Source organism: Levilactobacillus suantsaiihabitans (assembly GCF_004745505.1).
In the GTDB taxonomy this organism is placed as follows: Bacteria; Bacillota; Bacilli; order Lactobacillales; family Lactobacillaceae; genus Levilactobacillus; species Levilactobacillus suantsaiihabitans.
This window is the reverse complement of the sequence record NZ_RKLX01000010.1, coordinates 57672-114851: the sequence shown is the minus strand read 5'-3', so window position 1 is coordinate 114851 and position 57180 is coordinate 57672. Positions and strand designations below refer to the sequence as shown.

General features: G+C 52.1%; 56 protein-coding genes and 1 tRNA gene (1 of these 57 cut by a window edge). 42 read left to right on the top strand and 15 right to left on the bottom strand.

The window, feature by feature from the left end; genetic code table 11:
- Positions 1 to 283: 283 nt before the first annotated feature.
- From tig to EGT51_RS07550, 4 genes are all read left to right on the top strand, one after another.
- Complete coding sequence (tig, locus tag EGT51_RS07565; protein WP_135368114.1) at positions 284 to 1588, top strand: trigger factor; 1305 nt, start codon at positions 284 to 286, stop codon at positions 1586 to 1588.
- Positions 1589 to 1778: 190 nt separating this feature from the next.
- Complete coding sequence (gene clpX / locus EGT51_RS07560; protein ID WP_135368116.1) at positions 1779 to 3035, top strand: ATP-dependent Clp protease ATP-binding subunit ClpX; 1257 nt, start codon at positions 1779 to 1781, stop codon at positions 3033 to 3035.
- A gap of 179 nt (positions 3036 to 3214) precedes the next feature.
- Entirely contained in the window at positions 3215 to 3808 is a 594-nt protein-coding gene (yihA, locus tag EGT51_RS07555; protein ID WP_135368113.1) for a ribosome biogenesis GTP-binding protein YihA/YsxC, read from the top strand.
- 2 nt (positions 3809 to 3810) lie between these two features.
- Positions 3811 to 4110, top strand: coding sequence for a nucleoside triphosphate pyrophosphohydrolase family protein (locus tag EGT51_RS07550; RefSeq protein WP_125577228.1), 300 nt, complete (start codon positions 3811 to 3813; stop codon positions 4108 to 4110).
- Positions 4111 to 4227: 117 nt separating this feature from the next.
- On the opposite strand, the gene EGT51_RS07545 is transcribed toward EGT51_RS07550, so the two are convergent.
- Positions 4228 to 4416 (bottom strand): SPJ_0845 family protein, encoded by a 189-nt coding sequence (locus EGT51_RS07545; protein ID WP_135368112.1) that lies wholly within the window; start codon positions 4414 to 4416, stop codon positions 4228 to 4230.
- Positions 4417 to 4569: 153 nt separating this feature from the next.
- Between EGT51_RS07545 and uvrC the strand changes: the two genes are divergently transcribed.
- Together uvrC and obgE are read left to right on the top strand one after the other, a co-directional pair.
- Entirely contained in the window at positions 4570 to 6387 is a 1818-nt protein-coding gene (gene uvrC, locus EGT51_RS07540) for an excinuclease ABC subunit UvrC (RefSeq protein WP_135368111.1), read from the top strand.
- A gap of 87 nt (positions 6388 to 6474) precedes the next feature.
- Positions 6475 to 7770: a GTPase ObgE gene (obgE, locus tag EGT51_RS07535; RefSeq protein ID WP_135368110.1), complete on the top strand. Its 1296-nt coding sequence runs from the start codon at positions 6475 to 6477 to the stop codon at positions 7768 to 7770.
- Between the two features lie 650 nt (positions 7771 to 8420).
- On the opposite strand, the gene EGT51_RS07530 is transcribed toward obgE, so the two are convergent.
- Positions 8421 to 9170: a hypothetical protein gene (locus EGT51_RS07530; RefSeq protein WP_135368109.1), complete on the bottom strand. Its 750-nt coding sequence runs from the start codon at positions 9168 to 9170 to the stop codon at positions 8421 to 8423.
- A gap of 13 nt (positions 9171 to 9183) precedes the next feature.
- Positions 9184 to 9462: a hypothetical protein gene (locus tag EGT51_RS07525; protein ID WP_135368108.1), complete on the bottom strand. Its 279-nt coding sequence runs from the start codon at positions 9460 to 9462 to the stop codon at positions 9184 to 9186.
- Positions 9463 to 9672: 210 nt separating this feature from the next.
- Between EGT51_RS07525 and rnz the strand changes: the two genes are divergently transcribed.
- From rnz to EGT51_RS07505, 4 genes are all read left to right on the top strand, one after another.
- Positions 9673 to 10623, top strand: a complete 951-nt coding sequence (gene rnz / locus EGT51_RS07520; protein ID WP_135368107.1) for a ribonuclease Z — start codon at positions 9673 to 9675, stop codon at positions 10621 to 10623.
- Positions 10623 to 11012, top strand: coding sequence for a LapA family protein (locus EGT51_RS07515; RefSeq protein WP_135368115.1), 390 nt, complete (start codon positions 10623 to 10625; stop codon positions 11010 to 11012). Before rnz ends, EGT51_RS07515 begins: the two co-directional genes overlap by 1 nt.
- Before the next feature lie 124 nt (positions 11013 to 11136).
- Positions 11137 to 13458 carry a single-stranded-DNA-specific exonuclease RecJ gene (gene recJ / locus EGT51_RS07510; protein ID WP_135368106.1) on the top strand — a complete coding sequence of 774 codons (2322 nt, stop codon included), beginning with the start codon at positions 11137 to 11139 and terminating at the stop codon, positions 13456 to 13458.
- A 17-nt stretch (positions 13459 to 13475) separates the two neighbouring features.
- Positions 13476 to 13994 (top strand): adenine phosphoribosyltransferase, encoded by a 519-nt coding sequence (locus tag EGT51_RS07505; protein ID WP_125577246.1) that lies wholly within the window; start codon positions 13476 to 13478, stop codon positions 13992 to 13994.
- A gap of 195 nt (positions 13995 to 14189) precedes the next feature.
- On the opposite strand, the gene EGT51_RS07500 is transcribed toward EGT51_RS07505, so the two are convergent.
- On the bottom strand, positions 14190 to 14636 hold the full coding sequence (locus tag EGT51_RS07500; protein WP_032676570.1) for a universal stress protein: 447 nt from the start codon (positions 14634 to 14636) through the stop codon (positions 14190 to 14192).
- A gap of 95 nt (positions 14637 to 14731) precedes the next feature.
- Positions 14732 to 15910, bottom strand: a complete 1179-nt coding sequence (locus tag EGT51_RS07495; RefSeq protein ID WP_135368105.1) for a CynX/NimT family MFS transporter — start codon at positions 15908 to 15910, stop codon at positions 14732 to 14734.
- Between the two features lie 370 nt (positions 15911 to 16280).
- Here EGT51_RS07495 and EGT51_RS07490 point away from each other — a divergent pair, with 370 nt between their 5' ends.
- Positions 16281 to 16658 carry a hypothetical protein gene (locus EGT51_RS07490; protein WP_135368104.1) on the top strand — a complete coding sequence of 126 codons (378 nt, stop codon included), beginning with the start codon at positions 16281 to 16283 and terminating at the stop codon, positions 16656 to 16658.
- 143 nt (positions 16659 to 16801) lie between these two features.
- Positions 16802 to 17200 carry a TIR domain-containing protein gene (locus EGT51_RS07485; protein WP_135368103.1) on the top strand — a complete coding sequence of 133 codons (399 nt, stop codon included), beginning with the start codon at positions 16802 to 16804 and terminating at the stop codon, positions 17198 to 17200.
- 305 nt (positions 17201 to 17505) lie between these two features.
- Here EGT51_RS07485 and EGT51_RS07480 read toward each other — a convergent pair.
- From EGT51_RS07480 to EGT51_RS07460, 6 genes are all read right to left on the bottom strand, one after another.
- Positions 17506 to 17593 (bottom strand) — tRNA-Ser (locus EGT51_RS07480).
- Between the two features lie 593 nt (positions 17594 to 18186).
- On the bottom strand, positions 18187 to 18675 hold the full coding sequence (locus tag EGT51_RS07475; RefSeq protein ID WP_135368102.1) for a cupin domain-containing protein: 489 nt from the start codon (positions 18673 to 18675) through the stop codon (positions 18187 to 18189).
- A gap of 16 nt (positions 18676 to 18691) precedes the next feature.
- Positions 18692 to 18859, bottom strand: a complete 168-nt coding sequence (locus tag EGT51_RS12955) for a hypothetical protein (protein WP_164505615.1) — start codon at positions 18857 to 18859, stop codon at positions 18692 to 18694.
- Positions 18860 to 18942: 83 nt separating this feature from the next.
- Positions 18943 to 19422, bottom strand: coding sequence for a nucleoside-diphosphate kinase (gene ndk / locus EGT51_RS07470; RefSeq protein ID WP_135368101.1), 480 nt, complete (start codon positions 19420 to 19422; stop codon positions 18943 to 18945).
- A 142-nt stretch (positions 19423 to 19564) separates the two neighbouring features.
- Complete coding sequence (locus EGT51_RS07465) at positions 19565 to 19750, bottom strand: PspC domain-containing protein (RefSeq protein WP_135368100.1); 186 nt, start codon at positions 19748 to 19750, stop codon at positions 19565 to 19567.
- A 26-nt stretch (positions 19751 to 19776) separates the two neighbouring features.
- Positions 19777 to 20439, bottom strand: coding sequence for a histidine phosphatase family protein (locus tag EGT51_RS07460; protein ID WP_135368099.1), 663 nt, complete (start codon positions 20437 to 20439; stop codon positions 19777 to 19779).
- A 173-nt stretch (positions 20440 to 20612) separates the two neighbouring features.
- On the opposite strand from EGT51_RS07460, the gene EGT51_RS07455 reads away from it, so the two are divergent.
- Both EGT51_RS07455 and EGT51_RS07450 read left to right on the top strand, forming a co-directional pair.
- Positions 20613 to 21494, top strand: coding sequence for a PPK2 family polyphosphate kinase (locus tag EGT51_RS07455; RefSeq protein ID WP_135368098.1), 882 nt, complete (start codon positions 20613 to 20615; stop codon positions 21492 to 21494).
- Positions 21495 to 21709: 215 nt separating this feature from the next.
- Entirely contained in the window at positions 21710 to 22888 is a 1179-nt protein-coding gene (locus tag EGT51_RS07450; RefSeq protein WP_135368097.1) for a hydroxymethylglutaryl-CoA synthase, read from the top strand.
- 75 nt (positions 22889 to 22963) lie between these two features.
- Here EGT51_RS07450 and EGT51_RS07445 read toward each other — a convergent pair whose 3' ends face one another.
- Complete coding sequence (locus tag EGT51_RS07445) at positions 22964 to 23560, bottom strand: hypothetical protein (protein ID WP_135368096.1); 597 nt, start codon at positions 23558 to 23560, stop codon at positions 22964 to 22966.
- Positions 23561 to 23801: 241 nt separating this feature from the next.
- Between EGT51_RS07445 and EGT51_RS07440 the strand changes: the two genes are divergently transcribed.
- Positions 23802 to 24242 (top strand): nucleoside 2-deoxyribosyltransferase, encoded by a 441-nt coding sequence (locus tag EGT51_RS07440; RefSeq protein WP_135368095.1) that lies wholly within the window; start codon positions 23802 to 23804, stop codon positions 24240 to 24242.
- Between the two features lie 471 nt (positions 24243 to 24713).
- On the opposite strand, the gene lexA is transcribed toward EGT51_RS07440, so the two are convergent.
- Positions 24714 to 25343, bottom strand: coding sequence for a transcriptional repressor LexA (gene lexA, locus EGT51_RS07435; RefSeq protein WP_135368094.1), 630 nt, complete (start codon positions 25341 to 25343; stop codon positions 24714 to 24716).
- Between the two features lie 193 nt (positions 25344 to 25536).
- On the opposite strand from lexA, the gene EGT51_RS07430 reads away from it, so the two are divergent.
- The 4 genes from EGT51_RS07430 (at position 25537) to EGT51_RS07415 (ending at position 29792) form a co-directional block, all read left to right on the top strand.
- Positions 25537 to 25785: a DUF896 domain-containing protein gene (locus EGT51_RS07430; RefSeq protein ID WP_135368093.1), complete on the top strand. Its 249-nt coding sequence runs from the start codon at positions 25537 to 25539 to the stop codon at positions 25783 to 25785.
- A gap of 100 nt (positions 25786 to 25885) precedes the next feature.
- Entirely contained in the window at positions 25886 to 26110 is a 225-nt protein-coding gene (locus EGT51_RS07425; RefSeq protein ID WP_125575920.1) for a YneF family protein, read from the top strand.
- A gap of 135 nt (positions 26111 to 26245) precedes the next feature.
- On the top strand, positions 26246 to 28006 hold the full coding sequence (locus tag EGT51_RS07420; RefSeq protein WP_135368092.1) for an ABC transporter ATP-binding protein: 1761 nt from the start codon (positions 26246 to 26248) through the stop codon (positions 28004 to 28006).
- A complete protein-coding gene (locus EGT51_RS07415; RefSeq protein WP_135368091.1) occupies positions 27996 to 29792 on the top strand; it encodes an ABC transporter ATP-binding protein in 1797 nt (598 codons plus the stop codon). Before EGT51_RS07420 ends, EGT51_RS07415 begins: the two co-directional genes overlap by 11 nt.
- Before the next feature lie 156 nt (positions 29793 to 29948).
- Here the strand turns inward: EGT51_RS07415 and EGT51_RS07410 are convergent, their stop codons facing one another.
- A complete protein-coding gene (locus EGT51_RS07410) occupies positions 29949 to 30581 on the bottom strand; it encodes a lysophospholipid acyltransferase family protein (RefSeq protein WP_135368090.1) in 633 nt (210 codons plus the stop codon).
- 90 nt (positions 30582 to 30671) lie between these two features.
- Here EGT51_RS07410 and EGT51_RS07405 point away from each other — a divergent pair, with 90 nt between their 5' ends.
- From EGT51_RS07405 to EGT51_RS07395, 3 genes are all read left to right on the top strand, one after another.
- Positions 30672 to 31427, top strand: coding sequence for a tRNA1(Val) (adenine(37)-N6)-methyltransferase (locus tag EGT51_RS07405; RefSeq protein ID WP_135368089.1), 756 nt, complete (start codon positions 30672 to 30674; stop codon positions 31425 to 31427).
- Positions 31414 to 31683 carry a GIY-YIG nuclease family protein gene (locus EGT51_RS07400; protein ID WP_135368088.1) on the top strand — a complete coding sequence of 90 codons (270 nt, stop codon included), beginning with the start codon at positions 31414 to 31416 and terminating at the stop codon, positions 31681 to 31683. The genes EGT51_RS07405 and EGT51_RS07400 overlap by 14 nt, the downstream gene beginning before the upstream one ends.
- An 80-nt stretch (positions 31684 to 31763) precedes the next feature.
- Positions 31764 to 32759 carry a D-2-hydroxyacid dehydrogenase gene (locus EGT51_RS07395; protein ID WP_135368087.1) on the top strand — a complete coding sequence of 332 codons (996 nt, stop codon included), beginning with the start codon at positions 31764 to 31766 and terminating at the stop codon, positions 32757 to 32759.
- 668 nt (positions 32760 to 33427) lie between these two features.
- Here the strand turns inward: EGT51_RS07395 and EGT51_RS07390 are convergent.
- A complete protein-coding gene (locus tag EGT51_RS07390) occupies positions 33428 to 34150 on the bottom strand; it encodes an HAD family hydrolase (protein ID WP_135368086.1) in 723 nt (240 codons plus the stop codon).
- 237 nt (positions 34151 to 34387) lie between these two features.
- Between EGT51_RS07390 and rpsB the strand changes: the two genes are divergently transcribed.
- The 20 genes from rpsB to hrcA all read left to right on the top strand — a co-directional run.
- On the top strand, positions 34388 to 35191 hold the full coding sequence (rpsB, locus tag EGT51_RS07385) for a 30S ribosomal protein S2 (RefSeq protein WP_135368085.1): 804 nt from the start codon (positions 34388 to 34390) through the stop codon (positions 35189 to 35191).
- A 147-nt stretch (positions 35192 to 35338) separates the two neighbouring features.
- Positions 35339 to 36223 carry a translation elongation factor Ts gene (gene tsf, locus EGT51_RS07380; RefSeq protein WP_125575911.1) on the top strand — a complete coding sequence of 295 codons (885 nt, stop codon included), beginning with the start codon at positions 35339 to 35341 and terminating at the stop codon, positions 36221 to 36223.
- A gap of 188 nt (positions 36224 to 36411) precedes the next feature.
- A complete protein-coding gene (pyrH, locus tag EGT51_RS07375; RefSeq protein WP_135368084.1) occupies positions 36412 to 37134 on the top strand; it encodes a UMP kinase in 723 nt (240 codons plus the stop codon).
- A gap of 2 nt (positions 37135 to 37136) precedes the next feature.
- Positions 37137 to 37694 carry a ribosome recycling factor gene (frr, locus tag EGT51_RS07370; protein ID WP_135368083.1) on the top strand — a complete coding sequence of 186 codons (558 nt, stop codon included), beginning with the start codon at positions 37137 to 37139 and terminating at the stop codon, positions 37692 to 37694.
- 24 nt (positions 37695 to 37718) lie between these two features.
- Complete coding sequence (locus tag EGT51_RS07365; protein ID WP_135368082.1) at positions 37719 to 38150, top strand: hypothetical protein; 432 nt, start codon at positions 37719 to 37721, stop codon at positions 38148 to 38150.
- A gap of 103 nt (positions 38151 to 38253) precedes the next feature.
- Positions 38254 to 39045, top strand: coding sequence for an isoprenyl transferase (locus EGT51_RS07360; RefSeq protein ID WP_135368081.1), 792 nt, complete (start codon positions 38254 to 38256; stop codon positions 39043 to 39045).
- A 15-nt stretch (positions 39046 to 39060) separates the two neighbouring features.
- Positions 39061 to 39849, top strand: a complete 789-nt coding sequence (locus EGT51_RS07355; protein ID WP_135368080.1) for a phosphatidate cytidylyltransferase — start codon at positions 39061 to 39063, stop codon at positions 39847 to 39849.
- 101 nt (positions 39850 to 39950) lie between these two features.
- Positions 39951 to 41228, top strand: a complete 1278-nt coding sequence (rseP, locus tag EGT51_RS07350; protein ID WP_135368079.1) for an RIP metalloprotease RseP — start codon at positions 39951 to 39953, stop codon at positions 41226 to 41228.
- Between the two features lie 35 nt (positions 41229 to 41263).
- On the top strand, positions 41264 to 42976 hold the full coding sequence (locus EGT51_RS07345; RefSeq protein WP_135368078.1) for a proline--tRNA ligase: 1713 nt from the start codon (positions 41264 to 41266) through the stop codon (positions 42974 to 42976).
- A 489-nt stretch (positions 42977 to 43465) separates the two neighbouring features.
- Positions 43466 to 47803, top strand: a complete 4338-nt coding sequence (locus EGT51_RS07340) for a PolC-type DNA polymerase III (protein WP_135368077.1) — start codon at positions 43466 to 43468, stop codon at positions 47801 to 47803.
- Positions 47804 to 48371: 568 nt separating this feature from the next.
- The gene (locus EGT51_RS07335) at positions 48372 to 48647 is read left to right on the top strand and encodes a hypothetical protein (protein WP_135368076.1); all 276 of its coding nucleotides are present in this window, start codon (positions 48372 to 48374) and stop codon (positions 48645 to 48647) included.
- Positions 48648 to 48774: 127 nt separating this feature from the next.
- Positions 48775 to 49248 (top strand): ribosome maturation factor RimP, encoded by a 474-nt coding sequence (gene rimP / locus EGT51_RS07330; RefSeq protein WP_135368075.1) that lies wholly within the window; start codon positions 48775 to 48777, stop codon positions 49246 to 49248.
- Positions 49249 to 49267: 19 nt separating this feature from the next.
- Complete coding sequence (gene nusA, locus EGT51_RS07325; protein ID WP_135368074.1) at positions 49268 to 50542, top strand: transcription termination factor NusA; 1275 nt, start codon at positions 49268 to 49270, stop codon at positions 50540 to 50542.
- Between the two features lie 26 nt (positions 50543 to 50568).
- Positions 50569 to 50865 (top strand): RNase P modulator RnpM, encoded by a 297-nt coding sequence (rnpM, locus tag EGT51_RS07320; RefSeq protein ID WP_135368073.1) that lies wholly within the window; start codon positions 50569 to 50571, stop codon positions 50863 to 50865.
- The gene (locus EGT51_RS07315) at positions 50858 to 51160 is read left to right on the top strand and encodes a L7Ae/L30e/S12e/Gadd45 family ribosomal protein (RefSeq protein WP_135368072.1); all 303 of its coding nucleotides are present in this window, start codon (positions 50858 to 50860) and stop codon (positions 51158 to 51160) included. Before rnpM ends, EGT51_RS07315 begins: the two co-directional genes overlap by 8 nt.
- A gap of 47 nt (positions 51161 to 51207) precedes the next feature.
- Complete coding sequence (infB, locus tag EGT51_RS07310) at positions 51208 to 53628, top strand: translation initiation factor IF-2 (RefSeq protein WP_135368071.1); 2421 nt, start codon at positions 51208 to 51210, stop codon at positions 53626 to 53628.
- Between the two features lie 19 nt (positions 53629 to 53647).
- Positions 53648 to 53998, top strand: coding sequence for a 30S ribosome-binding factor RbfA (gene rbfA / locus EGT51_RS07305; RefSeq protein WP_125575896.1), 351 nt, complete (start codon positions 53648 to 53650; stop codon positions 53996 to 53998).
- A 446-nt stretch (positions 53999 to 54444) separates the two neighbouring features.
- A complete protein-coding gene (gene truB / locus EGT51_RS07300; protein ID WP_135368070.1) occupies positions 54445 to 55356 on the top strand; it encodes a tRNA pseudouridine(55) synthase TruB in 912 nt (303 codons plus the stop codon).
- A gap of 22 nt (positions 55357 to 55378) precedes the next feature.
- A complete protein-coding gene (ribF, locus tag EGT51_RS07295; protein WP_135368069.1) occupies positions 55379 to 56335 on the top strand; it encodes a riboflavin biosynthesis protein RibF in 957 nt (318 codons plus the stop codon).
- 647 nt (positions 56336 to 56982) lie between these two features.
- Positions 56983 to 57180, top strand: the beginning of a protein-coding gene (gene hrcA / locus EGT51_RS07290) for a heat-inducible transcriptional repressor HrcA (protein WP_125575893.1). It continues 840 nt past the right edge of the window; only the first 198 of its 1038 coding nucleotides appear in the window; it begins with the start codon at positions 56983 to 56985; the stop codon falls past the right edge of the window.

Here is a 57180-nt window from a genome sequence, read left to right as displayed (position 1 = left end):
TTTCCTCGCTTTCAATTGGTTTCGACGACTTGATTGTAGCACAGAGGTGATATGCCTCTTTTTTATACAAAAATGGCGTCGATGGAGTTCTCCATCAACACCAAATATCATAGAACCTTTTCAATTTGTGATTTTTCTCGGAAAATATTGCAAAGAATCCGCGCCATTCACGGTGTTTCAGCAAAAATCATTTTACAATTTGGGTAGCATAAGGTACACTAATACAGTATGCAATTGCTAGAATTGTAAATAGTAATATCTTTTCATTTCGGAGGGAAAATTAATGGCTGCAAAGTGGGAAAAAAAGGAAGCTAATCAAGGCGAATTAACCTTTGAAATTGCTCCTGATAAGATCAAGGAAGGCTTAGATAAAGCATTCCAACGCACCAAGAAGAATTTAGCGGTTCCAGGTTTCCGTAAGGGCCGGGTACCACGTCAAATCTTTAACCAAATGTATGGTGAAGAAGCTTTGTACCAAGACGCTTTAAACATCGTCTTGCCAGAAGCTTATGATGCTGCCATTAAAGAAGCAGGCATCGAACCTGTCGACCAACCCCAAGTGGATGTTGAATCCATGGACAAGGGTAAGGCTTGGGTTTTAAAGGCCGTTGTGACCGTTAAGCCAGAAGTTAAGTTGGGCGAATACAAGAACTTGAGTGTTACGAAGCAAAACACGCGGGTTTACCAAAAGGACATTGACGCTGAATTAGAAAAGCAACGTCAACAACAAGCCGAATTAGTCTTGAAGGAAGACGAAGCCGCTGCTAAGGGCGATACTGTTGTGATCGACTTTGACGGTTACGTTGATGGCAAGCAATTCGACGGTGGTAAGGCTGACAACTACTCCTTGGAATTGGGCTCTAACTCCTTCATTCCTGGCTTCGAAGACCAATTAGTTGGTCACAAGGCTGGCGAAAACGTGGACGTTAAGGTCACTTTCCCTAAGGATTACCAAGCCGAAGACTTACGTGACAAGGAAGCCACTTTTAAGGTTACCATCCACGAAGTTAAGGAAAAGCAATTGCCTGAATTGGACGACGAATTCGCTAAGGACGTTGACGAAGATGTTGACAGCTTAGAAGAATTACAAGCCAAGACTAAGGATCGTCTGAAGGAACAAAAGACGAATGCCGCTCACGAAGCCATTGAAGACGAAGCTATCAGCGAAGCCGTTGATAACGCCGAAATCGGTGACATCCCAGAAGCTATGCTGAAGGATGATATCGACCGGCAAATGGATCAATACCTGGCTAACATGCAACAACAAGGTATCGAACCTAAGATGTACTTCCAATTGACTGGCACGACGCAAGACGACTTACGGAAGCAATTCACTGACGGTGCTGACAAGCGGGTCAAGACCAACTTGGTTCTTGAAGCGGTTGTTGAAGCCGAAAAGATCGAACCTTCCGAAGACGAAGTTGCTGCTGAAGTCAAGGACTTAGCTGCACAATACGGGATGGAAGAAAGTGCCGTTCGCAGTGCCCTTTCCGATGACATGCTGAAGCATGATATCGCCATCAAGAGTGCCGTTGACTTGATTGCCGACTCCGCCAAGCAAGACAAGAAGAAGGATGCCGAAGACTAATAATTGATTAGTCGGCGACTTGACCGGGATGACAGGCGATGTTGTCCCGGTTTTCTGTTATTTCCAGGCTGACGAGGCGAATTGATTTTCAGCGGCCGGCAACTGTGGTATAGTACACGATTGACGGGGAACCCAGTAATCAAAGAATCATTTAGTTAAGGCTTAAGCCTGGAGAGAAAGGGTGAGTTTATTGTTTGAAAACACCGACGAAACCAATGGCCCAGTAGTCTGCTCGTTTTGTGGGAAATCACAAGACCAAGTGCAGAAGATCGTTGCTGGCCCAGGTGTTTACATCTGTAACGAATGTATCGACCTTTGTAAAGAAATCATCGACGAAGAATTCAGCCAAGACGCTGCACAAGAAACGTTAACTGTGCCAACGCCAGCTGACATTGTCAAAACGCTTGACCAATACGTCATTGGCCAAACGGAAGCCAAGCGCACCTTGTCTGTAGCGGTATACAACCACTACAAGCGGGTCAATGAAATGGCGCAGGCTGACGATGAAGGCCCTGAACTGCAAAAGAGTAACATTGCGGTGATTGGACCCACTGGTTCCGGGAAGACTTACCTGGCCCAAAGCCTGGCGAAGATCTTGAACGTGCCATTTGCCATTGCCGATGCCACGACGCTGACGGAAGCCGGCTACGTGGGTGAAGACGTGGAAAACATCCTGTTGAAGCTGCTGCAAAACGCCGATTACGACGTTGACCGCGCGGAAAAGGGGATCATCTACATCGATGAAATCGATAAGATCGCCAAGAAGTCCGAAAACGTCTCCATCACGCGAGATGTTTCTGGTGAAGGGGTCCAACAGGCCTTACTGAAGATCTTGGAAGGGACCATCGCCAACGTGCCGCCTCAGGGTGGTCGGAAGCATCCCCAACAAGAATTCATTCAGATCGACACCACCAACATCCTCTTTATCGTGGGTGGGGCCTTTGACGGTATCGACGGCATCGTCAAGCGGCGTTTGGGTGACCAAACGATCGGTTTTGGCGCGGATACCAAGGAACAAAACGTCTTGGCTTCAGGTGATAGCCTGATGCAACACGTTATTCCAGAAGACCTGCTGCAATTCGGGTTGATCCCCGAATTCATCGGCCGGCTGCCAATCTTGACGGCACTGGAAAAGCTGGACGAAAACGACTTGGTCCGGATCTTGACCGAACCCAAGAACGCTTTGGTCAAGCAATACGAAAAGCTCTTGTCGTTGGACAATGTTGACCTGCAGTTCCAGCCAGCCGCGTTACGCGAAATGGCTAAGTTAGCCATCGCTCGCAACACCGGGGCCCGGGGCTTGCGGTCCATCATCGAAGACGTCATGCGCGACATCATGTTTGACCTGCCAAGTCGCAACGACGTGGCCAAGGTCATCATCACGGCGGATACGGTGACGAATCATGCCGAACCAGAATTAGTTTTGAAGGATCAAAAGGCTTCTTAATTTAGGAGCGTTGAAGTGACCGAGGAGAAATCTTCGGCCACTTTTTTTATGGGAAGACAAACGTTGGCGGGGCCGGGCTTTGGTCAAATGCTGGGAAAAATCCCGCCAGGTTTCTCCCATTTTTCGGGTCGTTGTGTGTTAGAATGGTGAAAGATATTTTGGAGAGGATGGACTAACTAATGGAAGTCAATCATGTAGAACTTGTCATGAGCGCGGTCGACCCCGTGCAGTACCCGACCACGGGGTACCCAGAAATTGCCTTGGTGGGTCGTTCTAACGTGGGTAAATCCTCGCTAACGAACGTCCTGATCAACCGGAATTCCTACGCCCGCACGTCGAGCCAACCCGGTAAAACGCAAACGCTAAACTTTTACAACGTGGAGGATCAGCTCTACTTTGTGGACGTGCCCGGTTATGGGTACGCGAAGGTCTCCAAAACGGAGCGTGAAAAGTGGGGGACGATGATCGAGACCTACCTGACGCAACGCGACCAGTTAAAGGGCGTTGTTTCCCTGGTAGACGCTCGCCACGCCCCAACCGAAGATGATGTCCAGATGTACCAGTGGTTAGCCTACTACGGCCTGCCAACGCTGATTGTGGCGACTAAGAGCGATAAGATCGCCCATGGTAAATGGAATCAGGCCGTCAGCCGGATCAAAAAGACGCTGGACCTGCCAAATACGGACAACATCATCATGTTCTCAGCACCCAAGAAGATCGGTAAGGATGCCGTTTGGAACTGGATCGAGCAACAAGCCTTTGGGGAGGAATAGACGTGGAATTTAATGAATATCAAAAGGCCGCCAACCGGACGCTGTACGGCAACGAACAAGTGTTGACCAACTGTGCGTTGGGGTTAGCGGGTGAAACGGGCCAGGTCGTGGACTTGGTGAAGAACTACACCTTCCACGGCAAGGACATGGATCACGACGCCATCGTCAAGGAAATGGGCGACGTGCTCTGGTACCTCAGCCAAATTTCCCAGTGGGCCGACATCGACTTTGATGAAGTCGCTCAAGACAACATCAAACGCCTGAATGCCCGCTATCCACATGGGTACCAACCGAATCACTAGCCCTGATGGCGACGAGAAATGAGCCGCCTGATCGTTCACCCAGTATGGGGTAATCATTTGTAAACAATAAAAAAGGACTCCCACCGGCAGAATGCCCGTGGGAGTCCTTTTCACAACCTAGTCGTGTTCGTGTTTTTGCTCGTGCTTGATCTGGTCATCCTTGATCAAGCCCTTACCCTTCTTGTCGTTCTTGTGTTCATCGTCGCGCTTCAAAAATTTATCGCGCTTCACATCAGTTGGGTCCATTTGGGCAAATTTACCGAACATGGAATCCAGGTCGTCTTGACGTTTAACCTTTAATGCCAAAGCGAACCACCTCCTTGCTTTTTCAGTAATCATAGCAGAATTAGACCGATTTGTCATTTTTCTAGCGGCCAGGGGGTTTTGCTTGCACCAAACAGACATTCGGCCTATACTTTAAAGGCTTATCGATTCGATTAAAAACGGGAGGGATCTTCCTTGGCGTCGGAATATTTGGAACATAAATTAGCGTTACTGCCGGGCCTTCCCGGCTGTTACCTGATGAAAAATATCAACAGTCAAATCATTTACGTGGGCAAGGCTAAGAACTTAAAGAACCGGGTGCGTTCTTACTTTAAGAGTAGCCATACCGGAAAAACCGCCCAGTTGGTCAGTGAGATCGTTGACTTTGAAACGATCATCACCTCGACCGACAAAGAGGCCTTCTTACTGGAAATCACGCTGATTCAAAAGCATCAGCCGTACTTCAATATCAAGCTCAAGCGGGGGACCGGGTACCCGTACATCAAGATCACCCACGAACGCGACCCCCAGCTCTTGTTGGTCAGTGACATTCGCAAGGACGGGGCCTACTACTTCGGGCCATATCCTAACGTGTATGCGGCCGAAGAGACTATGCACTTCTTACAAAAGGTCTACCCGCTACGCCGGTGTACCGGCTATCAGGGACGGCCGTGTCTGTATTACCACATGGGCCAGTGCCTCGGAGCGTGTTTCAAAGAGGTGCCCGAGGCCGATTACGACCATCAGATTCGCAAGATCAAATCCTTTTTAAATGGCAACGTGGCGCACGCCAAAAAGGAACTCAGCGAGCGGATGGCTGCGGCGGCCGGCAAGATGGAGTACGAACGGGCCGCCGAATTGCGCGATCAGATTCGCTACATCGAAGCGACCGTGGAAAAGCAAAAGATCATTTCTAACGACCACACGCCCCGCGACATCTTTAACTTTTATCTGGACAAGGGGTGGCTGTCGATCCAAGTCTTCTTCATTCGCCAGGCGCGGTTGATGAAGCGTGAAAAGCGGCTCTTCCCGGTCATCAACTCGGCCGAAGAGGAATTGGCCAGCTTCATTGTTCAATTCTATCAACGTAAGAACACGGTCTTGCCGCGGGAAATCCTGGTGCCTGCCAGCATCGACCATGAGGTGATCGAAGAACTGCTGAAAGTGCCCGTTAGAACGCCGCAGCGGGGGACCAAACGCGATCTGCTAGAGATGGCCGGCAAGAACGCCAAACTGGTCTTAGACGAGAAATTTCGGCTACTGGAGCTGGATGAAAGTAAGACCACTGGGGCCATGAAGGAGATCACGGACGCGTTGGGGATTGCGCCCGGTCACAAGATCGAAGCCTTTGACCACTCCCACATTCAAGGGGCGGACCTGGTTTCGGCAATGGTCGTCTTCGTTGATGGTCAACCCAATAAGAAGTTGTATCGGAAATACAAATTACGGACGGTCGATCACGCGGATGAAACGGCCAGCACACTGGAGGTCATTCGCCGGCGGTATGGGCGGCTCTTAAAGGAGCATGCGGCCATGCCTGATCTAATTTTGATGGATGGGGGCGACATTCAGATGAATGCCGTCAAGGAGGTCTTAGCCGACGAATTTGACCTGCATATTCCCGTCGCGGGGATGGTCAAAAATGACCACCATAAGACGGCGGACCTGTTGTTTGGTCCCGACGACCATCACGTGCACCTCGATCCCAAGAGCCAGGGCTTCTACCTGGTTCAACGGATCCAAGATGAGGTCCACCGGTTCGCCATCACCTTCCACCGGCAGGTCCACACCAAGCACTCACTGAGTTCACGGTTGGATCGGATCCCGGGGGTTGGCCCTAAGACGCGCAACAAGCTCTTGCGTAAGTTCGGCTCGACCAAGAAGATCGGTGAAGCGGATGTCGATGATCTGCGCAAACTCGGCATCAGTCAGACCGTGGCGCAAACCATCCACGTGACGCTGGCTGCGGAAACGGCGGAAATAAAAAGTCCCCGAACGCCAACCAATCTTTGACGTGGCGGCCGTTTGCCGGTATACTGGCTAGCAGGAGTCACACTGAGAAAGCAGCACACGCTGGTTTAGAAAACGAGGAATAAAATTATGTTTGTAGATCAAGTTAAAATTAACGTGAAGGCCGGTAACGGCGGGAATGGCATGGTGGCCTTCCGTCGGGAAAAATTCGTGCCCAACGGGGGTCCAGCCGGCGGTGACGGTGGTCGTGGTGGCAACATCATCTTCCAAGTCGACGAAGGCTTACGGACGCTGATGGACTTCCGGTATTCCCGGAAATTCAAGGCGAAAAACGGGGGCAACGGCGCCATCAAGTCCATGACCGGTCGCGGGGCCGAGGATACCATCATCAAGGTTCCTCAAGGCACCACGGTCATCAATTCGGAAACGGGCGCCGTCATGGCTGATTTGGTCGCCAGCGACGACTCTGCCGTGATCGCCAAGGGTGGTCGTGGTGGCCGGGGCAATATCCACTTTGCCTCACCCAAGAATCCGGCGCCCGAAATCGCTGAAAATGGGGAACCGGGTCAGGAATTCGAAGTTCAACTTGAGTTGAAGGTCCTGGCCGATGTCGGTTTGGTGGGCTTTCCGTCAGTAGGAAAGTCGACGCTGTTGTCCACGGTCACCAGTGCCAAGCCTAAGATTGCGGAATACCACTTTACCACGTTGGTCCCGAACCTGGGGATGGTCCGCTTGCCGGACGGCCGTGACTTTGTGATGGCCGATCTTCCCGGGCTGATCGAAGGGGCCGCCAACGGTGTGGGATTAGGTTTCCAATTCCTGCGGCACGTGGAACGGACGCGGGTCATCTTACATTTGATCGACATGAGTGGCTTGGAAGGGCGGAACCCTTACGAGGACTTTGAGAAGATCAACGAAGAGCTCAAGACCTACGATCCAGACATTTTGAAGCGGCCGCAAATCGTGGTGGCCAACAAGATGGACATGCCGGATGCCGCCGACAACCTGGCGCAATTCAAGGAAGACCTGAAGAAAGACCAACTCTTGGCGACAACGCCAGAAATCTTTGCCGTGTCTGCCTTGACGCACGACGGTTTGACGCCCTTGCTGGGTCGGACCGCGGATATCTTGGCCGAAACGCCACAATTCCCAGTCAAGCAGCCAGAAGTGGCCACGACGGCGGAATACACGTTCAAGCCAGAGGCCGAATTCACCATCGATCAAGACGCGGATGGCACGTGGATCTTGAGTGGGGCCAAGCTGGAGAAACTCTTCCAGATGACCGACATCAACCACGACGAAAGTCTCTTACGCTTTGCCCGTCAAATGCGCGGCATGGGCGTCGACGACAGTCTGCGTGAACACGGCGCTAAGAACGGCGACCTGGTTAAGATCGATGACTTCACCTTTGAGTACATGGCTTAGGTCGTTGACTTAGATTGAGCCTGAAGGTTGAAAGACGGAAATCAGCTGGAATTACTGTTAGCATGCGACTCATACCGTCAAAAATAGTCGGTTACAGCCTCGCAATGCGAACTGGCCGCCTTCCGTTCGCCAAATATGGGTTGGAACGCTGGGGCGGACGGGTCGAGCCAAAAGGCGGTCTCGACGCCTCGCTTTGAGCCGGAAGACACGTCTCAAAGACGCCAGTTTGCTAAGTGGCATGAATCGCGCCACTAAGCAAACTCCCACGGCTGAACCCATATTTGGCGAACTCCCGGCTACGGTGATGCGTCTCAATAACAGTCACTTTAAACCCAGGTGGTAGCTACATTGACGACTAGCCTTTTATTATCACGGTGTCAGAACACCGTCATTACGGCAACCAGCACGTTAATTTTAGGTTCAACCTTCAGATTAAGCTGTAAAGAAAAAGAATCGTCATCAAGAGAGGGAGATAAGTCCCAACTTTGATGACGATTTTTTTAATGGTCTATTGTGAACGCAACACTGAGTGTCATGGAAACCACAATCTGTCGATTGAACCTGCCTTCAAAGGTGGTGACCGCGCTCAACCCCCACCGTAGCCGAAGGTTCGCCAAGTAGGGGGTTGAGCACGTTGCCAGGCCACCCCGTTACAGTGCTAGCTTCAACCAGCCAGTGGGAGCCACGACCTGCTTGCTGTCGGCGTAGGCGCCGGCGAAGGCGATTTTCACCGACTTGAAGGTCGGGCGCTTCTTTTCGCTGGCCAAGCCCGTGGCAAAGGTCGTCAGGTGGTCGTTGGCGGGGATGGTCTTGCCGGCGCTGGCGTCACTGAGTTGCCCGGAGGCGTTTAACTGGCGGTTTTGACTGAGTCGCAGGGTCTTGATCCCATCCGTGGTGACGTCACGCTTGCCGTGATTGGTGATGGTAAATTTCACTTGGATCGTGTAATAGGGGCTCTTGATGCTGGCCAGATTCAAGGCCTGGGCCGCCATGCGTTTGGCTGCGGCGGTCTTGGCCGTGTTCTTGATGATGCGCACCGTGGTGACCTTATAAGTCAGCGGACCGCTCTTGATAGTGGTCCGAGGGTGCTTAACTTGGTCGAGTTGCAGCTTGGTGCCGACCTTATCGTAGGTGTATTGCCCGGCCGTCTTCAATTTGCCCGACTTGACATAGTGGGCGCTCCTGGTTTGGGCGGCCTTAGGACGGTAGGTCTGGGCCTCTTTTTTCGTTGAAGATGACCCGGAAACCGCCGCATCGGGCTTAGGGGCACTATAACTGCTGGACTTAGCCGAGCTATTCTTAAAGCTAGCGGTGCTTTGTTTGGCATTAGACTGGCAGCCCGCCAGACCGAGGACTAAGACACTCAGACCAAGTAGGGCCAATGATGAATGGAAACGCATGATAAAACTCCTTTCAACCTAATAGGATTTGGTGAGGCACTAAGCGATACCCGTACAGCCGAATCGGCGTGTCAGCCGCGATGAACAGGTTGGCGTGGGGCGCCATTTGTTGGCAGCGGGTACGCAATTGATCCAGCGTCAACGCGTGACCGGCGCCACTGACCAAGACGATTTGCTTGGCCGTCGCCGGTAGGATGTCGACGATGGGGGTGGTCACGTGGTCATGTTCCCAAAAGACTTCTAGTGCCGGATGCAGATCAATGGTGGAACGGTTAAAATCGATGAGGCGCAACGAAACTCCCTCCCCAGTTCGTGACTTTACCTCAGTATACCGAATTTTTCTGGAGAACCCCAGGCCGGCACCCGGATTTTTTAAAATTCATGGACCATCTGCCTGGTCGAGACAGGTTTTACCGGAATCGGGGAAGGAAAAGTTGCGGTTTGGGTGAAAATCCCCTAAAATAGTGCTTGGACTTAAAAACAGGATAGGAACGAAAAAAATATGGAAATTGAATTCTTAGGGACCGGCGCCGGTTCACCAGGAAAGTTCCGTAACGTGACCAGCACGGCCTTGCGCCTGTTGGACGAGCGGAATTCCGTCTGGTTGTTTGACGTGGGTGAAGCGACCCAGCACCAAATTTTACGCACGACGTTAAAGCCGCGTAAAATCGATAAAATTTTTATTACACACTTACACGGTGACCATATTTTTGGCCTACCAGGGTTATTAAGTAGTCGGTCATTTCAGGGCGGCAATGAGCCCCTGACGATTTATGGCCCCAAGGGGATTCGGAACTTCGTTGAGGTCAGCATGCGCGTGTCCGAGACCAAGTTGTCTTACAAGATTCATTATCAAGAATTGACGGCCGACGGGTTGATCTTCGAGGATCCGAAGTTCCGCGTTTACGCGCAGCACTTGGACCACCGCATCGAATGCTTTGGGTACCGCGTCGAGGAAAAGGACCATCCCGGCGAGCTACAGGTGGACAAACTCAAGGCCGCCCAGATTCCATCCGGGCCAGTTTACGGCCAACTCAAGGCGGGTCAAACGGTGACCTTACCGGATGGACGGACGGTCAACGGGCAAGACTTTTTAGGGCCCGCCCAACCCGGTCGAATCGTGGCGATCTTAGGGGATACCCGGCAGACGCCCGGTGAGGAAAAATTGGCCAAAAACGCGGACGTGTTGGTTCACGAAAGCACGTTTGCCAAGGGCGAAAGCAAGTTAGCGCGTTCGTATTACCACTCGACCAACATTCAGGCGGCCGAGTTGGCCAAGCGGATGCACGTCAAATTATTACTGTTGAACCATATTTCCGCACGTTACACGGGAAAGATGGCGTTAGATCTCCAGCATCAGGCGCGTGAAGTCTTTAAGAACACCAAGGTGGTCAAGGACTTTGACGCGGTCGATGTTCCCTTTCAAAAATTAATCAAGGCGGGTGCTAAGTGATGAAGAATCAGTGGCGAATTGTGATCAGCATTTTATTAGTCATCGTGGTCGCGGTGTTTGCAATCTTAAATGTGGAAAGTGTCCCCGTGTCCTTTGGGTTCACCACAGTTCACTGGCCACTGATTTTGATTCTACTAGTCTCCATTTTGATTGGGGCGGTCTTGATGATCTTGTTTTCGACCATCAACGCCGTGCAGCACAACCGGGCCTACAAGGAACTGGAACAGACTAGCAGTGAGCATCTGGCCCAGCTTCAGGCGGAAAACGACCGGTTGTCCAAGCGCCTACAAAATTCAAACAGTAAGCAAGCGGCTGGCCTCCAGGAAAAGCAGATCAAAGAACTCCGGGCCCAAGTGGCTGATCTGCAGGCCAAGTTAGCCGAAAAATAAGACAGTTCAGGAACAGATCAACGTTGAAACAAGTGGGCGTTGCGGAAGTTAGCGAGTCATCAACACTAATTTCTGTGGCGTCCGTTTCTGTTTCGTGACTCAAGGATAGAAAGGATGGTTGTTGGTGATTGCCGCACAGTATCGCTGGAATATCAAAGACGTGAACCAGCCGTCGAAAGAGGCGCTCAAGCTGGCCGAAGAAACGCAGACGCCGCCGATTATTGCCCAGATTTTGGTGAATCGGGGCTATCGGACGGCCGAAGCGATTCAGGCCTTCTTGAATCCGGGACCCGAACAACTCCATGACCCGAATCTGTTGCACGACATGGCCAAGGGCGTTGAACGCATTGAAGACGCCATTTCCCAGGAGCAACAGATCACCATTTACGGCGATTACGATGCCGATGGGGTCACGAGTACGTCGATTTTGTACGAAACGCTCAACGAAATGGGTGCCAAGGTCAACTACTATATTCCCAACCGGTTTACGGACGGGTACGGGCCCAACGTCGCGGCTTTTCAAAAATTGATTGCGGCGGGGACCCAGCTCTTCGTGACCGTGGACAACGGGGTGGCCGGCAAGGATGCGATTGCGGCGGCTAATGAGGCCGGCGTTGACGTGGTCGTGACCGATCACCACGAATTGCCCCAGGACCTTCCAGACGCCTATGCCATCATCCATCCCCGTTATCCGGGCGCCGAGTATCCCTTTGGTGGCTTGTCCGGTGCGGGTGTGGCCTTCAAGGTCGCCCAGGCCCTGCGCGAGGAGATTCCCCAAGACCTGCTGGATCTGGCAGCGATTGGGACAGTCGCCGATCTGGTGCCGTTGATTGATGAAAATCGCGTCTTGGTCTACTATGGCTTACAGCTGCTGGCTCAAGACGAACGACCCGGCCTGCAGGCTTTGATGCAAGGCGCGGGGTTAAAACCGGCGGAATTGACGGAACAATCCATCGGCTTTGGCATTGCGCCGCGACTCAATGCGTTGGGGCGACTGGACGATGCGAGTCCCGCAGTCGAACTCTTGACGACGTTAGATGACACGCAGGCCACGGCTTTAGCCAAGGATACCGAAGCCAAGAACCGGCATCGCCAAGATCTGGTCAAAACCATCAGCGCGGCCGCCTTAGCGCAGGCCGCCGATGCCGACCACAGCCAGCGACCGACCCTGATCATTAGTGGTCATGATTGGCACGAAGGCGTGCTGGGAATCGTAGCCAGCAAGGTCGTGGAGACCACGGGCAAACCCACGTTGGTGGTGAACATTCAGGATGGTCGGGCCAAGGGGTCTGGTCGAAGCGTCGACGCATTCAACCTCTTTACGGCCCTAGATGGTCACAGAGACCTGATGACGGCGTTTGGGGGCCATCACATGGCAGTCGGGTTGACGGTGCCTGAGGACCAATTAGGGGCCTTGGCGGACGCCTTGGATGCTGAAGCGGAGACGCAAAAATTGACCGAGAGTGGCCCCAGCGAGTTGGTGGTCGCGGCGGCCTTGTCCGTCAAGGACGCCACGATGGATTTCTACCACCAACTGGCCAAGTTAGCGCCGTTTGGTCCGGATAATCCGCAGCCGTTGTTTGCCTTTAAGTCAGCGACGGTCACGCAGGTCAAGGCCATCGGTCAAGATCACAGTCATTTGAAATTTCAATTGGCCCAAGATCACCAGCAACTCAACGCCATTCAGTTTGGTGCCGGTAAAAACGTCCCGGCATTGACTGCGGATCCCGAGGCAGTCGAGGTGTTAGGGGCCATCGAGGACAACGTTTGGCAAGGCCGGCATTCCTTGCAGGTGATGGTCAAGGATCTCAAGCAGGTCGCGCGGCCGGTCGTCGATGCCCGAACCACGCAACTGCATCAGGCGATGTTTCAAGCCTTTGGCGTGTACGTGTTCTTCCACCGCAATATTTACCAACAGCTGGCGGGCCAATTGCCAACGGGGGCCAACGCGCTATTGTTCGACGGGTCGGCGCAACAGCCCGTCGCGGCGGACACCCCGGTCTTTATCGTCGACTGTCCGGACGATACGGCAGATTTAACCAGCGTTTTACAGCAACTTAAACCCACGCAGGTGACGGCTTATTTGTATAAGAAAGAAAGTCTTTCGCAATTAGGGATGCCAACTCGCCCGCAATATGCTAAACTGTTTAAGTTCATTGCAACACATCAACAAGTCGATATAGGCCATCAGCTGGACCAATTGGCGACCTTCTTGCAGATTCCGCGGACCCAGCTGGTCTTCATGATTCAGGTCTTCTTCGAGTGTGGCTTCATCACGATCGATCACGGTATCATGAACGGGGTGGCCCACCCAGAGCACAAGGATTTGGCCAGTGCGCCGAGTTACCAACTCAGACAACAGCAAATGCAGACGGAAAAAGAGCTGTTAGCTTGTCCGACTGCAGCACTCTTGCAGCGTCTTCAGGCCTCATTGGACTTAAAATAAAGGAGCAACTTCATCTTATGGCAACTGATTTTACGAAATACATTGCAAGCGTTCCGGACTACCCCGAAAAGGGCATCATGTTCCGGGACATCTCCCCACTGATGGCGGACGGCGAAGCGTTCCATGCCGCCACTGACGAGATCGTCAAGTACGCCAAGAACAAGGGCGTTGAAATGGTCGTGGGCCCAGAAGCCCGCGGGTTCATCGTCGGCTGCCCGGTCGCTTACGAAATGGGGATCGGTTTTGCCCCGGCCCGTAAGCAAGGCAAATTGCCGCGGAAGACGGTCAAGGCTAGTTATGACTTGGAATACGGTCAATCCGCACTGTACATGCACGAAGACGCCATCAAACCGGGCCAAAAGGTCTTGGTGACCGATGACTTGTTGGCCACGGGTGGGACCATTGGTGCCACGATTCAGTTGGTTGAAGACCTCGGCGGTATCGTCGTGGGAACGGCCTTTTTGATCGAGCTCAAGGATCTGCACGGTCGCGACAAGCTGAAGGGTTACGATATCTTTAGCTTAATGGAATACTAAATTCAAGCGATACAAAAGGTGCCAATCACGGGAAATTTCTCGTGGTTGGCACCTTTTTTAGACTAATCTACTGGTTGACAGTGAAATGATGCGTTGCTTGCTGGGGTGACGGGTGTCTAACGCCTAAGATTGGCGAACGACGGGCGGGCTAGCCCGCACAACGGCCGTCACGAGTTGCATGGAGATAGGGGAACCTTAATCTTCGGCAATATCGTTGATGACGAAGACGTTAGGGTGAGCGTGCTGGACCACGTAGGTGGTGGTTGACCCGACCACGAGTCGGGAGAAGGCGTTGGTCCCGGATTTCCCGATGACGATTAGGTCGATCCCATTTTCGGCATCGTTCGCGACATCGGTGATCTGCTGTTTGGGGGCGCCCTCCAGGTTGGCCGTGGTGACGGTCACACCGGCCGCCGTTGCCAGTTCCTTGGCGCGCGTCATCAGTTCCGTGGCGTTTTCGCGCATGGAGGCGATGACCTCCGTGTAAGCCAGGCCCCGGGCGTAGCCGCCAAACTGGTTGATATCGGTCACGTGCAGGAGCAGTAGGCTGGCGTGCCAGTCCTTGGCCAGATCAATGGCCGCCTTAAGGGCTTCATTGGCGTTGCTGGACCCATCGAGGGGGACTAAAATATGCTGATACATGAGATGACCTCCTTAGCATTGGCTGACGAAACGTTTTAGATTACGATTATATTATCCATAATTAAATGCATATAGTCAACCGTTTTGCATAGTCGTCAATCGGCAATCATGGCGTGACGGTCGACCACGATACCGGTCACGGTCAAGGCGATTGCACAGACGACCAGCAGCAACAAGACAGGGTTCCAGGCGTGCAGACTAGTGGCCAAGGTGCCGAATAAAATGGGACCGACGGCGGCCAGTAAGTAGCCCGCTGACTGGGCCATGCCGGAAATTGCGGCGGTCTGGTAGGGGTTGTGGGTCTTTTCGGTGAAGAACATGATGGCCAGGTTAAAGGCGACCCCGGAGCCCAGACCGCTGATCAACGCCATGGTCGTGAGAAACGGCAGCGAATGCGTGGGTAACAGGAAGGTCAGTGGCGCCACCACGTATCCCAGCGTCATGATCGTCAACAGTAAGGGCATGCCATGGCGTTTGTTAAAGAGGTAAGGCACCAGAAAGGCTAGAGGTAACCCGCTGAGCTGAAACAGCGTCAAGAGGTTACTGGCGACGATAGTGGACACGCCGTGGGTGGTCAGAATCGTGGGCAACCAGGTCAATAAGACGTAGTAGACCAACGACTGCAGGCCAAAGAACAACGTGATCAGCCAGCCAGATGGTTGCCGCCAAACGCTATGGTAATGCGGTACCTGCGCCCGTTGTTGGGCGGTCAGGGCCGGCGTGTCGGCGGTCTTTAAATTGGGCAGCCAACAGATGACAGCTATGATACTGATGACCCCCAAGATGGCTTGGGTCATGCCAAAACTCAGCGATGTGATCAGATAGCCAGCCGCGGCGGTCCCCAACGCACCGACCAACAACATGGACAGGGTGTAAAGACTGGTCCCCAGCTGAATCTGGTCGGGAACGCGTTCCTTGATCAGCGCCGGAATCAAGACGTTACCGCTATCTACGCCAATGCCCACCAGGAAGGTCCCGAAAAACAGGGCGACCACGTTGGGAATGATGCGCCCGTAGCTCCCCAGAATCAAGAGCAGAAACAGGGCCAAAACCGTACGGGCGTTGCCCCAGCGCTGCGCCAATTTCACAATCAGTGGGGAAAAGATGGCAAATGTCACCAGGGGAATCGACGTCAACAGGCCGGCCAAAGAGCTTGGCAGATGCAACGTCTGTTCCAGATCGGGCAGTAGGGGCGGCATTAATGTGATGGGCAGCCGCAGGTTAGCGGCGATCAGCATCATGCTAAAGAGAAACCAGGAACGTTTGGGATACACAAAAAATCCTCCTTCAAAAAGCGTTTAAAATTAGTATAGACCTGAAACCGCCACCACGAAAAGCCCAATCGGACGCAAAAAAGCCAGGGCCGTGGGAGGCGACCCTGGCTTTGAAGAAAACAGCCCGTTGAGGAGGACTATCTGGGGGATGAATCAAGATTCGTGCGGAATCTGTGAGAGTGGTGCAAAGGGGAGAATATGTGTTTATCAACTAATCATTTTGATTAGTTTGTAATTATATTATGGACTAATTAGTGTTTTCCCGCAATCAATATGCTCAGAGAAAAAATGACTTACCGGTAAAACCAATGAGTGGGCCCTGCAATTTTCGACGGTTCCAGGTAGAATAGAGGAAAGGAAGATGATGACCATGGATTTTATTGACCTGACCCCCATTCAGCTGCGGCATACGCCCCTGGGAACCCGCCAGCAGGATCCTAAGCTTCATGACTGGCAATTAGACTGGGAGAAGCTGGCGGCGCTGATACGCGACAATGGCGACGTTATGGCGGTCGTGCAGGCAGGGTTGGCCGAGGACTGGTTGAACACGCAGGGGACCATCTGGGATGAAGAGTGGGGTTACCACCGTTATCCCAACGATAACCGTGAGCCGGATGATACCGTGTTTTGGGCTGCTTCGACTTGGGCCACGCCGGCAATCTTGGTGACGTTTCACAATGAGTTGACCCGGGCATTTGCCTGCTATCGGGAAGGCCGCGACCCGGATTTTCATTATCTAGGACGTTAATGTTTTTGCCGAATAATCGTGATTGCTAGAAAGTAAATTAGATTTGTTATATAGTATTCATTAGAAAAACACCTGCTTGTAATCGTTTTGACTTTTAAGCCAGTTACAATTAAGCCAAGTCAATTAGGAAGGGAGTTTGGATGATGAGTGATCTATTTATCAGCTACCAGTCAGCCGATCCGTTAGCCCATTCGTTTCAGGTCCAACTCCAGGAGTGGGCGGACAAGTACTGGGAGTTTCCATCGGTCAGCTTTCACGAACAGGAGCCGCCGGTGTGCTTTAACTGTGCCAGTGCCAACCGAATTCGCCGGCATTTGCGGAAGGAAATCAAAGCGGCCAATCAATTACTGATTATTATTAGCCGGGCCACCTGGCAGTCGGAATGGACCGACTGGGAAATCTCGACAGCCCAAGATGCCGACAAACAATTGTTGGCCGCCAAGCTAGACAGCACCAATATTTCCCCGATTGGTCTGGTGGATACGGCGCCGATTTGGATCGATCCATTCGATCCGATTGTGTTGGCACAACGAAAATTTTAGAGGCCGAATGCCTTGATGCGTAAAACGAATTTTAGCTTTAGCAATTGACTGCAGGAGAAATGTCGACCATGATTACATCTGTGAAAGAGCGTAAATTGTTTTTACTTTTTTCCACAGATGCGGTTGTGAGCGGCACCGTTGCCTGATTACCAGTCTTAATCGCGGACGTTTCCCAACTTATTTTTAGAGTTAAAGTGGGCCTGTCGATTGCTAATCGGAATAACTCAGTGATACTTTTTAAAATAAAAACAGCAATTTCGTTAAACGTTCATTTAACGAAATTGCTGTTTTTGTTCATATCTTTAAGGAGAGTACAGGATTTGAACCTGCGCGCCGGTATTAGCCGGTTCGACGGATTTCGAGTCCGTTGCATTACCACTCTGCCAACTCTCCAAGTCACTACTTAATATATTCTACCAATAATGACTATAAATGCAAGCCTGTTTTTGATTTTGATGAAAATCTGACCGATTTTTTGGGGAGCAGATTGAAAGACGAGGTAGTTATGCTTGTGTTTTAGATTATTCAGGCTACTTGATGAAGAGCGTAGCCTGAATAATCTATGCAAGCGTTAGCGATTTTTTGAGTCTTCCGGAAGATAAGCTATTGCAAATGATTGGCGAGTTGTCAGAAAATAGGAGGATGAAATTGTCTGACGAATATCATCTTGGTTGGTATCTATTGTAAAAAAACCACCAACCGAGATTGATTGGTGGCGACGCTGTTTATTTAATTTTGGTCATTTTTTCTAGTCGGAAAAAATTGGGCTTGGATGAGCGATGATACTGTTCTCCTGCACTGACTGATAGTTTCTTTTTGCTATGTTTGATGATTTTAAGAGCGGGACGAGAGTTATCGGTCTTATTAAACTTCCCCAAAATTCGCCTTTTATAAAAATCTAATATCTGCGTGTAAAAAATAGAAGATAGAAAAAACACTAACCCGAAAAAACATGAGATTAGTGCTCGCTGATTCAAAAAAATTACCTAATCCGCCAACCGCTCAATCACATCCACCAGTCCCGGATGCGCGGCCAACAACGTTTCGCGGTTCACCAGTGTGAAGTCCGCAAAGTCAAATCCGGGGGCCACCACGCAGCTGACGAGGCCGAACGCATTGGGTTGGGTCACCTCCGAGGCAAAAATCGTGTCATGAGGGACCTTGAACTGGAGACGCTCACCGGCTGTCACATCGGCACCAAGGGTTACCTGCGAGTAGTTGCCGTCGGGGGCGATACAGTGGATAGTCACGGGCGCACCGTCGTGAAAGAACCACAGCTCATCGTGGGTGAGGCGGTGAAAGTGTGAGGGGTGCGTGTCGTCCAGTAGAAAGTAGATACTGGTGTACTGGTAACGAGCGGCCTGACTGGTGTTGTCAAAGACTTTGTCGTCACTTTGAAACGTCTGGCGGTACCAGCCACCCTCTGGATGCGGGGTCAACGCCAGCGCGTCGATGTAGGCCAATTTGCCGGTCATGGAATCAGTCCTTTGATTATGGTTTGGCTTGCCAAGGATCTTCGGTCGCGGGCGCCAGGCCCTTAGCTTGACGAATCGCCTCGGTCAAAGCGTTGGTGACCTCCTTGGGCGTGTGTTGCGTGAGATCCTGCTGCTTGAGCCATTCATAGGCGGCAGCTTCAAAAATATCTTCTGGAAAAGTCATTGTCATTCACCACCTTAGCTACTGTAGATTATAGCAGAGATGGCGCCAAAAAAACGGGCCCAACTTGCGGACCCGCTCATTTTCTATTCCGTGACTTTTTGTTGCTGAAGAGCGGCTTGTTGCTGATGGGCTTCTACCGCTAGTTCGGGGAACCAGATGGCGATTTCGTGGTGCGCATTTTCCCGGCTGTCTGCGGTGTGCACGATATTTCTTAAGATGCCATCGGGGTATTCATGGGCAAAGTCGCCCCGAATCGTGCCGGGTTGGGCGTCGTTGGGCCGAGTCTTACCCGCTAAATTGTGGACAGCCTTGACGACATCGGTCCCGGTGACGATGATGGCGACCAGGGGACCTTCCATCATGTACGTTTCAATTTCGTGGAAATAGGGCTTGTCGACTTGTTCGCAGTAGTGCCTTTCAAGTTGTTCAGGAGTGGCGCGAACGACCTTTAATGCCGTAATTTGGTAGCGCTTTCTTTCTAGCCGTGAAATAATCTCACCAATGTGTCCTTCCGCGACACCGTCAGGTTTTACCAGTACCAAAGTCTTTTCTGAGTTTGCCATGATAGAGACCTCCTTGTATTTGGAGCAACCAAGCGCATTGCTCATGACGTAACAAGTTACACCCTAAATTTTAGAAGATTGGCCCGCTTACGTCAACTAAAAAAGCAGCTCCGCCGAAAATTGGGGGAGCTGCCAGGGTGCTTTATTCGGGATCGCCCATGATCATCCAAAGAATCAGGTAGGCGATGATGCCGGGAAACGCGGGGGTGATGGCCAAGACCACAAACAAGATGCGGGCCACGCCCACGTTCCAATCAAAGTGCTGCGCCAGGCCGCCGAGAACGCCGGCAAAGACCCGATTATTGGCAGAACGGTGAATGTTTTTCATGAGATGAGACCTCCCTGGAAACTAGTTTAGGATTGAAAATCAATCTTGTTAAAGAAATCGACGTGAATATCATCGTCGGTAATCTCTAATTTGGTGATGCTACCATTGATGGTGGCCACGCCTTCGTCAAGTTCCGGGGCGTAGCGGTCCACGATGGAACGAATCGTCATGCCGTGGGAAACGACTAAGACCGTGTCGCCGTCTTGAGAATTGTCCCGGAGCTTATTAAAGCCGCGGTCCAGACGTTCCCAGAACATGTCGTTGCTTTCGGCTTCTCCGTAGAGGTCGGCCTTGTGAATCAAGTCGCGGGCCTTTTCCAGGCCATAGGTACCTAAAACCGCGGATTCGGAGGTCATCTTGACCTGGGCGCCGACGAATTGCCACATTTGGTTCAAGTCGTTGCCTTCAAAATAGCCATGGCACTGTTCCCGAAATTCGGGGTACTGATAGGACACGATGTTCATGTTCTCCGGGTTCTGACGCAAGGCGATGCGCGCGGTCTCAATGGCCCGGCCGGAGTCACTACTGTAGGCAGCGGCTAAGTGAATCCCCTTGAGCTGTTGACCGGCGCGTTTGGCATCAGCCCGGCCCTTTTCCGTGAGGGGCGAGTCGATCCAACCCTGCACCTTATTGTAGTGGTTCAACATGGTTTGTCCGTGACGTACAAAATATGCCGTAATTTTTTTCATATTGGAAACTCCTTCATCAACTTGGTAAGTGGTTACAAGTTAAGTATAGCAAGGCCACCGGGCAAACGCACTCATTTAGACAGGAAAAAGTTTTTTCGTGAATTTTAGCACTTTTAAACGGTCACGGCGGGCAAAGCATGCTATGATTTGTTAGTAACAGGAGGCGATGCGTTTTGAATACTGAAAGTCGTTATCGATATACCGGGGAGGCCCCCGTGGATCTCAGTAAAATAGCCACCCGCGTTGACCGGGGGCCTGAACAGGCCGTCATCACCAACGCCTTGACAGCCAACGTGGCTACCCTAAGTGACCTGCAGACACGTTTGTACGCGCAACGCGAGACTGGCGTGATCATCATCTTGCAGGGGATGGATACCGCCGGCAAGGATGGTCTGATCCGCCACGTCTTCAGTGGGTTGAACCCCTCGGGGACCAGCGTGGTCAGCTTCAAGCAGCCGACGCATCTTCAGTTGGATCACGATTTCTTGTGGCGCGTCAATCAAGAATTACCGCGCCGAGGCGAGATTCGGATCTTTAACCGCTCACAATATGAGGACGTCTTGATCAGTCGGGTCCACCCAGAAATGTTATTGGGGCAACACCTGCCGGGCGTGAACAGTTTGGCAGACGTCGGCGATAAGTTCTTCGATCGGCGTTACCATGACCTGCGGCATTTTGAAACGTACCTGCGCCACCAGGGCTTTGTGACGATCAAGTTCTTCTTACACCTGTCACGTGAGGAACAAACGCGGCGGTTTGAGCGGCGCATCGAAATTGCCAGCAAAAACTGGAAGTTTTCACCCAGCGATATGCGTGAGCGGGCCTTTTGGGCGGACTATCAAGACGCCTATACCAAAATGCTGGCCAATACGGCGACCAAGAAGGAACCGTGGTACATCATCCCGGCCGATGACAAGGGGGTTGCCCGACTGTTGGTCTCGAACATTCTGGTCAAACGGCTGCAGAACATTCACCCAACGTACCCGACGGTCTCCGCAGAAGTCAAGGAACAACTTAAGACCACGTTACACCAGTTGAAGAAGGGTGAATTGTAACTAGCAAAAAGCATCATGTTAGGCGCAAAATGATTTTAAATTAATAAATAGATGTATCATACAATTTTACGAGATTTGCCAATCATCTAAGCACTGTGATAAAGTGTTTTGACGAGAATCAGGAGAACGCTTCACCCGTAAGTGTTAGTCAATTGTGGAAATCACGATCGATCGACTGACACGTGTACAAGGAATTTTAGGAGGATTTTGACACCATGACCGTAACTGTAGGCATTGATAAGATTGGCTTTTTTACCCCAGACCACTATCTAGACATGGTCGATCTGGCACATGCGCGGGGGGAGGACCCCAACAAATATCTGATTGGAATCGGCCAATCCAAACAGGCGGTGATCCCGCCGACCCAAGATGTCGTGACCATGGCGGCCAATGCGGCGAGTCAGATCCTGACGCCAGCCATCAAGGCCGACATCAATATGGTGTTGTTCGGCACCGAATCCGGCGTTGATAATTCTAAGGCAACAGCGGTGTACCTCGCACATTTGTTGGGTCTGCCGGCCAATACCCGGGCGATTGAACTGAAACAAGCGTGCTACGGGGCTACCGCGGGCTTGCAGTTGGCGGCCGACTTTGTTCGGGTCCACCCGACGGCCAAGGTGCTGGTCATTGGGGCCGATATTGCCCGCTACGGCCTGCGCACGGCCGGTGAGGTTACCCAGGGCGGCGGCGCGGTTGCCATGCTGGTCACGGCGGATCCAACGATCCTGGCATTAGATGCCATCAGCAGTTACCACACCGCGGATGTGATGGACTTTTGGCGGCCAACCTATCGGACCGAGGCCTTGGTCGATGGCAAGTATTCGACCAACGTGTACCTGGACTTCTTCAAGACGGTCTGGGCCGACTACCAGGCACAAACGCAGCGGTCGATTGCGGATTTTTCGGCGTTCGTTTTTCATTTACCATTTACCAAGATGGGGCGCAAGGGTCTCCGCCAGATTCTGCCGGAAGCCGATGAACCCCAGCAAGCATCCTTGACGGCGGCTTTTGAGGCCAGCCAGGCGGATAATCGCGAAGTCGGCAATCTCTATACTGGGTCGTTATACCTGAGTTTCCTGTCCTTACTGCGCCACGGAACGCTGGTCGGGGGCGAACGGTTGGGCTTCTTTAGCTACGGCTCGGGTGCCGAGGGGGAGTTCTTCAGCGGCGTGCTGCAACCCGATTACCGATCTGGATTTGACGACGACTTCCTAACGCGACAATTGGCCGACCGCCAAGCCGTCAGTGTGGCCGAATACGAGGCCATTTTCCAGCAACAACTCAGTAACGATGGGCGCGATACGCAACTGGCCGTGGGGCAAGAACGGGCACCGTATTATTTGGCCGGCCGCCAACATCAACAACGGCAGTACCGTCATCAAGCTACCAATTAGATTGGAAAGCGTGAGCCTTTTAAAGGTGACGCAAAAGGGTCTGGGATGTTTTTCCCAGACCCTTCATTTTACAAACTATTCGAATTGATTCTTAGTGAGGTAGCCGTCCTTGTAGACCAAGACGGGCGACTGGTGACCGACCCGAAACACTAGGCTGTAGCCCTTACCCAACGCCTTTTTCAATGACGCGCTGGTCTGAATGAAGTTGTGCGCAAACTTCGGCCATTTGGCTTGTTTGGCCTGACTCGGATCGGCGTGTAAGCCCTTGATGGTTTTCTTCAAATTGGTATTGGTGATGGTCAACGTGTAGGTCTTGCTGGCCTTGTCGAAAGTGACTGGGCCCAATTTCTTTAGGGACTTCGCCAACTGCTGAGCGACCTGCTTTTCCGCTTCGGCTTGGGTCATGGTCTGCGTGCTGCTGGCAAAGGCCTGTCCAGACTGGGAGCTGAGAGATGACGTTTTAGAAACGGAGCTGGCTGCCGATTGGTCGCTGTGGTGGTGATTAGCCGACCAGTAGGGCAGTTTCCAAATGGCACCGGCTGTGACTAAAATTGTGAGCACCAAAACAATCAACGGACCCCGCCGTGATTCTCCCCGTCGCCCGGCGTTGATCACCGAGAAAAAAGTGATAACAATGAAAATAGCACCCAAAATCGCAATTCCTAAGAACATGTTAACCCCTCCGCATGATAAGTTAAGCTAAGTATAGCATGAATATTATGGCAACCGTTAGGAAGTGATAAGGGTTCGCGAGAAAACGTGAAATAATTGGCAAATTCGAATATTTTATTTTTGTAGCGCGTGAAAACGGCTTCTCGGGGAATTATAACCGAATATTAATCAAAAACCTATCGCATAGAGTTAACGTTTCCGGTATAATAAGGACATTCAAGAGAGAAATGAGGAGATTCGATTGACTAACGTGTACTTAGCAGGACCCTTCTTCAGTGAGGAACAGATTTCCCGGATTGAACGGGCAGAAAAGGCCTTGGCTGCCAATCCCCGGGTGGGCAACGTCTTTAGCCCCCGATTGAACGAAATTCGTGACTTGGAAATGGGGACGCCCGAATGGGCAACGGAAACCTTCCAAATGGATGTTCGCCAGATCGACCAAGCGGATGTTGTCGTTGCCCTAGTCGACTTCGTGGACGATCAGGTGGATTCGGGGACGGCCTTTGAAATTGGTTACGCCTTTCACAGTAAAAAGCCAATCGTGGTCTTGCACGAGAAGGATACGATCTTAAACCTGATGTTGGCAGAAGGGCTACACGCCTACTTACGCGAAGCCGAAGCCTTGGCCGCTTACGACTTTTCAACCTTGCCAGAAAGCCATTATCACGGCGAAGTCATCTAGTAATCGGTGGATTGGTTAAATCAGTGCCTGCGTCAGCCAGGGTTCCGCCTGCTCTGGGGAACACCTCCAGCCTGAGGAACGGTCTTCCGGTTCGCTTGAAAGCCTGGCAAAACCGGCCAGTCTTTCAAGTCGTCCCACGCTGTAACCTGGCAAACAACGCCAGGTAACACCGTCGACACAGCTGGCTCCACCCTGGCTGTCTCCGGCGAGATAATGCCTATCAGTCCCGCGGTGTTGACAAGAAAATAGTTGAGCAGCTAACTGCTAACAAGGGGTTAGTCGGTTATTAGTGGTCAGCACCTTTGGCGAACGGTAGGTGGCCAGTTTTGGTTATTGCAGTCGTCAACAACTAGTCTTAACGCGAAATCGCATGACGGCAATCTTTCTAGCCGATTGCTGCCAGTCAATCTTCAGTCACTAAAAAAGCCAGCCCTCAAATCGAGAGCTGGCTTTAACTTAAGTATGCAGAGTCTAGTGGACATCGTCGCGGAATAAGCCGACGACTTTACCCAAGATGCTGACGTGATTCAAGATGATTGGCGCCATGGTGTCATTTTCTGGTTGGAGCCGGTAGTGATCGGCCTCCTTGAAGAACCGTTTGCAGGTCGCTTCGTTTTCTTCGGTCATGGCAATGACGACATCGCCGTTATCGGCGGATTGTTGCCGGCGGACGATGACTTGGTCACCATTTAAGATGCCGATATTGATCATACTTTCGCCGCGAATCGTGAGCATGAAGAGTTGATCGTCATCGTTTTCGAATTCAGGTGGCACAGGGAAGTAATCTGTGGCTTCCTGAACGGCGAGAATCGGTTCGCCGGCCGTGACGGTCCCCAAGACGGGAATCTTGGTCTGTTCTTCGTGGACACCCAGTTCTTCCAGTCCTGCCGGCGTGACTTCCAGCGCCCGGGGTTTCGTGGGGTCCTTGACCAGCAGGCCTTTCTTTTCCAGGCGGGCGATGTGACCGTGGACCGTTGAAGTTGAGGAAAGCGCCACGGCTTCCCCGATTTCACGGACAGTCGGGGGATACCCTTTTTCGTTGACCCGTTCCCAAATGAAGCGGAGAACGGCGATTTGTTTGTTCTCAGAAGCCTTACTCATTTTTTCTGCCACCTCGTTCGTCATTCGTAGTTTTGTTTAGTGCAATTGTAGCATAGGTACCGAACGTTTTCAAACAGATGTTCGGTTAAATTGGTTGAAATTTGAAAATAACCCTGATATGATAGGTGTCGACTTGAATTTTTAAGGAAACTTCGATAACTAAACCCAAATTTTTTCTCAAGGAGGACTGTTCATGGCAGAACCAACAATGGACACGTTATTAACGCGCATCAATGAACTTGCACATAAAAATAAGGCGGAAGGCTTAACGCCCGAGGAGAAGACGGAACGCGCCGGCTTGCGGCAACAATACCTAAAACTCTTCCGGGCGAGCTTCAAGAGCCAAGTCGAGATGTTGCAGGTCTACGACAAAAATGGTAAGGAAGTCACTCCGGAAAAGGTCCGGCAGATTCAACGCGACAAAGGCTTACGGGACGATTAAGGCGTACTGGCGGGTCCTTTTTGGGATTCGCTCTTTTAATTTGCGTTAAGTTTGTGTAGAATTGTTAAATGAATGACTTCATCAAAGGAGGGGAAACGACTTGGCAACTTGGATCTGGATCTTAATCGTGATCGTCGTGGGGTTGGCCTGTGCAGCAGGTGGCTTTTTCGGCGCACGGAAGTACATGGAAAACTATCTGAAAGACAATCCACCAATCAACGAAGACCAATTACGGGCAATGATGTTGCAAATGGGCCAAAAGCCTTCACAGCGGAAACTTCATCAAATGATGAACGCCATGCAACAAAATGCACACAAAAAATAAGTTGGTTTATTTGAGGCTCGCTTCCAGGTTTCTTCCTGGGGCGAGTCTTTTTCGTTGTAATTTCACGATTTTCCGGTAAAATGAGTAAGTCTGTGCTATATTTTAATCATATTCTAATTTTAAGGAGGGATGTTCGTGAGTATTTTTCGCAAACTATCTTGGTATTTCCGATTGGAATGGCGGCGATACCTGGTCGGGGTCATTGGCCTCTTGCTGACGGCATTGATTGCCATTATTCCCCCGCGGATCATCGGAAACATGGTCGATGGCATTCACGGGCAGACCATGACGGGACGCGTGCTGGCCATGGATCTCTTATTCGTGACGCTGGCGGCCTTGGCCCAATACACCACGCGCTACATTTGGCGTAACGCCATCTGGGGTGGAGCGGCGCGGCTGGAACAGCTGTTACGAAACCGGTTGTTCAACCACTTCATGCAAATGGACCGGGTTTTCTACCAGAAGTATCGGACCGGGGACTTGATGGCCCACGCGACCAACGACTTGGAAGCCGTCCAACGGGTCGCCGGCGGGGGGATTCTCCAATTCGCCGACGCCATTATTACTGGAGGCACCACGCTGATCGCCATGATGGCGTTGATTGACTGGCGGCTGACGTTGCTGGCCATCGTGCCGTTTCCTTTTTTGGCGGTTATCTCGTGGTATCTCGGGCAAAAGATTCACCGGGCGTTCGGCGAGTCACAGGCGGCCTTCTCACGGCTGAACAACAAAGCCCAAGAAAGTATCAGTGGCATCAAGGTCATCAAGGCACTGGGCCAAGATGACGCCGATGTCGCCGACTTTGACAGCCAGGTCGACCGGACGATTGAGATCAACCGGCACGTCAACCGACTGGATTCAATGTTTGACCCGGCCATTACCCTGATCATTTCAATCTCGTACGTGGCGACCATCGTCTTAGGGGGGCTGTTTGTCACCCACAACGTCATCACGATTGGGAACCTGGTGTCCTTCATCAGTTACCTGGCTATGATGGTGTGGCCGATGTTTGCCGTGGGGATGTTGTTCAACACCATGGAACGGGGCAATGCTAGTTACGACCGGGTCATGGAATTGTTGGCACAAAAGACCCACATCATTGATCAGACCAATGGAATTCAAACGCGGCCAAGCGGGACGCTGAGTTATCACGTCCAGCAATTCGACTACCCGGACAATGCCGGGGCCAGCTTGAAACGCATCGACTTCGAGCTACCGGCGGGCCACACCTTGGGTATCGTCGGGCGGGTCGGCGCGGGAAAGTCGACGATTATGAAATTGATCCTGCGGGAGTTTGACAATTACACCGGCGAAATCGACTTTGGCGGTCATCCCATCAAAGATTACGCGCTGGACAGCTACCTGCCGGCGATTGGCTACGTGCCACAGGAAAGTTTCCTGTTTTCCTCGAATATCTTTGAAAACATCCGTTTTGCTCGGCCCGAAGCGACCCAAGCGCAAGTGGAAGCCGCGGCGGCCAAGAGTGATCTGGCAGGTCAGATTGCCAAATTACCGGCTGGCTACGATACCGAGGTCGGTGAAGAAGGGATCTCTTTGTCCGGGGGTCAACGTCAACGGTTGGCGATTGCCCGGGCGCTGTTGATCAATCCGGAGTTGCTGATCTTGGATGACGCGCTGTCGGCGGTGGATGCCGAGACCGAAGCGGAGATCTTAGAGAACCTGAAGGCCGAACGGGCCAACAAGACCACCATCATTTCCGCGCACCGGTTGAGTTCCGTCATGAATGCCGACGAAATCTTGGTCTTGGATCAAGGGGCCGTCGTCGAACGCGGGACGCACGAGCAGTTGATGGCCGCCCACGGGTGGTACCAACGCATGTTTGAGCAACAACAATTAGAAACGCAAGTGAAGGGAGGCATCAGTGATGGCAGATAAGACGCACGAATCCGCCTGGGCCCATAGCATGTCCGGTCGCGAGCAGTTGACCGTGATCAAGCGACTGTTCAAGTTTGCGGCGCCGTACAAGTGGTTTTTCATCGGCTCCGTGATCCTGTCGGCCTTGATCAGCGCGGTCAACGTCTTCTTACCGTGGCTGCTGCAGACCTATATGGACAAGTATTTACGGACCAATAACGCCACCATCGTGATCATGTGGCTGTTTGCCGGGCTGTATCTCTTTGGCATGATCGTGAAGGCCATCTTCCAGTTTTGGCAAAACTACACCAGTACCATGGGCGCCGAATACATGTTGGAAAATGTCCGCCGCAAATTATTTCACGATTTACATGGCAAGGGAATGCGCTACTTCGACCAAACACCGGGTGGCTCCATCCTGTCGCGGTTGATGAACGATACCATGACCTTCTCCAACTTCTGGGCGCTGTTCAACACCCTGGTGCTGGCGTTATTTGCGGTCATTTCTTCATTCATCGCGATGTACGCGACCGACGTGACCGTGGCCCTGTGGACGCTGGTCTTGGTGCCATTTCTGGCCTTAACGATCTGGTACTACCAACGGTTCAGTTCCAAGGTCTACCGGCGCATGCGTGAACGGCTCAGTGAGCTGAATACCAAATTAGCCGAGGCCATTACCGGGATCAGTGTCATTCAAGAATTTCGGCAAGAAAAGCGGACGGCCAAGAACTTCGAGAAGACCAACGAGGCCTACTACGGCACTCGTCGCGATATGATTCGGACCAACTCGCTTTTGTTGAGCCCCATCATTAACTTATTCTACGCGTTAGGGACCGTCATCATTTTAGGAATCTTCGGGATCCGGGGCGTTCACGAGGTCGTGGCCGCGGGGGTTATTTACGCGTTCATTACCTACCTGAACAACTTCTACAGCCCGATGAGTAACATGATGGATAACCTGAGTGACTTCCAAAACGGGATGGTCGCGGGCTCGCGGGTCTTACGGATCATTGACGATCAGACTTTAGCGCCCCAACAACATCCGGTAGCGGATGCCAAGATTACGGCCGGCAAGATTGAATTTCGTCACGTGACCTTTGCCTATGACCAGGAGCACCCGGTCTTGCGTGACGTGTCCTTCGTCGCTGAACCGGGGCAAACAGTCGCCTTGGTGGGCCAAACGGGATCCGGGAAGACGTCGACCATCAACGTGTTGATGCGCTTTTACGAATTTCAATCCGGTCAGGTGCTGATCGACGGGCGCGACATCCGTGAATACCCAGCAGCCGAATTACGGTCGAAGATGGGATTGGTCTTACAGGAACCGCAGCTGTTTTACGGCGATATCCAGACCAATATTCGGATGTTCAACCCCGATATTTCAGACGACCAGGTCAAGCAAGCCGCGCACTTCGTTCAAGCCGATGAATTCATCGACCAGCTGCCGCAAGGGTACGCTACGCCGGTGCTCGAACGGGGGACGGAATACTCGGCCGGTCAACGCCAGCTGATTACGTTCGCCCGCACGGTGGTCACGGATCCCAAGATTTTAATCTTGGATGAGGCTACGGCCAACGTCGATACTGAAACGGAGACCATGATCCAAAACGGCCTGGACCGCATCCAGGAGAACCGGACGACCATCGCGATTGCCCACCGGTTGTCGACGATTCAAAACGCCGATTTGATTCTGGTGTTGAATCAGGGGAAAATCGTCGAGCGTGGGACCAATGATGAGCTGATGGCCCAACACGGCTACTACTACGACATGATTCAGCTCCAAAACGCTGCTCATGTTGAAGAGTGATACTGTCCGTGCTGGCCGCCTACCGTTCGCCAAATATGGGGTGGAACGCTGGGGCGGACGATTGGTCTTGACGCCCCACTTTCAACCTTCAGTCTAGCGTAAAAACTAAAAAGGATTGTTCCCACCAACATTGGCTGGTGGGAACAATCCTTTTGTTTAGTCCTTCTTTTCGCCGGTGACATCGACGTAGTGGAAATTGGGGTCGATCTCTTGGTCGAGCTTGTCGAAGGCGTCTTGCATTTGTTTTTCAATCACTGCTTGCCCTTCCTCGTTGAGCTTTAGCTTGCGATCAATGACGATCGGCGCGCCAAAGGCAATCGTTACGGGTTTACGCGAGAACAATTGCTTGAAGGTGAGCGGGCCTTGATAAATGGCTGGTACCAAAGGGACACCGGCCATTTTGGCGATGACCGCCGCGCCACCCTTGAGTTCACTGGAATGCCGTGAACCGGACGGGAACATGATCAAGGACAGGTCACCTTGCCGCAAGATGCGCACGGGCGTCTTGATGGCGGAAGGCCCCGGGTGCTCACGATTTACCGGGAAACCATTGACATGTTTCAACAACCATCGGAAAATAGGGTTTTGGAACAATTCTTCTTTTGCCATAAAGCTGAACTTACGGGGATAGGCCGCCATCGCAAAGTAGACGGGGTCAAACCAAGTGCGGTGCGGGCCCACTAAGACGTAGGGACCGTCCGGTAAGTCAGCCTGGTGAACGTAGCGGGCGCGACCGTTGATGAGAAATAGAATCGTGCAAACCACGCCACGTAGAAATTTATAAAACATGTGGTGCGCTCCTCTCGAATGAGACCATTTCATCTAGTATGCAAAAAAAACGGCACCGTTGCAAGTTATCCGTAAAAATTTTGAAAGTGGGTGGTCAAAGTGACCCTGAAACCCGATGAACGTATTGACCAGTTATATAGCCAGGATATTCAAATTATTCAAAGCCCTGAGGTCTTCGCCTTTTCACTAGACGCGGTGCTGCTCGCCGACTTTGCCAAGCTACCACTGCGAGCTAGTAGCCAGACCGTCGACCTGTGTGCGGGCAACGGGGCGGTGGGCCTGTTTATGAGTCACAAGACGCACGGTCACATCGCCGAGGTGGAAATCCAACCACGGTTAGCCGACATGGCGCGGCGCAGCATTGCCCTAAACCAGCTAGACGACCAGATGACCGTCTATGAGGGGGACTTGGCGCAGGTGAATCAGTGGATCCCCAAGGATTCGGCGGACGTGGTGACCTGTAACCCACCGTACTTTGCGGATTTACCGGACAGCCAAAAAAATCCGAACCGTTACTTGGCGATTGCCCGGCACGAGATCTTGACGAACCTGGCGACCATCGTGGCTACCACCAGTGGGCTACTCAAGATGAATGGCAAGGCCTACTTTGTTCATCGGCCGGACCGGTTATTTCAACTGCTCCAGCTGATGGCGGCCAATCGACTGGCGCCCAAACGGATTCGGTTGGTCCACCCTAAGCCGGGTAAGGAAGCCAACATGGTGTTGGTCGAAGCCATTAAGGATGGCAAGCCCGGTGGCGTCCGTTTTCCCGCACCCTTGACCGTGTATGATGCTCAAGGCCACTACACGCCGGAAGTGGAGGCGTTGCTTTATGGCCACCACTAAGGCGTATTATTTCTATGTGCTATTGTGCGCAGACAACTCACTGTATGGGGGCTTCACCACGGATGTGGCCAAACGATTTGCGACGCATTTAGCCGGTAAGGGGGCCAAATACACCAAGGTCCACCGACCGCTCAAAGTGCTCTACAGCGAGGAATTTGACAATAAACACGATGCGCTGCATGCCGAATGGGCCTTTAAACATCAGAGCCGACAACACAAATTAGCGTATTTGGCGGCACACGGAATACGTGTTTAGTGGTGCACAAGCCCCAATTTGTGTTAAACTAATTAAGTGCTTCAGAAATGAAACAGATATCTTTTTAGGAGGAACAAACTGTGAAAATTATTGCTTATGGCATTCGTGACGATGAACAACCTTACTTGAAGCAATGGTCCAAGGACCAAGGAATTGAAGTTAAGGCTGTTGGAGATCTGCTGGACGAAAAGACGGTCGATCTTGCTAAGGGCTATGACGGCGCAGTTGTCTACCAACAAAAGCCTTACACGGCGGCAGTCTTAGACAAGTTAGCCGCTAACGGGGTTACTAATCTGTCATTGCGGAACGTTGGGGTTGATAACGTTGATGCTGACGCTGTTAAGCGTAACGGCTTCAAGGTTACCAACGTCCCAGCATACTCACCAGAAGCCATCGCTGAATTAACGGTGACCCAACTGATGCGCCTGTTACGTCGGACCCCAACGTTTGATCGCAAGCAAGCCAACGGTGACCTGACCTGGGCCCCAGACATTGCTGACGAATTGAACAAGATGACTGTTGGTGTTGTGGCAACTGGTCGGATTGGCCGCGCTGCGATGAAGATCTACCAAGGCTTTGGCGCTAAGGTCATTGCTTACGATGTCTTCCACAACCCAGAACTGGAAAAGCAAGGGATCTACGTTGACTCAATGGACGAATTATACGCCCAAGCTGACGTCATTTCCTTACACGCCCCAGCAACCAAGGACAACGACAAGATGTTGAACGACGATGCCTTCAGCAAGATGAAGGATGGCGTTTGGATCTTGAACCCAGCCCGTGGTGCCCTTATCGACACTGATGCTTTGATCCGTGCCTTGGACAGTGGCAAGGTTGCCGGTGCTGCCTTGGATGTTTACGAAGACGAAGTTGGGATCTTCAACACTGACTTTGGTAGCTTCGATGCTATTCCTGACGAACGGTTGAAGAACTTGATGAAGCGCGAAAACGTGCTGGTTACGCCACACATCGCCTTCTACACCAAGACTGCCGTTAAGAACATGGTTCAATTTGCTTTGAACAACAACAAGCAATTGATCGAAACGGGCAAGGCCGAAAACGAAGTTAAGTTCTAAGCTTTGACTGACAAAGGTGATCGTTGGTCTTTGAGCGAACAATCACCATAAAAATGACCAGTCGACTGATTTTTCAGTTGGCTGGTCATTTTTTTGCTAGATGGTAAATCGTATTGAGTTCCTAGGCCTTGGCAGATTAGGACTTAAATGGGTAAGGCTTGGAGTTGCGCGTCCGTGACAGTTTGGGGGATGATTTTGAAATGTTAAGACGTTAACTTAGAAAGCGGTCATGCAGTAGTTGTTAATACCAACTCGATTGTCATCTGAAGGGATGGGGTGGCACGTCAGGGGGGATGCTGAACTGGTTGTGGGGAGTGTCGCTGCGAGGCTAAACTGACTGTGAGTGTAAGGGTGTATCGAACAAACAAGTTGTTATTGGCAGTCGCTACAGTAGCCGAGAGTTCGCTAGAGATGAGTTCAGCTGTGGGAGTTTCCTTAGTGACGTGGGCCATGCCACTTAGGAAACTGCAAATGGGAGACGTGTTCTGCGGCTCAAAGCGCGGGCGAGACCGCACTTTGGCTCGACCGGTCCGCCCACCGCGTTCCAGCACAACTTTCACGAAACGGCAGGCGGCCAGCTCTCACCAAAGTAGCCAAAGAAAAGTAGCCAAAGAAAAACTGGTGAGCTAGCATCACTGCCAACGCACCAGTCTACAAATTTAGCAATCTTATGACATTTCCGGAACTGCGGCCAGGGCCAACAAGAGGTCCTGAAGTTCCAGCGAATCCCCAACGGTTTGATCGGGAATCCAGTTGCCATTGGTCATTTCGGCGTTCCGGTGGTTAAACCAAAAGGCGTGCCAGCCGGCTTGTTTCGCGCCCTTAACGTCCATGCCGTAACAGTCACCCACGTAGGCCACTTCACTGGCACGCAGGTCTAGACGGTGGTTCATCAACGTGAAGATCTGCGGATCGGGCTTGGCCAATCCAGATTCTTCAGACGTGATGATGTTGTCGCGATCGACCCACCGGTGCATCTGCAGCTGCATCACCTTGGCCAGTTGGTGTTGCGTTTTACCATTGGTGATGATGCCCAGTTTGAACTGATCTTTCAGTTGGTCGAGGGCCGTTGACAGGCCAGGGAAGAGGCTGATGTGCTTGAGTCCTTCGGCGTAGGTCTGTTCGAAGGCCTGTGCCATGGCGGGCGTTACCGGGCCGCGGTGTTGCTGCTGCAACGTCGCGTTCAACCGGTTGACGGCCATCTCTGCGTGCGTCCAGTGGCCGGCTGCCACTTGGGCGTAAGCACTGGCACTTTGACAACGGTAGTCCTGCAAGGCTTGGGTGAAATCAAACTTCTCTGAGTTGGTTACTAGTGGGGCTAAGGCGGCCATGAAAGGCGCCTTTTGGTCATAGAGCGTGTCATCGACATCGAAGACGACCGCTTTTATCATTTCGTTTCCTCCTCGTTTAATTCCTTAGCAGTTTACCATATTCAGAAAAAAAAGCCAATTTAATCCCAAACTTCGCAAATTTCGCTTGTGTTTAAGGCTGGTGTTTTGTATAATAACTTTCGGTGCGTATGCGCCAATTCACACCTCGCGTGATGACCGGAGGGGTGCTCGCTTGCGAGTTCTCCAGTCAAATGAGCGTGGGGGAGGAAATCAAAAACTATTTGGAGGCATTTTATCATGGCTGTTATTTCAATGAAACAACTGCTCGAAGCCGGTGTCCACTTTGGTCACCAAACGCGTCGCTGGAACCCTAAGATGAAGCAATACATCTTCACGGAACGTAACGGGATCTACATCATCGACTTACAAAAGACGGTGAAGTTAATCGATGCTGCTTACAACTACATGAAGGACGAAGCTGCTAAGGGCGCCGTTGTTCTGTTTGTTGGGACTAAGAAGCAAGCGCAAGACTCTATCGAAGAAGAAGCAACTCGTGCCGGTCAATTCTACGTTAACCACCGTTGGTTAGGTGGGACTTTGACTAACTGGGAAACCATCCAAACGCGGATCAAGCGTCTTAAAGATCTGAAGAAGATGGCTACTGACGGTACTTTTGATGTTCTTCCTAAGAAGGAAGTTGCCTTACTGAAGAAGTCTCAAGACAAGTTGGAACGTTTCTTAGGCGGTATCGAAGACATGCCTAAGTTACCTGACGTGATGTTCATCGTTGACCCTCGCAAGGAACAAATCGCTGTTCACGAAGCACAAAAGTTGAACATTCCGATCGTTGCCATGGTTGATACGAACACCGACCCAGACGAAATTGACGTGGTTATCCCATCTAACGATGACGCTATCCGTGCCGTTCGTTTGATCACTTCTAAGATGGCTGACGCTATCGTTGAAGGCCGTCAAGGTGAAGACCAAGTTGACGAAAAGACCTTTGAAGGCCAAAAGTCTGATGCCGCTAAGGGCGACAAGAAGACCGCTGACAACTCAATGGAAAGCATCGTTAACGCCGTTGAAGGCGACAACAAGTAATTAAATGCAAGGTTGTGGGTGACCACGACTTTCCAAATATGATTTAAAGCACCTTAGGCTGGCTTAATGTTTAGGACCGATAATGGCCTGAGATTGAGTCAGTCTTTTTTGTGCCTTGAATGAATTGATAAAAGGAGGCCATTACACATGGCAAGTAAAATCACTGCAGCACAAGTTAAAGAGTTACGGGACAAGACTCAAGTTGGGATGATGGATGCTAAGAAGGCCCTTGTTGCTTCTGAAGGCGACATGGACAAGGCCATCGACTTCTTACGTGAAAAGGGTATCGCTAAGGCCAAGAAGAAGAGCGGCAACATCGCTGCGAACGGTTTGGCTCGCGTGAAGGTTGACGGCAACACCGCAGCCATCATCGAAGTGAACTCTGAAACGGACTTCGTCGCAACCAACGACACGTTCAACGCCTTAGTTGACACGATTGCCGACACGATTGCTGACAAGCAACCCGCTGACTTGGACGCTGCTTTGGCATTACCAACTGCTGATGGCGACACCATCAACGAAGCCATTGTTAAGACGACGCAAGTAACCAGTGAAAACGTGAAGTTACGTCGTTTCGCTGTTGAAAAGAAGACGGATAGCCAAGTCTTTGGGTCTTACTTACACCAAGGTGGCCAAATCGCCGCATTGGTTGTTCTGGAAGGCGCTGACGAAGCTACGGCCAAGGACGTGGCAATGCACGTTGCTGCCATCAACCCAGAATTCGTTTCTCGCGATGACATTCCTGCCGACCGTTTGGCTCACGAACGCGAAGTCTTGAAGCAAGAAGCTTTGAACGAAGGCAAGCCTGAAAAGATCGTTGAAAAGATGGTCGAAGGTCGTTTGCACAAGTACTTGGCTGAAATCAGCTTAGCTGACCAACCATTCGTTAAAGACGGCGACCAAACTGTTAGCCAATTCGTTGCTAGCAAGGGTGGCAAGTTAGTCACCTTCGTTCGTTACGAAGTTGGTGAAGGAATCGAAAAGAAGACGGTTGACCTGGCCAAGGAAGTTCAAGACCAAATCAACGGCTAATTTTTGAAACAAAAGCGTAGATTCCGGTGAGGGACTACGCTTTTTTGTTAGGCTGATGAGCAGGGCGCGGCCGGCGAGGGCAAATATCAGCGAATTTGTAAGGAATTCACGGTTTTCGTGCTCGCTGACTATCGCTCGCCCCGCGTTTATGATAGAATTATTGTCAGAATACAATAGGAGGAAACACAATGGCGGACGTAAAGTATAAACGGATTATGCTGAAGCTCAGTGGCGAGGCTTTAGCCGGCGACAAGGGATTTGGCATCAATCCGCCAGTAATTAAAAACGTAGCGGAAGAGGTCAAGAGTGTTTACAACTTGGGCATTCAAATCGCTATTGTGGTTGGTGGCGGTAACATGTGGCGCGGCGTATCTGGCGAACAGATGGGCATGGAACGGGCCCAAGCCGACTACATTGGCATGTTAGCGACCATCATGAACGCATTGGCCCTACAAGACAACCTGGAATCCATCGGGGTGCCAACGCGGGTGCAAACTTCTATTGAAATGCGTCAAATTGCGGAACCTTACATTCGGCGCAAGGCCATTCGGCACCTGGAAAAGGAACGCGTCGTCATCTTCGCTGGGGGCACGGGTTCACCGTACTTCTCTACGGACACGACGGCCGCCTTACGGGCAGCAGAAATCAACGCCGACGCCATCTTGATGGCGAAAAATGGGGTTGACGGCATCTACTCGGCTGACCCGAACAAGGATCCTAATGCCGTGAAGTTTGACCAATTAACGCAGTTAGATATTATTAACAAGGGCCTGCACGTGATGGATACCACGGCTAGCTCACTTTCAATGGATAATGACATCCCATTTGTCGTCTTTAACTTGAACCAACCGGGCAATATCCGCAAGGTCGTTGAGGGCGAAAATATTGGGACGACAGTTAGGGGTAAATAATTATGGCTGATCAGATTGTAACAACTGCAGAAACAAAGATGAAGAAGGCGGAAGAAGCCTTAAAGCGCGAATTGGGAACGATTCGGGCCGGCCGGGCCAACGCCAGCATTTTGAACCGGGTCATGGTGGAATACTATGGGGCCGCAACGCCGTTGAACCAAGTGGCATCCATCACCATTCCAGAACCCCGGGTCTTGATGGTGACGCCTTACGATAAGTCTGCTTTGGAAGACATCGAAAAGGGCATCATGGAATCCGATGTCGGCATCACCCCAGCCAACGACGGGACGGCCATCCGTTTGGTCATTCCGCAATTGACTGAGGAACGTCGTAAGGAAATCGCCAAGCAAGTGAAGGCTACGGCCGAAGAAGGCAAGGTAGCGGTCCGTAACGTTCGGCGGGATGCCATGGACAGCATCAAGAAGGGCCACAAGAATGGCGACTACACCGATGATGACTTACACAACCTGGAAGACCAAGTCCAAAAGGTCACGGATAAGGCCATCAAGGGTGTCGATGCCATTGCGGCCGACAAAGAAAAAGAAGTTATGACCGATTAATTCACGGACAAGGAGCGCTTAAACATGGCAGAAGACAAGCAAAACAACCAAGAAGAACCAGAAAACATTGAAATCACCCCAGGTACTAAGGAATTTGGCAAGATGGTATTCCGGTTAAACAACCCGGTTAACGCCGAAAACGTGTCTATCTTGAACTACAACGGGGCGGAATTGGAAGAAATCCAAGAAGGTGTCTACGCCCAACCCGCCTTTGTAAGTGATGATTTCAACCTCTTCTTCGTGGTCACCCAATTAATTGGGGATGACTGGATCGTGGCCTTCTCTAAGGCAACCATCGAAAACGGTAACGAAATTACGGATCTCTCAGATCCATTACCAACTGGGGAAGGCTTGAACCTGTTGGGCCAGGTTAGCGCCGATGACGCCAACAACCTGTTGAGCTACTTCGGCACGTTAGCGGATGCTAAGCGTGGCGAATGGCGGTTAATTGAGTAACCGGTCAAAATTTAAGTTTTCGCTCAATTTGGGGGCCGGGATAGTTTCCCGGTCTCTTTTTTGTTATGATGAGAGGTTGTAAAGACCACAATGGAGGTGCGCCGTGTTTTCATTTTCAAATAAAAATCAAGCGACAGGTGAAGTTGAGCAGCGACAATTAGACGAGACCAACATTCCCGCTCACGTGGCCATCATCATGGATGGTAACGGTCGGTGGGCCCAGCAGCGGCACTTGCCACGGATCGCGGGTCACAAGCAAGGGATGAATACCGTTAAGACGGTGGCCAAGGCGGCCAGTCATTTGGGCGTCAAGGTGTTGACGCTGTATGCCTTTTCCACGGAGAACTGGAAGCGCCCGACGGCTGAGGTCAATTACCTGATGAAGCTGCCCGTCGATTTCTTTGGGACGTTTGTGCCTGACCTGATCAAGAACAATATCCGCGTGAAGGTCATGGGATATACGAATCAATTGCCGGCAGCGACTCAACAAGCCGTCAAGGATGCGGTGGCAGACACCGCCCACTGCACGGGCATGGTGTTGAACTTTGCGCTCAACTACGGTGGCCGCGCCGAAATCGTCACGGCTGTTCAAGCGTTGGCTCAGCAGGTACAGGCCGGAAAATTAGACCCGACGGCCATTGACGATGCCGCTATCGACCGGCAGTTGATGACCCATGATTTAGGGGATTTGCGGAATCCCGACTTGTTGATTCGGACCAGTGGAGAAGAACGGCTCTCCAATTTCATGCTCTGGCAGGTCGCTTACAGCGAGTTTGTCTTCATGCAACAACATTGGCCGGACTTTGACCAAACGGCCCTAGAAGAGGCCATTTATGAGTATCAGCAGCGTCACCGGCGCTTTGGTGGGCTGACGCCTGAACCAGAGAAAAATTAAGAGGAGTTTTTAATTATGAAACAACGGGTCATTACGGCGGTTATCGCCTTGATCATCTTTATCCCCATCATCATTGCGGGGGGCATCTGGGTCGATATTGCGGCCATTGCATTAGGGTTAGTAGCGTTGTCTGAAGTCCTAATCATGCGTAAGAAATTATTGGTCAGTCCCGAAGCCTGGATCTCCGGGTTGGGCATCATTGCGGTGATTGCCCCGAACAGCTGGTGGAACTGGGTCCCCAGCTACCTGAACCCTTGGTACATCGTCTATTTATTTGTCCTGTTATTATTGTTACGGACGGTCGTGTCCAAGAACCGCTTTTCCTTTGACGATGCCGGGGTGATCACCCTGAGCATGCTCTACATTGGGATCGGGTTTCACTTCTTCATCGCCGCGCGGGGTGTGAGCCTGGTGGCGTTATTGTACGCGCTGTTTATCGTATGGACCACCGATTCCGGAGCCTACATGATTGGTCGGAAATTGGGGAAGCACAAGCTGGCTCCGCACATCAGTCCCAACAAGACCTGGGAAGGGTCGATCGGGGGAAGCCTGGTGGCCACCATTGTGGGAACGGTCTTTTGGGCGTTCTTCCCAATTGGTCATTTCAACTTGGGCATCATGATCGTCTTGACGTTGGTGTTCTCCATCGTGGGCCAATTCGGCGACCTGGTGGAGTCCGCCTTGAAACGCTACTACGGCGTCAAAGATTCCGGCAAGATCTTACCGGGTCATGGGGGCATTTTGGACCGGTTTGATAGTTTACTGTTAGTTCTGCCAGTCATCCATTTATTCGGATTGATCTAAGTGCGGCTGTTCGCTTGCGCCGCTTAGGGTCCTTAGGGTATGCTAAGGGGCAGATGTAAAAAAACGACACGCGACTCTTAACTGAAGAAGGGACGACACCTGTGATTACAACGATTATTACCTTTATCATCGTCTTTGGGATTCTGGTCATCGTGCACGAGTTTGGGCATTTTTACTTTGCCAAACGCGGGGGCATCTTGGTGCGAGAATTCTCGATTGGGATGGGCCCCAAGCTGGTCTATCACCGGGGCAAAGACGGGACGACCTACACGCTGCGGCTGTTGCCCGTTGGTGGGTACGTCCGCATGGCGGGGGCCGAAGACGACGAAGAAGAGATCAAACCGGGGACTCCGGTCAGTCTTTACGTCGGCGCCGATAACCAGGTCCAACGCATTAACACGAGTAAAAAGTCAACGCTGTTCAACGGCATTCCCCTGGAAGTCACCGGCACGGATCTGGAAGATGAGCTTTGGATCGAAGGGTACGAAAACGGCGACGAGTCTGAGGTCAAACGCTATCCGGTAGCCCACAACGCCACCATCATCGAGGCAGACGGCACCGAACTGCAGATTGCGCCTAAAGACGTCCAATTTCAGTCAGCCACGCTGGGACGGCGGTTGATGACCAACTTCGCCGGGCCGATGAACAACATCTTATTGGCCATTGTGACCTTCATGCTGATGTCGTTCGTGCAAGGCGGCGTGGCCATGGGGACCAACCAGATTCAGGTCGCCAGCTCACCAATTTCGGTGGCCAAGAAGGCGGGGATTCAAAACAACGATAAGATCATCGCGGTCAACGGCAAGAAGACCACCAGCTGGACGGATCTCAGCACCGCCATCCAGCCGCGGGCCAACAAGAAGACCACGGTCACCATCCAGCGCGGCAAGACGACCAAACAGGTGACCTTGACGCCGGCTGGTCAAAAGTCTAACGGCAAGACCGTGGGGATGATTGGTATCACCCAGGCGCAAGATAAGCACGTGGGCGCTATTTTAGCCTCCGGATTTACCCAGACCTGGACCATGACCAAGGCGCTCTTTGGCGCACTGTGGCACATGGTCTCCGGGCACTTTAGTCTAAACGACTTGGGCGGTCCCGTGGCCATCTTTGCCACGACCTCGCAGGCGACCCAGTATGGGGCCGTCGGGGTCTTGAACTTCCTGGCATTTCTGTCGATTAACTTGGCAATTGTCAATTTACTACCAATTCCAGCCCTGGATGGTGGTAAAATATTATTAAACTTTATTGAAGCCATCCGGCGCAAACCACTTTCCGAAAATGTGGAAGCGGCGATTACGTTGGTGGGGGTAGGGTTCTTAGTTCTCCTGATGTTGTTAGTCACGTGGAACGATATTGAACGCTACTTCATTCATTAACAAATTCGGTCGTTACGAGAAGGGAATATTTAACTATGAAACAATCGAAACTACTCATTCCAACTTTAAAGGAAGTGCCGAATGGCGCCGAAGCTCTCAGTCATCAAATGATGTTGCGGGCCGGCTACATTCGTCAGGTCACGGCGGGGGTTTACGCCTATTTGCCATTGGCCTACCGGGTCTTAACGAACATCGAGACCATTATTCGTGAAGAAATGGCTAAGATCGACGCCGTGGAAACCTTGATGCCCGCCATCTTACCGGCGAGCCTCTGGCAGGAATCTGGCCGTTACGACACGTACGGTCCCAACCTGTTCAAGTTAAAGAACCGTCACGACACTGACTTTATCTTGGGTCCCACGCACGAAGAAACCTTTACCATGTTGATTCGTGATGCCGTGAAGTCGTATAAACGTCTGCCGCTGGTGATGTATCAGATCCAGCCCAAGTACCGTGATGAAGATCGTCCCCGTTATGGATTATTGCGGGGCCGGGAATTTATCATGAAAGACGGCTATTCCTTCTCAATCAACGACGAGGACTTAAACCGCATCTATGACCAGATGGAACAAGCTTACGAAAACATCTTCGACCGGGTCGGTTTGAACTACCGGGCCATCGTGGGTGACGGTGGGGCCATGGGTGGTAAGGATTCTAAGGAATTCTCCGCCATTGCCCCAGTCGGCGAAGATACCATCGTTTACTCCGATTCTTCCGATTACGCAGCGAACCTGGAAATGGCGAAGAGCCTCTTCATCAGTAAGAAGTCTCACGCCCAGCCAGAGGACCTGCAAAAGGTGGCCACACCGGGCGCCAAGACGATTGATGAGGTCGCTGACTTCTTTGATGTAAAGTCATCAGCGTTGGTCAAGAGCATGTTGTACGTGGCGAACAAGGAACAACCCGTGATGGTCTTGGTTCGTGGCGATCACGAAGTCAACGAGACCAAGTTAAAGAACTACTTGGACGCTGATTTCTTAGATCCAGCCACACCAGAAGATGCCCAAAAGTATCTGAACGCCAACTTCGGTTCCTTGGGGCCCGTGGGCGTGGGTGAAGACGTGAAGATCTTAGCCGACCAATATGTGGGCGACATGGTCAACGTCATCGTGGGTGCCGATGAAGACGGCTACCACTACTTAAACGCCAATGCCGGGCGCGACTTTAGAGTCGATGCTTACGCGGACTTCCGTGAAGTGCAACCGGGCGACCTGTCACCAGACGGCTCCGGTGTCTTGAAGTTCACCCGTGGGATTGAAATTGGTCACATCTTCAAGCTGGGGACCCGCTATTCCGATGCCTTAGGTGCCACGGTCTTGGATGAAGGCGGTCGGCAAAAGCCCGTTGTCATGGGCTCATACGGGATCGGGGTCAGCCGGTTATTGTCCGCCATCGCGGAACAACAAGCCGATGAAAACGGGCTGGTTTGGCCACGTAACATTGCGCCGTTCGATATTCACCTGGTTCCCGTCAACCTGAAGAAGGAAGATCAAGCGAACCTGACTGCCGAATTGGAAGACGAGTTAACCGCTAAGGGGTACCGCGTCTTGACCGATGACCGGAAGGAACGTCCCGGCGTGAAGTTCGCTGACTCAGATCTGATGGGGATTCCGGTCCGCATCACGATCGGTAAAAAAGCCGGTGAGGGGATCGTTGAAATTAAGATTCGCAAGACTGGTGAGACGGTCGAAGTAATCAAAGACGAAGTCGCAAGTACCGTCGAGATTCTGTTTAAAGATATTGACTAACCTCACCGTAAGGAAGTGGGCCACAGGGCGATTAGCCGGCGAGCGTTAAGGCAGATCACTGAATGATCCGGGGCTTGGATGGTTTGGTGATCAGTTCTAAGCGAAACCGGTTGCCTGTTGGCGTACGCTTCAGCTGCGTCAAGGTGACGTGAACGAGCCTGGGAGGTTTTCCCAGGCTCTTTTAGTCCCAACTGAAGGCGAATCATTGTGACTATGCGACTCCTGACGCTAGGAGTGGTTGGTGACCGCGTCATAGCGGGAACTGGCCGCCAAATATTGGGTCAGCCGTTCGACTCAGTTTCCGGGACCTACCAGTTGCACGATGAGGTGAAGTTCACTTACAATGGCAATTGTGGGTTTTTAACCAATCCAGGTATCAAACGATTGCTGAATGCTGAGATCACCACATTGCGTCGTCTTAGCCACTTTCATTTGAGCCGCAATTATTTTAGTTAGCAACACGTTTTAAGTAACGAAAGGAGTTTCCTCGTGGACGAAGATCGCCATGCTTTATTTGAAAAATTATTACAACAACTAGATCTGAGCGCTGCTGCGGAGCAACCGTATTTCCAGACGGCCACCATTGACCGGTTGACGGTTCATGAGCAGTCCCGGCGCTGGCACTTCTTCTTGAAGCTGCCTAGTTTAATGCCGTTCACGGCTTTCGTCGATTTCCATAACCATTTACAAATGGCGTTCAAAGATATTGCGCAGGTCGAGGCCACCTTGGAGGTGGATGCCGCCGAGCTAACCAACCGGGCGCTAGGCGATTACTGGAAATGGGTCGTTGAACACAGTGGCTTGACCAGCAATTTGGTCCAAGAACTGTGTCAGTCCCAGGTGCCGGAATTAGACGCCGACAATCGGGTTTTACTCTACGCCCAAAACGAAGTGGTCAAAGACTTCTTGGCCAATCAGGCCTTAGGACCGTTGGAAGCCACTTACCGCGATGCCGGCTTCCCCAAGTTCAACATTCGGGTGATGGTCGACGAATCCAAGTCCCAAGCCAAGATCGATGAGTTCAAGGCACGTCAAGAAAAGACCGATGCCCAATTGGCGCAACAGGCCGCCGCGGCCATTGAAAAGGCCAACCAGAAGCGGGCCGCCCAGGGAGATACCCCGGCCGCAACGGGTCCCACGCAGATTGGGAAGACCATCAAGGGCGATCAACCGATCACGCGGATGGTCGACATCACCCAAGAGGAACGCTCCGTGGTGGTGGAAGGCTACGTCTTTGACAAGGAAGTCCGCAAGCTCCGGTCGGGTCGCCAATTGTTGACCTTGAAGATCACCGACTACACGTCCTCTTTTGCCGTGAAGAAATTCTCACGCGGTGCCGAAGACGAAGCTCAATTTGCCGGGGTCGAAGAAGGCAGTTGGGTCAAGGTGCGCGGTAGCGTGCAAGAAGACACGTACATGCACGATTTGGCGCTCAATGCCTATGACATCAACCAGGTCAAGCACGCCACGCGCCAAGACACGGCACCGGCCGATGGGAAGCGCATTGAATTACATTTGCACACGTCCATGAGCCAAATGGATGCCACCAACTCGATTGGTGATTACGTCAGTCGGGCAAAGAAATGGGGCATGCCGGCTTTGGCCATCACGGATCACGCCGACGTCCAAGGGTTTCCGGCCGCATTTAATGCCGGGTCCAAGGCGGGCGTGAAGATGCTGTACGGGGTCGAGGCCAACCTGGTCGACGATGGTGTGCCGATTGGGTACAACAGTGCCCACGTGCCGCTAGACGGCGCCACCTACGTGGTCTTTGACGTGGAAACAACGGGGTTGTCCGCCATCTACGACAAGGTCATTGAACTGTCGGCCGTTAAGATGCAACACAAGAATGTGATCGACCAATTCGAAGAGTTCATCGATCCGGGGTTCCCGTTGTCCGAACAGACGACCAACCTGACCAGCATCACCGATGACATGGTGGCGGGATCCAAGTCCGAAGAAGAAGTCTTCAAGCTGTTCCGGGAATTCTGCGGCGACGCGATTATCGTCGGCCACAACGTGACGTTTGACGTCGGCTTCATGAATACCGGCTACCAGCGCCACGGCATGCCGGAAATTGCCAATCCCATCATCGATACCTTGACACTGGCACGGTTCTTGTACCCAACCCTCAAGAGCTACCGGTTGAACACGCTGGCCAAGCGTTTCCACGTCAGTCTGGAGCACCATCACCGGGCCGTTTATGATGCGGAATCGACGGGGCACTTGAACTACCTGTTCTTGAAGGATGCCGAGGACCGCTACAATATTCAGTACCATGATCAATTGAACGACCACATGACCGATAACGATGCTTACAAACACGCGCGGCCGAGTCACGCCATCTTACTGGCCCAAACGCAGGCGGGCCTGAAGAATATGTTCAAGCTGGTGTCTGCTTCCAACGTCGATTACTTCTACCGCGTGCCGCGGGTGCCGCGTAGCGTGTTAGACCATTACCGCGAAGGCATTTTGGTCGGCTCAGCTTGCTCATCTGGAGAAGTCTTCACCGCCATGATGCAAAAGGGGCAGGTCGAAGCTGCGGCCAAGGCCAAGTATTACGACTATCTGGAAGTGCAACCCAAGGCGGCTTACCAACCCCTGATTGATTCCGGCTTGATCGCCGATGAGGCCAATCTGGAAGAGATTGTGGGCAACATGGTCAAGCTGGGCCATGACCTCGATAAGCCCGTCGTGGCAACCGGTGACGTCCACTACCTGGATCCGGAAGACTTCATTTACCGTAAAATCCTGATCCACTCACAGGGGGGCGCCAACCCGTTGAACCGGCAAGAATTGCCCGATGCGCATTTCATGACGACCAACGAGATGCTCGACGACTTTGCCTATCTGGGGGAGGACACGGCTAAGGAAATCGTGGTTACCAACACGCACAAAATTGCCGACGAGATCGACGAGGTCCATCCATTGAAGGACAAGCTGTACACGCCGCGCATGGAGGGGGCCGAAGACGAAATTCGTCAACGGACCATGGACACCGCGCACGCGTGGTATGGTGATCCGCTACCAGAACTGGTGCAACACCGGGTCGACCGGGAGTTGAAGTCGATCATTGGTAACGGGTTCTCCGTGATTTATTTGATTGCCCAACGGCTGGTAGCCAAGTCTAATAAGGACGGGTACTTGGTTGGGTCCCGGGGGTCGGTCGGCTCCAGTGTGGTCGCCACGTTCACCGGAATTACCGAAGTGAACCCCTTGCCACCACACTATCGGTGCCCCAACTGCCAGTATTCTCACTTCTACACCAAAGGGGAATACAGCTCGGGATACGATTTGCCCGAAAAGAAGTGCCCGAAGTGTGGCACTTTGATGATCGGCGACGGTCACAACATTCCGTTCGAAACGTTCTTAGGGTTCAAGGGAAACAAGGTCCCCGATATTGATTTGAACTTCTCCGGGGACTACCAACCTATTGCGCATAACTACACCAAGGTCTTGTTCGGTGAGAAGAACGTGTACCGGGCCGGAACGATTGGGACCGTGGCCGACAAGACCGGTTACGGCTACGTGAAGGCCTACGAGCGCGATACCGAGCAGAACCTGCGTGGCGCCGAGGTCGACCGGCTGGCCAAGGGGGTAACCGGGGTCAAACGTAACACCGGCCAACACCCCGCGGGGATCATTGTTGTGCCGGACTACATGGACATTTACGACTTTACGCCGATCCAGTATCCGGCCGATGACCAAAATGCGGCTTGGCAAACGACCCACTTCGATTTCCACTCGATCCATGATAATATTTTGAAAATCGATATTCTGGGACATGATGACCCGACCATGATCCGGACCCTGCAAGATTTGTCCGGGGTCGATCCGCAAACGATTCCGATGGATGATCCTGGTGTTATGGCGCTGTTCTCCGGAACGGATTCCTTGGGAGTCACGCCCGAACAGATTCAATCCAAGACCGGGACGCTGGGAGTTCCCGAATTTGGGACGCGTTTTGTCCGGGGGATGTTGGAAGAGACCAACCCGCAGAACTACTCACAACTGCTCCAAATTTCTGGTCTGTCTCACGGGACCGACGTGTGGTTGGGTAACGCCGAAGAGCTGATCAAGAACGGGACGGCCACCATCGCCAACGTGATTGGGTGCCGGGATAACATCATGACCGACTTGATCAACTTCGGCTTGGATTCCGAAACGTCCTTCCAAGTCATGGAACACGTGCGGAAGGGCCGGGGGATCCCGGACGAATGGCAAGAAAAAATGAAGCAAACGGACTGCCCGGACTGGTACATTGATTCTTGCTTAAAGATCAAGTACATGTTCCCGCGGGCCCATGCCGCGGCATACGTGCTGATGGCCTTACGGGTGGCCTACTTCAAGGTCTACTTCCCGATCATTTACTACGCCGCGTACTTTTCCGTGCGGGCCGACGACTTTGACGTCGTGGCTATGGCCCAAGGGAAAACGGCGGTCAAGGCGGCCATGAAGGCCATCAATGACCAGGGGATGGACGCTTCCGCCAAGGACAAGAACCTCTTGACGGTGTTGGAATTGGCCAACGAAATGCTGGAACGGGGCTTTAAGTTCAAGATGATCGACCTGGAGCGGTCTGACGCTGCCGATTGGATCATTGACGGTGACACCCTGATTGCGCCATTCCAGGCCGCACCTGGCTTGGGATTGAACGTAGCCAAGCAGATTGTGGCGGCCCGTAACGACCGGCCATTCATCTCCAAAGAAGACCTGGCCAAACGGGGGAAGGTCTCCAAGACCATCATCGACTTCATGACGGAAAACGGCGTGCTGAAGGGCTTGCCGGATGAAAATCAGTTGAGTTTGTTTGATGATATGATGTAATAAAGAGTGGGCCAACAGGCGCTTAGCTGGCGAGCATTAACGCTGATAACCGAGCAATCCTGGGTTTGGATTGGTTGGTTATCAGGTTTAAGCGGAACCGGCTGCCTTGGCGTCCACGTTTCAGCCATTTAAAATTGGTGCAAAAGAGATGAGGACTACGGTCCTGGCCTCTTTTTGTCTCTCTCAGAATAATTGTTGCGTTGATGGCTGAAACGACCGCGGTTTTGCCTCCTTAGAATTGGTGAAACCAGGTGCCTGCGTCAGTCTGGAATCCTGCTTTGGGGATGGCCTGGATAGGGGTTACCAACTCATAATGAACTGATTTCCGTTACGGCCAACGCGTCATTCCCTTAGTCAGTAGCTAGATAGTTCAGTCACTGACTAATGATTACCCGTGATCACCCCCGCCAAATCAGCGTTTAGCCCAGGGAAAATAGCCGGTTGTAAGCTAACCGCCGATTAACCGGATTAGCGTCATGGAAACGCTTACAAAGTGGTTGAGATATGTTATACTTGAACCAAGGAAACGTAAACCATAAATAAACTTTAGCGAAAGCGGGTGTTCACCATGTTACGGCGGTTCGTGCGGTTACCAGATGGGTGGATTTTTCTGGCAGGTTATTGTTTGATTGGCTTAGGTTACATTTTGTTCGGTACATTGGCGAGCGTGGGGGAAGCTGCCTTTTTGGCTATGATCCTGGCGTACTTCGTGGTGGCATTCGTGCTGACCGTGATTAAGACGATCAGCCTGCGTTCCATGTCGACGACTCGCCTGAATTTCTTGGTTTTTGAGTTTATTACCATCGTGGGATTTGTTTTATTACTGTTAACTTGTGAGGCCTAGGCGGCAGAACGGTTGCAATCTCGGGGTTAGTGTAGTATTGTAGTACTTGTAGTTAAACTCGTTTTTTAAATGAGTGAGCAGTCAATGCTCACTCTTTTTAATGGATAAATGTAGGAGGCGGAATTCTTTGAGTACTGTCGTCGAGACCGTGACGGCCTTAGCCCAGCCAATCGTGGCGCATCATCAGTTTGAATTAGTTGACGTTGAATTTGTCAAGGAAGGCAAGAGTTGGTACCTGCGGCTCTACATCGATAAGCCCGGGGGCATCAACATTGAAGAATGTGCGATGGTCAGCGATGAGGTGTCTGAGAAATTAGACAGCCTCGATCCTGATCCCATTCCTCAAGCCTATTTCTTAGAAGTATCCTCACCGGGTGCTGAACGACCACTGAAGAAACCAGCTGATTTTGAAAAAGCCGTGGGGGATTACATCCACGTGTCCCTTTACCAAAAGATTGGTAACAGCAAGGTTTACGAAGGAACGTTGGACTCACTGAGCGCTGACAGCATGGAATTGACCGTGAATCTGAAGGGTCGCATCAAGACCTTGACGATTCCACGCGATGCCATTGCCCAAGCCCGGTTAGCCATCAAGTTCTAAATAAGGAGCGAAACAACACATGAGTAAAGAATTATTGGGTGCCTTAGACGTTCTGGAAACGGAAAAAGGCATCGACAAGCAAATCGTCATTGACGCGCTCGAAGCAGCATTGGTGTCTGCATACAAGCGGAACTATGACCAAGCCCAAAACGTGGAGGTCAACTTCGACCAACGTAAGGGTGACATTCACGTTTTTGCCGTGAAGAAAGTCGTTGACCAAGTCTATGATTCTCGGCTGGAAGTCAGCTTGGATGAAGCACTGACCATCAACAAGGGCTACGAAATTGGGGATGACATCAAGTTTGAAGTCACGCCTAAGAACTTCGGCCGGATCGCTGCACAGACGGCCAAGCAAGTCATCTTGCAACGGGTCCGTGAAGCGGAACGCAACATCATTTACAACCAATACAGTCAATACGAAAACGAAATCGTGACTGGGGAAGTTGAACGCCAAGATTCACGGTTCGTTTACGTGAGCTTAGGTAAGGTCGAAGCCGTTATGGGTCGTCAGGATCAAATGCCAAACGAAACTTACCGGATCCACGACCGCATCAAGGTTTACGTGACCCGGGTCGAAAATGCCACCAAGGGTCCGCAAGTCTTTGTCAGCCGGACGCACGCCGATTTATTGAAGCGATTGTTTGAACAAGAAGTCCCAGAAGTTTACGATGGGACTGTGGAGATCATGGCAATTGCTCGTGAAGCTGGCGACCGGGCCAAGGTAGCGGTTCGCTCCAACAACCCCGATATCGATCCTGTGGGGACCACTGTGGGACCACGGGGACAACGGGTCCAAACCATCGTCAACGAACTCGGTGGTGAGAACATGGATATCGTGGAATGGACCGATGACGAAGCCAAGTTCATTGCCAACGCCTTGAACCCCGCCGAAGTCTTGGATGTCATCTTTGATCCGAACAACGAACGCGCTTGCGAAGTCGTTGTGCCGGATTACCAGTTATCCTTAGCCATTGGGAAGCGGGGCCAAAATGCCCGTTTAGCCGCTAAGTTGACCGGTTATAAGATCGATATCAAATCAGAATCCGAAGCATCTGCTATAATGGAAGCTGATCAGGCCGCTGACGAGACTGCCAGCGATGACAGTGCCGCGGATGCACCGGTGGCAGACGACACGACCACTGACACTGCCAGTGACGAAACGCCAGCTGATGCCACTACGGCCGCAACGCCTGAAGACGCTGCGGACACGACTGATGATGGCGCATCATCGACCGCTGACGTTGCCAGCGACGCAACTACTGACACGACTGATAACGGCGACGACGCCGAATAGCGTTGCGCTAAAGGAGGGTTAGGTCCATGAAACAACGGAAAATCCCCATGCGCAAGGATATTGTGACTGGGGAAATGGCACCGAAGAAGCAATTGGTCCGGGTCGTCCGGAACCAAGCGCAAGAGGTCAGCATTGATCCGACCGGTAAGCAGTCCGGTCGGGGCGCATACATTAGTTTGGATGTCGCCATTGCCCAAAAGGCCAAAAAGGAACGGACCTTTGACCACGCCTTTGGTGTCAAGATCGATGACCAATTCTACGACGATTTGATTGCGTACGTTGATCATCAACAAGCGCGGCGGGAATTATTTGACAATGACTAATTTCGAGCGCGCTTTACAATTATTAGGATTGGCGCGGCGAGCAGGCAAACTGGTCACCGGCGAATCCTTTGTCCTAGCCGCTGTGCGGGATCACACGGCACGACTGGTATTTTTAGCCAGTGATGCCGGTAAGAGTAGCCAAAAGCAATTCCGCGATAAGACAGCGAGCTATGACGTGCCATTGAATGAATCATTTACCAAAGACCAGCTGAGCACGGCCATCGGGTCGGCGCGCACGGTCATTGCAATTACTGATCCGGGATTTGTCCGGAAGTTACAACAATTACTTGAGTAGCCACCTGACGTTCTCGTGATCGGTAGAATATGAAGGAGTGTGAAGATATGGGGAAGAAGCGAATCTATGAACTCGCCAAAGAAATTAACGTCTCCAGTAAACAGATCATCGACAAGGCCGCTGAAAAGGGCTTTCCGGTGAAAAACCACATGTCAACGCTCGGCGAGAACGAAGAACGTCAGTTACGGGCTGCTTTTCAGTCCCACGGGAAGACCCAGTCGCACCCCGAAAAGGTGCAAGCGGCTCGGCCGGCTCGAACCGGTAACCAAACGGACCACGCCACCACGCACAAGCGGGAGACGGGTCAGTCACAGACCACTGCCGGTCGCAATCAGCAGCAGAACCATGCTAGAAATGATAGCCATCGGCAGCAGCAAACTGCCAATGGTAACCGGAACCATAACAATGGTAATGGGGGCAGTAATCAGAATCACCGTAACAACAATAAAAATAACAGCCAGGCTGGAAGTCATCGTGAACAACACAATTCCGGCACCGGCAGATTTGGTGGAAGCTTGAATAATAATACAAACAATAGTAACGGCCGGCGTGGTAGCAACAATGGCAACAGTCGTGGGGGCCGGAATAACCGGAACAACCGCAATAACCGCCGCCGTAATAACAACAATAATAATCGTTACAAGAAGAATCAACGGATTAAAGACACGAACCAGCACAAGGGTGCGCCAGAACGGAAGAACAAGGCTTTACCAGAAGTCTTAGTCTATAGTGATGGTATGAACGCCCAAGACCTGGCCAAGATCTTACACCGTTCTTCAGCTGAAATCGTGAAGAAGCTCTTCATGTTGGGCGTCATGGTCAACCAAAACCAATCCCTGGATAAGGATACGATTGAAATTCTGGCCGACGACTACGGCATCCAAGCCAAGGAAAAGGTTGAAGTCGACGTTTCCGATATCGATAAGGCCTTCGACGCGGAAATGGCCAACAAGGATCACCAAGTTTCACGGGCTCCCGTCGTCACGATCATGGGGCACGTTGACCACGGGAAGACGACCTTGCTGGACCACTTGCGGCATTCACACATTACCGAGGGTGAAGCCGGGGGGATCACGCAAGCCATTGGGGCTTACCAAGTCCACTACAATGACAAGCTGATCACCTTCTTGGATACCCCAGGACACGCGGCCTTTACCGAAATGCGGGCGCGTGGTGCGGAAATCACCGACATCACCGTGCTGGTGGTTGCGGCCGACGATGGGGTCATGCCACAGACCATCGAAGCCATTCACCATGCCAAGGCCGCTGGTACGCCAATCATCGTGGCGGTCAACAAGATCGATAAGCCGGGTGCTAACCCGAACCACGTGATGGAACAGTTGACGGAATACGAATTGATTCCTGAAGACTGGGGTGGCGACACCATCTTCGTTGAAATCTCCGCGAAGTTTGGCAAGAACATCGACGAATTGCTCGACATGATCTTGTTACAAGCCGAAGTGCTGGAATTAAAGGCCAACCCTGAACAAAACGGTGCCGGGAGTGTCATCGAAGCCCGTTTGGATCAAGGAAAGGGTTCCGTTGCCACGCTGTTGGTTCAACAAGGGACCTTACACGTCGGTGATCCAATCGTTGTCGGCAACACCTTTGGACGGGTCCGGACGATGGTCAACGAACGTGGTCGGCGCATCAAGGACGCCGTGCCATCAACGCCTGTTGAGATCACGGGGTTAAACGACGTGCCAGAAGCTGGGGACCGGTTCGTGGTCTTCAATGATGAAAAGACGGCGCGGGCTGCCGGTGAAGAACGGGCCAAGGAAGCCTTGGTCAAGGAACGCCGCAACACCAGCCACGTCACGTTGGACAACCTGTTTGATTCCCTTAAGGAAGGCGAAATGAAGGAAGTTGACGTCATCATCAAGGCTGACGTTCAAGGTTCCGTTGAAGCCTTAGCTGGAAGTCTGAAGAAGATCGATGTTTCCGGTGTCCGGGTCAACATCATTCACTCTGCCGTAGGGGCCATTAACGAAAGTGATGTCACCTTAGCGGAAGCTTCAGATGCCATCATCATCGGGTTCAACGTGCGGCCAACGCCACAAGCACGGGCCCAAGCCGACAGCGACAAGGTCGACATTCGGCTGCACAACGTCATCTACAACGCCATCGATGAAATCGAAACGGCGATGAAGGGGATGCTGGAACCGACCTACGAAGAACAAATCATTGGCCAAATCGAAGTGAAGGATATCTTCCATGCTTCTAAGGTCGGGACGATCGTCGGTGGGATGGTTACCGAAGGCTACGTGACCGCTGACAGCGACGTGCGCTTAATTCGTGACGGCGTGGTCATTTACGAAGGTAAGTTAGGTAGCTTGAAGCGTTTCAAGGACGACGTCAAGCAAGTTAAGATGGGTTATGAATTAGGGTTAACTATCGAGAACTATAACGACATCAAGGTAGGCGACGTGATCGAAGCCTACGTGATGAAGGAAGTTCCCGTTAAATAAATAATCGGAGGCAACTGTCATGGCACAATATCGAGTTGGCCGGTTGGAACAAGAAATCCAACGGGAAGTTACGGATATTCTCCTCAAACGGGTCCGCGATCCACGGGTCGAGGGCGTGACCGTTACTGGGGTAGAAGTTACCGGTGACTTACAACAGGCAACGATTTACTACAGTATCTTATCCGATAAGGCGTCATCCGCAGAAAAGACCCAACAAGGATTGGACAAGGCGACAGGCCTGATCCGTTCCGAACTGGGTTCTCGCCTGAGCATCTACAAGACGCCAGAATTGACGTTTGAACAAGATTCCTCAGTGCGCTACGGTAGCCACATCGATGAACTGTTAAATGAATTACACCACCGCGAGTAATCGGGGTAGGCGAGGTGTTGGTCAGCGATGGCCAGCACCTTTTTTGGGTCAGCTTGTCGGCAAGATTAGTCACATCCCGTTAGTCTGTGGTAAAATATAGGCTATTCTGTGCGATGACAGCTGCGTTATACGGTTACCGAAGCAAGGGCTAGCTGCCCGGCCAATTGTGTCCGCCTGTTGCCTGCGGTCTCTAGGTTTTACCTGCAGCATGGTAGAGGCTCCTGGCCGCACTGTCGGTTCCAGTAGTGGTCAAATCCACTACTGCGGTTAACCGATTATGTGATGACGTTAATTCTGCGGCTATGTTTGGTTGTGCTCAATCCCGCCGGAGGAGGCCAGAGGTGTCCCCCATAGCAAGCGGAATCTCTGGCAGCCGCAGGCACTGGTTTAACTATGCAATTGACCTAAAAAGAAACGAGTTCACAAGTAAGAACGGAGGAACCGGAATGGACGGGATTATCCCTTTATACAAAGAACGCGGCCTCACCAGCTTTGATTGCGTGGCCAAACTGCGCCACATTCTGCACACCAAAAAGGTCGGCCACAGTGGGACGCTCGACCCCAGTGTCGATGGCGTATTGCCCATTTGCATTGGCTCGGCGACCAAGGTCGTGCCGTACCTCATGGCTTCTGGCAAGGTGTATCGCGGTACCGTGACCCTGGGACTGGCGACGACCACGGAGGACCTAGACGGTGACGTTGTGGAACGGCAGGCGTTGACACGGCCCTTTACGTTGGCGGAACTGACGGCGGGGACGGCTCAATTGACCGGGACCATTCAACAGACACCGCCGATGTATTCCGCTGTCAAGGTGCGGGGGCGTAAGCTGTACGAGTACGCCCGCGCCGGGGAAACAGTGGAACGTCCGACCAGAACGGTGACGGTCGATCACTTTACCTTGCAAGATGCCGGGACCTTTGACGCCGAGGCCGGGACCCAAACGGTGGCCTTTGAAGTGGGCTGCTCGAAGGGGACTTACGTGCGGACGTTAGCGGTCGATTTGGGTCGGCTATTGGGTGTGCCGGCCGTCATGGCGTCATTGACCCGCCAACAAAGCGGCGGGTTCACACTGGACCAAGCGGTGACGTTGGATCAGGTCGCAGCCGCCATGGCCGCCGAGGACCTGACGACCATTTTGCGGCCCATCGATTATGCCCTAACGGCGTATCCACACGTGGCGTTGAGCGACCGCGTTTGGCAGCTGGTTAAAAATGGCGTCTTCTTGACGGCCGCCGAGCTCGATGGGGCCACGGCCCCGGAAGTCGCCTTGACCTATCAGGGAGCGACCAAGTGCCTGTACCAGTGGTCCGAAGAAAAGCAACAATATAAGCCGCTAAAAATGTTTGCGGTGAACTAAGTTTTGAGAAGAGGAATTTCCAATGGAAGTTATTCACATACACCACCCGTTAGATGCACGGCAAATTCCCGATGAGCCAGTGGTCTTGGCCATGGGCTTTTTCGATGGCGTTCATCGCGGGCACCAAGCCGTGATCAACCGCGCCAAGGCGCTCGCGCAAGCCAAGGGCGTTAAATTGGCGGTCTTGACCTATGATCACCATCCCGCGTTGGTCTATCGGCCACTACAAGCGGATGACCAAAAGTATTTGAGTCCCATCAACCGTAAGCTCCAACAGCTGGATCGGTTGGGGGTCGACCGGGTCTTTTTGGTCAACTACACCGGTGAGTTTGCGGCCCAGACGCCGCAGGAATTCGTCGACCATTACTTGGTGGCGTTCCACACGGTGGCGGCTGTGGCCGGATTTGACCACACCTATGGCAAGAAGGACGTGGCCAACATGGCACACCTCCCTGAGTACGCCCAGGGGCGCTTTGACGTGGTCACGGTGCCCGAAGAAGCCAGTGGCGACGAAAAGGTCAGCTCCACGCGGATTCGGACAGCCATGCGCGCCGGGGACGTGGACCTGGTGAATCAATTGCTGGGGTACACGTATCGCTCGACCGGCCTGGTGGTGCACGGCGAGGCCCGGGGGCGGACTATCGGCTACCCCACGGCCAACGTGATGGCGCCGCAAGACGAATGGATCCCAGGTATTGGCATTTACACGGCCCGGTTGAAGGTTGGGGCCATCTGGTACCCTGGGATGGTCTCTGTGGGCCGCAACGTGACCTTTGGGAATGACCGGCCCATCACGGTCGAAATGAACCTCCTGGACTTCCAGGGCAACCTGTACGGCGAGCCGGTCGAAGTCGAGTGGCACCACCGGTTACGCGGTGAGGTCAAATTCGCCGACGCCAACGGCCTAGTCGCCCAGTTAAAACAAGACGAAGCGGATACGCGGGCCTATTTCCAACAGGTCGCCACGCGTGAATCGTAAACTGAAGGTTATCAATTGAAACTATTGTGATTGTGCAACCCATAGCATCAAAAATAGGCGATTTCAGCCTCACAATGTGAGCTGGCCGCCTACCGTTCGCCAAATAGGGGTTGGAACGCTGGGGGGACGGGTCGAGCCAAAGGGCGGTCTCGCCGCCTCGCTTTGAGCCAAAGAACACGTCTCAAAGCGGCCTCGTAGCCGAAACGTGCGCCAACAGGCAACTGGTTCCGCCGATTTTAGGTGTCAGAACACTGTCATTATGGCAATCAGTGTGTTAATTTCAGGTTCAACCTTCAGTCATAAATTAGTTAAAGGACTTAGCCAACTCGTTACGGGGCGACTAAGTCCTTTTTGCGGGCTTCGAAGCAACCACGCTGACAAATGCCGATGAGTGATGATTAATCGGTAGAGAGTATCGAGCAGGGAGCACTGATGAAGTGGTAATTCCTCGCACCCGATAAGGCGGTCAGTTGCCACAAGCGCCACTGAAAACGCTGTATTCTAAGCGAATTCTAAAAAATTAGCACTTAATGCCAACGATTGCTAAAAATTCTACCAGATTTCTTGACTTCAAAACCCGGTTTTGCTACATTATATATGTGACTTAGCACTTGTGTTGTTTGAGTGCTAAAAAAGGGGTGATTGTGATGCTTTCAGAAAGACAAATGATGATTCTGCGAGCCGTTGTCCGCGACTTTACCAACACTGGTGTGCCGGTGGGGTCTAAGGCATTAGCCAAGCAGTTACCCATCCACGTAAGCTCAGCGACAATTCGTAATGAAATGGCGGCGTTGGAAGAACAGGGCCTGATCAAAAAGACCCATTCCTCTTCCGGTCGGATTCCT

Excerpts from the sequence above, each read along its gene's own strand:
- EGT51_RS07335 (WP_135368076.1), top strand. The coding sequence starts at position 48,372 with ATGTTACGGCGGTTCGTGCGGTTACCAGATGGGTGGATTTTTCTGGCA.
- rbfA (WP_125575896.1), top strand. The coding sequence starts at position 53,648 with ATGGCACAATATCGAGTTGGCCGGTTGGAACAAGAAATCCAACGGGAA.
- nusA (WP_135368074.1), top strand. The coding sequence starts at position 49,268 with ATGAGTAAAGAATTATTGGGTGCCTTAGACGTTCTGGAAACGGAAAAA.
- obgE (WP_135368110.1), top strand. The coding sequence starts at position 6,475 with ATGTTTGTAGATCAAGTTAAAATTAACGTGAAGGCCGGTAACGGCGGG.
- EGT51_RS07485 (WP_135368103.1), top strand. The coding sequence starts at position 16,802 with ATGAGTGATCTATTTATCAGCTACCAGTCAGCCGATCCGTTAGCCCAT.
- rnpM (WP_135368073.1), top strand. The coding sequence starts at position 50,569 with ATGAAACAACGGAAAATCCCCATGCGCAAGGATATTGTGACTGGGGAA.
- tsf (WP_125575911.1), top strand. The coding sequence starts at position 35,339 with ATGGCAAGTAAAATCACTGCAGCACAAGTTAAAGAGTTACGGGACAAG.
- EGT51_RS12955 (WP_164505615.1), bottom strand. The coding sequence starts at position 18,859 with ATGACTTTTCCAGAAGATATTTTTGAAGCTGCCGCCTATGAATGGCTC.
- EGT51_RS07315 (WP_135368072.1), top strand. The coding sequence starts at position 50,858 with ATGACTAATTTCGAGCGCGCTTTACAATTATTAGGATTGGCGCGGCGA.
- infB (WP_135368071.1), top strand. The coding sequence starts at position 51,208 with ATGGGGAAGAAGCGAATCTATGAACTCGCCAAAGAAATTAACGTCTCC.
- EGT51_RS07475 (WP_135368102.1), bottom strand. The coding sequence starts at position 18,675 with ATGACCGGCAAATTGGCCTACATCGACGCGCTGGCGTTGACCCCGCAT.
- EGT51_RS07450 (WP_135368097.1), top strand. The coding sequence starts at position 21,710 with ATGACCGTAACTGTAGGCATTGATAAGATTGGCTTTTTTACCCCAGAC.
- lexA (WP_135368094.1), bottom strand. The coding sequence starts at position 25,343 with ATGAGTAAGGCTTCTGAGAACAAACAAATCGCCGTTCTCCGCTTCATT.
- pyrH (WP_135368084.1), top strand. The coding sequence starts at position 36,412 with ATGGCGGACGTAAAGTATAAACGGATTATGCTGAAGCTCAGTGGCGAG.
- EGT51_RS07505 (WP_125577246.1), top strand. The coding sequence starts at position 13,476 with ATGGCAACTGATTTTACGAAATACATTGCAAGCGTTCCGGACTACCCC.
- tig (WP_135368114.1), top strand. The coding sequence starts at position 284 with ATGGCTGCAAAGTGGGAAAAAAAGGAAGCTAATCAAGGCGAATTAACC.
- EGT51_RS07500 (WP_032676570.1), bottom strand. The coding sequence starts at position 14,636 with ATGTATCAGCATATTTTAGTCCCCCTCGATGGGTCCAGCAACGCCAAT.
- truB (WP_135368070.1), top strand. The coding sequence starts at position 54,445 with ATGGACGGGATTATCCCTTTATACAAAGAACGCGGCCTCACCAGCTTT.
- rpsB (WP_135368085.1), top strand. The coding sequence starts at position 34,388 with ATGGCTGTTATTTCAATGAAACAACTGCTCGAAGCCGGTGTCCACTTT.
- EGT51_RS07355 (WP_135368080.1), top strand. The coding sequence starts at position 39,061 with ATGAAACAACGGGTCATTACGGCGGTTATCGCCTTGATCATCTTTATC.
- EGT51_RS07415 (WP_135368091.1), top strand. The coding sequence starts at position 27,996 with ATGGCAGATAAGACGCACGAATCCGCCTGGGCCCATAGCATGTCCGGT.
- EGT51_RS07490 (WP_135368104.1), top strand. The coding sequence starts at position 16,281 with ATGGATTTTATTGACCTGACCCCCATTCAGCTGCGGCATACGCCCCTG.
- EGT51_RS07460 (WP_135368099.1), bottom strand. The coding sequence starts at position 20,439 with ATGAAAAAAATTACGGCATATTTTGTACGTCACGGACAAACCATGTTG.
- EGT51_RS07430 (WP_135368093.1), top strand. The coding sequence starts at position 25,537 with ATGGCAGAACCAACAATGGACACGTTATTAACGCGCATCAATGAACTT.
- rnz (WP_135368107.1), top strand. The coding sequence starts at position 9,673 with ATGGAAATTGAATTCTTAGGGACCGGCGCCGGTTCACCAGGAAAGTTC.
- EGT51_RS07530 (WP_135368109.1), bottom strand. The coding sequence starts at position 9,170 with ATGCGTTTCCATTCATCATTGGCCCTACTTGGTCTGAGTGTCTTAGTC.
- EGT51_RS07445 (WP_135368096.1), bottom strand. The coding sequence starts at position 23,560 with ATGTTCTTAGGAATTGCGATTTTGGGTGCTATTTTCATTGTTATCACT.
- EGT51_RS07465 (WP_135368100.1), bottom strand. The coding sequence starts at position 19,750 with ATGAAAAACATTCACCGTTCTGCCAATAATCGGGTCTTTGCCGGCGTT.
- ndk (WP_135368101.1), bottom strand. The coding sequence starts at position 19,422 with ATGGCAAACTCAGAAAAGACTTTGGTACTGGTAAAACCTGACGGTGTC.
- EGT51_RS07515 (WP_135368115.1), top strand. The coding sequence starts at position 10,623 with ATGAAGAATCAGTGGCGAATTGTGATCAGCATTTTATTAGTCATCGTG.
- yihA (WP_135368113.1), top strand. The coding sequence starts at position 3,215 with ATGGAAGTCAATCATGTAGAACTTGTCATGAGCGCGGTCGACCCCGTG.
- EGT51_RS07410 (WP_135368090.1), bottom strand. The coding sequence starts at position 30,581 with ATGTTTTATAAATTTCTACGTGGCGTGGTTTGCACGATTCTATTTCTC.
- ribF (WP_135368069.1), top strand. The coding sequence starts at position 55,379 with ATGGAAGTTATTCACATACACCACCCGTTAGATGCACGGCAAATTCCC.
- EGT51_RS07345 (WP_135368078.1), top strand. The coding sequence starts at position 41,264 with ATGAAACAATCGAAACTACTCATTCCAACTTTAAAGGAAGTGCCGAAT.
- EGT51_RS07365 (WP_135368082.1), top strand. The coding sequence starts at position 37,719 with ATGGCAGAAGACAAGCAAAACAACCAAGAAGAACCAGAAAACATTGAA.
- EGT51_RS07400 (WP_135368088.1), top strand. The coding sequence starts at position 31,414 with ATGGCCACCACTAAGGCGTATTATTTCTATGTGCTATTGTGCGCAGAC.
- EGT51_RS07390 (WP_135368086.1), bottom strand. The coding sequence starts at position 34,150 with ATGATAAAAGCGGTCGTCTTCGATGTCGATGACACGCTCTATGACCAA.
- frr (WP_135368083.1), top strand. The coding sequence starts at position 37,137 with ATGGCTGATCAGATTGTAACAACTGCAGAAACAAAGATGAAGAAGGCG.